We start from the raw sequence: 57,671 nt of genomic DNA, 5'->3' as shown, positions 1-57,671 counted from the left end.
CATCTCTATCTGCTTACATACAATCTTTGCAGCCGCAGAAATATGAGCGACGAACGACTTCTCCATATTGTTCGGATTCAGACCTAAGGTATTGCAGAAGTTAGTTGTTAGCACCTCTTTAACCTTCTCTTCGGTGATGGCTTTGAGTGTATCGGTCTTCACCACCTTGCCCTCGAAGTCTTTGTAAAGCTGATTGATAGTGTCGTGAATGGACGTTCCGAACTCATTCCTCTGCGGTATCTCGGATATCTCCTCCTCTCGCTTTAGCCCTAGGATATTTTCGAAATAGAACTGCCGAGGACAGCAGATATACTTTATTAAGCTGCTAGGCGATAGGCTCTTGGTGCCACCTAGCTTCAGTTCCTCTTGGTAAGCGTGTATTTTTGCTCTGTCCAAGGTGAATTCAGCGGTGCTATTATCTACAGGGTTGATGGGGAGATTTGCTTCGATGTGAGTTGCTTCCCTGCCATAGATATGTGTGAGAAGGGTGAGGTAGCGCGATGGTTCGCCACTTGACCTATCGCTCTTCCTAGAGTCGTACAGAGCATGTACCTCCTTCGCTCTACTGATGAGGCGGAAGAAGTTATAGGCGCGGATATTGTCCTGCCATTGATAGGTCGGTAGTCCAAAGCCTGCTCTTAGACTCTGCGGGAGCAACCCTATCCTTCTACTCTTTGACGGAAGGATACCCTCTCCTGCATCCATGATGATTACCGTCTCAAAGTCTATAGACCTTGCTTCCAGCATTCCCATTATCTGTATTCCTCTGAGAGGTTCGCCCTCGAAAGGGATACGTAAGCGCTTAATGGTCGTAGTGATTAGGTCGTATTGCGTAGCGAAGCTATTGATTTCTGTGCGCTCTTCATCGCCCTGTACGAACCTGTCTAGTGACTCTCTCTGTTGTATGAGTTTGTCTCGAACCAGAGCAAGCACGTCTCTGTCGGTAGCGCTATCGGTCGGTATTTGGAACAAAAGCGCTAGAGTGTTATCTAGTAAAGTCTTACCCTCGAGCCCCAATAGGAGTCTTACCGAATTGGTATCGACATTGAGTCTCGTTAGTATCTCAGAGACCTCGAAGTAGTGCTTATATTCCTTAGGGTCACTCAAGAGCTCTGCTGTTGAGATCTCTTCTTCTGTCAGTTCCAGGCCAACAATTACTTTTAGTTCATCTCCTCTCCAGCGGTTCTTACGATTGTATACTCGCTTTTGGAGCGATAGAAGTTGTAATATTCTATTGATTAGAGGGAGCTCCTTTATAGGGAAGCCCATAGTTATATTTACTTGCTCTGGCTCGAGAGATAGATTCGAGAGTAGCGGGATAAGCTGTCCTTCATCGGGTAGAATAATAGCTACTTGAGGATCCTCTAGCTGTGCTCTATTCGTTTCTTCCTGCCAATCTATCGTCCCAAGAATCTCCTGATCGATGTATATCGATTGCGCAACACGAGAAGGGATAGAGATAAAGCGAAAGTTTGCGTTACTATTATCAAGGGTGCGCTGATATTCCAGTTCGCCAGTAGGCTCAGGGAACTTATGTAGTAGCTCTCGCGACTTCTCTGTGAAGCTCTTCTGCAAGAGGTCACTATCATAATCCCAATAAAAGAGCGTCCCCTCTGGGAAAAGCCTGAGCACCTTCTGCTCGCTCATCGAAAGCCCATTGAGTCCTACGAATACATTGACTTTGTCCTCGCCAAGAGGGTTCTTCTGCTCTACGACCTCCCGCATCAGCCTGCCTGTGTAGGTCAGACCTTCCTGGCTTAGCCGTAGGTTCAGTTCAGAATATATGTAGCCTACCTTTGCCCAAAACCCAGAGTACTCCCTATCAAATTGCTTCGCCCCATCCTTCATTATTTTGACAAAGCGAGTTAGTGCCTCTATCTGCTCCTCACTGAGGTAGTCCGAAGGGTTACTCGTAAGCTCTCCCAGCTCATCCATATTCCTGAAGATCTGGTGGGTCGGAGCCAAATGAAGGTCTATGTCATTGAAGTCCGCAAGGAGTTGCTTGCCGAGTTCATAGAATTGTTCAAACCTGTATTCCCCTTGCTCTTCCGTCCTCGGGTAGTAGGTCTTATAGATCTGATAGAGGTGGAATATCACCAGTAAATCGTTGTTGACATCCTCCTCAGGCAGATTTCTACACCTCCTCAGATAGTTGTATAGGGTAGTTGTCTCGGGGAGCAAGAGTTGCTCCTTGCCATTCTTTCGCGCTGCCTTTAATAGGTAGTGGCTGAAGAATGTACCCGCACGTTTATTCTGAAAAAAGAAACGATACTTGTAGAGCTCTTCTCCCTTAGTGCGGTAGAAGAGCTCTGCAAGTCCCTCAAGATAGGATCGACTCATTGGTATCCCCCTTTCTATATCATCTTATAATTAAAATGGAGCGCCACTCTTATTCTCTATAATCGTAGCCTCAAGTGTGGTGTTCTTATCGTCAATAACGAAACTCATAGCCGACGGTAGTACAAGGTGCGATAGGCTCACGGTTACATTGCCCTGGTCAAGAGGCGTAGAAATACGCTCCACAGGGATGATAAGTACCTCTAAGTCCTTGCCTGGATGCTTCTTGATATGGTCTAGAATCACCGAGCCAATGTTACCAAAGTAGTAGGCATTAGACCCCTGAACCGTAATCTCTCCTAGGAAAGAGGTGTAGAGCTCCGAACGAGTGCCTTCGGTGCGCTCCTTCTCGAAGAACTCCCTGGCTCGCTCCTTAGGTAGCATCAAAAGGGTTTGTGGGGTGAGTAGCTTATTGGCATTGTTCTTCGATGCCGCCTCAGTCTGCACACCTTGTAGTGTGTACGTAGCCGCATTCAGTCGGCGTGTAAAGCCCTTAGGCGCCTCCTTCAGCGTCTTCTCTATCTCTGTTGTAGGTATAGTCATCTCTATCCAAGAGCCAGCTGGAGCCTTGATATGTACGTGGGTCGTTGAGGCTAGCAACTTATCTAGGTTGTAGTTAACAAACATAGATAGCTGAGGTACCTCCGAAGTGTGGATCAGAGACTGAGAGAAAGCCTCCTTTACCATCTTCTTCTCCTTGGTCTTTGGATCTACCTTCTCTACCTCTTTAGTGTAGTAAAAGGAGAGTTCTGTATTGCTTATCCTGATGACGCTACCTTGCCCTGAAGTAATTTGCAAATATACCCCCGAGAACCATTGGCCAAATGCAGTCTGGTTTGCAAAGACTGGGTCATTGGCCTTGGACTTATTGAAGAACTCCTGCCCTAACTCTGTCGGTACAGGAATCGATATCCGATATCCCTTTTGCTTACCAGTGGCATCGAAAACCTTGCTTGAGCCTCTGCCTGCCCAGTAAGAAGCAGTACCTAGCTCATTCCCAACATAACCCGTGATGTCGCTTATCGTATACTTGTTGTGCTCCAATGGCTTTGCGAGCCTATAGGCTGTTGCTGCCATATTGGAGATGGTATCACCTACAAAGCCGTCATAGTAGAGATGCAGACGCACAGAGTCTATCTTTTGGATTACCTCCTCGTCTCTAAACTTAAAGCCCTGAGGAATGTAGAACTGTGTGAGATACTCGCTCTTTATTGCCCCAAACTCCTTATTCGGGATACTCCCAAGGTAGCCCCTAGAGCTACTCACGTATATATTATTGCTATGACCCTCGGTACTCGCCTCTACAGAGCGGATCTTTACCTTGAAGTCTTTGCTGATGGGCTTACTTTTGAGGTAATCCGGAAGCACCTCTGATCCGATTGAGTTTTTGCTGCTATCACACCCTACCAAGAGGAGAGCTACTGTGACTGCTGCCCATATTATACCTTTCTTATTCATCATCTATCCAAATAATCGTCCAATACATATCGGGCTAGGGTAGGATCAGCCACACTCTATAGTTGTCCCAATCCTATCTCACCTGTAATACTTACTCGTTCTCGTCTATATCTTCTTCCTCGTCACGCCCAATCACATCGGTGTAAAAGTCCGCCACGGTCTCTATCAGTTTATCGTCGCTCTCAAAGTTAAGAGCCTTTATCCCCGAGTTCTTGATGACATTCTTGAGCTCATCACTTGCGTTGGCTTCAGAATAGATAATGCCGTCTACATACTCTAGAATAAGCTTAACCAAGGCCTCTCTATCCAGTTTGTTGCCATCAAGCAGAGGGTGCTTGATGTTATCATAGCCTAATACTCCTGTGAGCTGGTCATCAAAAGGAAACTCTGGAGCCGTATCGTAAGCCGAATAGACTATCTTGGCTCTAGAGAGCGCAGGGTCATCCTTAAGCATAGTACGCAGATACAATGGCGCTAGCCCAGTAAACCAACCTTGGCAATGGATGATATCTGGTATCCAGCGTAGCTTCTTGACCGTCTCAAATACACCACGGATAAAGAATACAGCACGCTCCACATTGTCCTGGTAGTAAGTGCCATCGCTTTCGGTAAAGACACCTTTGCGACCAAAGAAGTCATCATTGTCGATGAAGTAGACCTGCATCCTCTGTGGCATTAGGCTAGCTACCTTGATGATGAGCTGGTGTACCTTATCATTGACTGTAAGATTGACCCCAGATAGTCGGATGACCTCATGAAGCTGGTTGCGACGCTCATTGATTACCCCGTAGTTGGGCATAAACGTGCGGATATCATTGCCGCGCTCTAAGATGCCCAAAGGAATCAATTTAGAGTCCTTCCCCACAGGACTATCCTCCAAGTATGGATAGATTTCCTGCGCCAAGTAAAGAACCTTTTTCTTCGCCACCTTCTTCTTCCTCATTGTCACCATTCTCACATCTCCTATTATTTAATACTGCGTGTAGTGTGTACGTTGTCTTGATTTTTATACACTTTACACCCCAAAGTTACCGATTTTTCTCGACATAGCCAATTGTGGGACTTGTTTGCCATTGGTAGTCCTTTGATTTTTCAGTCGAAAAGGTTTCTTGTATGCTTATCTCAAAAGTGTAAAGGTAAGCAGTATTTCGAGGGGTCTGAGGGGCGTAATTGTCCTATAGGTGTGAGGTTCGGAAATGGTGATGACCTCATAATTTTTTTGATTTGTGATATTGGAAAGGAGTAGGTCGATTTTTATCTTCTTGCTTTGATACTTTACACCTAGGTCGAGGAAGGTAGCCTCCGCATTAGCTTTAGTATTCCCTTGTAGGGTATTGTGGTATTCTGCAGCTGCTGTGGCAGACCAATTGTCCGAAAGCCATACCAGTAGCCTCCCCTTGTGTATTTGGCTAAGTAATCTAGCATGTGTCTCTACTCTCCCGCCTTGACTATTGGTGTTACTTCCCACTATTGATCCAGAGTAGTCCAAATTGATGTCTGGGGTGAAGCGGAATGATAAGTCTAGCCCACTAGTATAGCTGTCTGAGATTAGACTTGTTATTTGCTCTTGGACCAACATGTCTGACCAATTGCGACTGTATGAGCCTCTAATAGCAGCGTCTATCTTGCCTTGCCAAAAAGTCTGGGCTACACGGAGGTTGGCTCCCCAATTGGTGGATAATGAAGGACGCTCAATAGATCTGAAGATAATAAAGCCATCTTGTAGTGAGCTAGAGGAGGTGTAGAGCCTTTTATTCTTGGAGAAGTTGCTGCCCGCAGTAATCGCAGTGCCACTTATCGGCACCGAATAGGATAGGTTCACTGTGGCTACGTGGGTATTGCCTTGGTAAGGTCTTGGGAGCTTTTCGGTCAGTCTCCGCGAGTCCATGACTTTAAGCCCAGGGAATTGGCTCGCCGCTCCCAAGAGATTATGGTAAAAGCTATAGGAGGCATTCACTTTGAGGTTATTGTCCCAGTATCGACTACCTCTGAGATAGAAGTCTGACTTTGCAAAGCTCTCATGTGCCTGAGGATATCTGTATAGGTAATAGGTGATAGGCAGTTCAGCCGTTATATGCCAGTTATTGCTCTTCCAATTGTACTGTGGTCTCCAGCCTATACTATTGGATAGATACTTTGAGGGCGTAGCAGAGTTATCATCCAACCATGAGCTCTCTACTTCGATATTGTGGTACTGTATATCCCACTGGAGCGTATTGTCGAGTTGGTGCTCGCCCCACCTCCAATTAGCTCCAATGGTAAGGCTATTGTCCAAGAGCTTGCTCTTGATACTTTGGCTACGAGGTAGAGTAATAGTTATCGATTGATTTCGAGATAGGTACTTCGCTATATTACTCAGTTTTACCAAGGTTTCACCCGCCCTAAAGAGGTACTCCGTACTATTTTCCACCTTCGTGTAGGGTAGAGATAGATCTTGTTGGTAGGGGGTATTGTCTTGATTAATAATGTCTTGGCTGTGGCGAGATTGGTGCTCTACCTTGGTCTTGTTGTTAAAGAAGGAGGCATCACCATTGTATTCATAGTCCCCCTCTAGCACCATTTTGCGTTCGCGTAATCGATACTTCTGTTCACTCTCGAGCGTGTACCGATTACCATCGGGTAGAGCGTAGCCTATCGTCTCTTGCTTGGAGGAGCTGAAGCGTTCGTCACTATAGATGGCATTGATGCGGAGGAATTGATAATTGCCTAGCTTCAGTAGCTGATTACCAGAGAATACGTAGGAGTGGTTAAATCTTTGTCGATTGCCAATAGGAGAGCCTTGGAGCGACTCTCCCATACTGCTATAGAAGTCGGGCGAAGTATAATCACTTAGAGAAAAAGTCATCTTCCTGCTTGTCGATTGCTCGTGTGCACGGAGCTCAGCAGCCATATCCTTGCCTGTGTCATTGGCTTTGATGAGATAGATCCCTTGTGAGGTAGAGTTAAACCTCATCACTCGGGCATTGAGGTCATAGAGCAATGGGCTAGCCCCTACGCCTGCCGAAACCCATGCGAGCCACCGGCCTTTTGCTTTCTCCGTGAGTTTGATATTGAGTGCTGCTCTATCCGAGAGCGACTGCGTCTCCAGCATACGTATTGGTTCGTGATTGCGGTAAACCTCCACGGCAGCCACATCATCAGGGCGTAGGCTATTGCTGGCGATGGCGTACCGTCTCCCCAGTAAATCCATCTCCTCTATGTAAAACTTATTGATGCCCTTACCCTCGTATTTGATTTGCCCTCCTACGACCTCCAAGCCAGGCATGCGCTCTATCACTTGCGATAGTGTCAGATCCTGCTTTTGGGCAAATGCAGAGGTGCGATATACTATCGTATCGCCCTCCTCTCTGATGGCAGGTGCTTTGATCTGTACTTCTCTCAATTGAAATGTGGTTGCCTCCATCTCCAACCTTAGCGTTGTCCCGCTCTGGTATTGGATAGTAACTTTCAAGGGTTTGTAGCCTAGTAGCGATCCCCTCACCACTAGGCTCTTCCCCTCTACTATTGTTCTTTTACTCTTAAAGGTGAAACGACCGTCTTCATCACTCTGAGCGGTGCTAATCGACCTATTCGTGTCGGGATCTATAAGGAAGAGCATAGCCCCATCCACTTTGGCTCCATTTCCCTCCAAAACCTCTCCCTCTATCACTGTCTGAGCAATCGATTTTGACTCAGAGAGTAAAAAGCAGAGTAAGGTAAATAATAGGGTCAAGTATTTACGCATTCGATTATTGCTCTATATATTGGTAGCGCTTGGATAGCTTTCTATACCTTCGATCTATCTTGTCGTGGTACATATTACTTAAGTCATAGTGCTCATCGTATTTCTTGAAAATAGGTCTGGGATCCCCACAGGCATTTAGTTTCCTAATCCACATCAGCTCCTCTCGGCTTACTTCTTGAACTGGTTGATTGAGCATCTTTAGAGGGATTTCAACATCTACCTCCTGATCTAATACCTCAAAGCCCTTCAGCGTAAATTTATAGGCGCCATCTATGGAGTATGCCTCTGTTACCAGCCCTGGCAAGCCATTGAGCTTCCATGGACCATATGATAGAGGGATTTCGGTAGTGTAATAGATTATCCAATCTCTGCCGTATAGGTGCGCTGTTGCCATTTCTGAAGCATACCCAGCAACCAATTTAGTAGAGTCTCCAAAGGTGTAGTTTACCTCTTTTATATCCTCTACAGTTTTGAAGTAAAATACGTTGTAGTCTAGTTCGGTATACTTCATTTCCACGGGGTTATAGTACAACCTATTCTTAGAACCAGGGGGAACAGTCCGCATCTGTGCAACAACTTCTTGTGAACTCAATCCAGCAGCTATAGCAGCAACTCTTATTGAGTCCCGTTGAACCGTATAATAGCTCTGAAAAGAGCTGTTACTATTTGTGGAAATATTAAGTATGAAGAGGTCTCTAATGACCTCTTCATCAAACAAATTGACCTCCTCTTCTTCATACATTGCCCTATAGGACTGTGCCCTAAGCGGTAGTGCAATCACTACGAAAGCAAAGAGGATAACCATGATATGTCTTTTCATGATGCTATTTGTAATCTTCGTAGCAATGGTCATTCTTCTCTATGAAGTCATTGGCGACTTCAGGATCAGAAAACCTTGCAGAACAAACGGTACCAGTACATGTTGCAAATACACAGTGCATTTGAACATTTTGTTGATCCTCTGTCTCTGAACCTACTTCTATCGTCTGAGGTGGAGTAGGAGTAGAGGTCGTTGTGATAACATTGGCAGGTTCATCAGCCAAGGAGAAAAGCGGGAGACAGAATAGCGCCACCGCGGATAAGATAATCTTTTTCATGATAAAATAAACTTAAAGTAAAACATACAAAGAGGTATAAAAACCTCATGTTTTACTTTTGCAAACGTAATGAGAATCGTAATAACATCCAAAAATATTTTGATGTTATTTAGTAATAAAATGCGCTGTTTTGTGAGTAATATTTGAATAATGTGTCTGTTCTATATTAAATTATTGTTCTATGTATTGGTAGCGCTTGGATAGCTCTCTATACATCCTATCTATCTTGTTGTGGTACATACCGCTCATGTCATAGTTCTTGGAGTATTTCTTGATAATGGGTCTAGGGTCTTTACAGGCGATTTGTTTCCTAATCCACATCAGCTCATTTCGGCTTACTTCTTGAACTGGCTGATTGAGCATCTTTAGAGGGATTTCAATATTTACATCTTCATCCAAGACCTCAAAGCCCGTCAGCGTAAATTTATAGGCGCCATCTATGGAGTATGCCTCTGTTACCAGCCCTGGCAACCCATTGATTTTCCATGGTCCATAAGGGAGAGGAATTTCAGTGGTATAATAGATCACCCAATCTCTACCATATAGGTGCGCTGTTGCCATTTCTGAAGTATATCCAACGACCAATTTAGTGGAATCTTCAAAGGCATAGTCAGGTGCCTTTATATCCTCGACTGTCTTGAAATAATAATATCCATAATCCAGTTCGGTATACTTCATTTCCATGGGGTTATAAAATAATATATTCCTTGAACCAGGTGGAACAGTCCGCATTTGTGCTATTCTTTCTTGCAAACTCATGCCTGCATCTCGACACGCTCTTCCAATAGAATCTGCTTGAAGAGTATAATAGCTTTGGAATGAGCTTATACCGCTTTTGGAAATCTCGAGTATAAAGAGATCTCTAATGACCTCTTCATCAAATAAATTAATCTCTTCTTCTTCATACATTACTCTATAGGATTGAGCATTAAGTGGTAGCCCAACTACTATAAGTACAATGAAAATAAATAATTTGTATTTGTTCATATTTTTACATTTACGTGTCAATAAGTATATATTTACAAATATAGAATACATCCCAAAATGCTCTGACAAAACTTATATTAGCGAAATCTTTGCGGCATGATATGCCAATACGAAGTACCCACACATTGCGTTTGGGTGTTATCACTACTATCTTGCCTCTTTAGTTTTCTCTTTGTTTGAAACTTATTTGGAGCAATTATAGTCGAGTCGCAATTACGTCAATGTTCATCGGTTAAAGCAAAAAGAGGTAGACAGAAAATACCACTAAAGACAATATAATTTTCCCGTACTAAAGTAAATATAATTGTAAAGTTTTGATAAATTAGAAATAACTTTGTCTTATCATGTGAGAACCTTAAAAACGGAGAGATCTCAGAGGATCTCTCCTGTAACAAATTGCTCCTTCCTCTTAATATTGTTATGTAAAGCAAATATTGTTTAGGAATAGCCAAGTGCTTAAGCTACAAATGCTATGAGACAAAAGAAGAAATCTTTCCATCCCGGTTCCATCCTGGCAATTTATTCATAGCAATTGTCAAACGTCTTCATGTAGATGTCAAGAAACTCTGGATCAGCTAAGGTGTCGTCACAAAAGGTGCCAGCGCAAGATGTCCACACACAGTGCATTTGGACATCATCATCGCCCTCAAGTTCGGATTGTTCTTCCTGTGGAGGATTGCTAGATGTAGACGGAGTAGCTGTAGCGTCGGTAGAGCTATCTGCTAAAGCGAAAAAAAGGAAGGCAGAAAAGTGCCACAGCGGATAAAATAATCTTTTTCATCGTAGTTGTAGTTAAAAAATTAAACATAGCAAAGAGTAAAACCTCTCATACTCTTTTCGCAAATGTAGCGATAATAGCTATAGTGTCCAAATGTTTTTTTATTGTTGTTTAGTAAAAAAAGGCAATTTGTTAATGAAATGTGGGATGTATATACTACTCCCCATTCCTGTTTGATGCTTCTCCAGAAGCGCTCTATCCGGGTGTTATCCGGCGACCTTTTCCATCCATACTTATCTTTATACCCTTTTCCTCTAATAGCTCTACCCACTTTTTGCTTGTGTATTGTACGGCTTGTCTGATTTGATAATCTCTGGGTAACCATACTGCTCTATACATTTCCTTTACAAGTTCTGTGCAGTTGTTGGCTGAAAGCGTATTGGAGGCTTCCAGCCAACTACAAATCGGCTATACACAGATAAATTTACCTCTCCTATATCGTAGCAGAGACGGCTCTACGGATGGGATTCGTCACTGCTATCTCTTTCGTGTCTGATACAGAGCTCTTGGTAGGTAGGGATGGAGGGGAGCTGGGTGGTTTGGAGTCCATCATAGCCGATGCGGTACACGACCGTGGTGGTGCCATTAGAGAGACAGATATAGGGAACCCCGAGGGCGCTATTGTACTGCCACGCTTGCTGGATTACGGTTTGGGTCAGAGGGATATGTGGTGCCTTATATTCGAGAACCATGAGTGGCTGCAGTGCTTCGTCGAATACGATGGTATCGCACCGCCTAGAGAGTTTCCCAACGGTAATGGTGTATTCATTGGCGAGATGCGTGGCAGGATAGCCCAGCTGGGTGAGTAGAAAGTGGACTACGGCTTGTCGCACTCGCTCTTCAGGGGTGAGTGCAACCCGCTTTTGACGTATGGGATCGAATACAGTAGGGCGTTGGTCGCTCATCATTCTACTTATTTAGCTATATTTGTGGCTGGAGAGCTCTTGGCTCTTGGCCTTTATCCGCCAATAGCAAATAGCTAACAGCCAGTAGTAATACAATCACGAAGCATGCCCTATAGCGACAAACCTCAGGAGATACTCTCGCAGATCCGTGCGGATGAGAAGCCTTTTCCTATCTATATATTGATGGGAGAGGAGGAGTATTTCACGGACAAGATAGAGAAAAAAATCGTATCTGCCTACATGCCGAACGAAGATGAACGGGATTTTAATTATACCATTCTTTACGGTTCGACTTGTACGATAGAGGATATTGTAGCCTCATGCCGAAGGTATCCTATGGGTGGTAATCGTACCATTGTGGTGGTGCGCGAGGCACAGGGACTAATCTCTTCTAGCACAAGTGAGAGTGGTAGTGGTCAGCCTTTGGCTGGTCTTACCCAGCTACTCACTCATCCCAATCCATTCAATATCTTGGTAGTGAGTATCAAGGGGGGTAAGAAGCTGAATCGGAGGATGTCTTTCGTGAAAGAACTGGAGAAGGGGGGCGTGCTGGTGGAGAGTAAGGAGATACGCGACTATCAGATAACACCATATATTCAGCCTATTGCTGCTGAGCATGGTTTGCAGCTATCTATGCAGTCTCAGGACGTGGTGGCAGCTCGTATTGGTACCGACCTGATTCGCCTAGATAGTGAGATGGAGAAGTTGGCAACAGCTTTGCCACCCAATGCTAAGCAGATGGTGACCCCCGAGATGGTGCTCGAGTACACTGGATGGAATAAGGAGTATAGTGTCTTTGACCTTCGTAAGGCGCTTGCCTTCGGGCAGAGAGGAGAGGCGATGAAGGTGGCGATGGCACTGGCGGCAGACGAAAAGAAAACGCCTGTGCAGATGATTTTACCTCAGATTTTTAGTTACTTTGCCAATCTATTGATTGCATTTTATGCTGTCGATAGGAGTAATGAGCAGAGTGTGATGAAGCAATTGGGGATTTCTAACCGCTTCTTCGTCCGTGAGTATATGGCTGGTCTGCGTAATTATAGGGCAAGTAAGGTATTGAATATCATTAAATACATACGTAGGTGTGATGCCCGAAGCAAAGGTATGTATAGTGATGAGGGGAGTGGAGAGGAGATCCTACTGGATCTGGTACTATTTATCATGAGCTAACAAACTATAGATATTAATGAGTTATGGAGGAAAAACACCCATTGGAAGACTTTAAGTACTGCCCTAAGTGTGGCAGTGTCAATTTCGTGGAGCAGAACGATAAGGCGAAGCATTGCAACGACTGTGGCTTCACTTATTACTTCAACCCCTCTACGGCAAGTATGTGTTTTATTACCGACAGGTACTATCGGGTGCTTGTGGCGGTACGAGGCGAGGAGCCTGCCAAGGGAAGTTATGACTTACCGGGCGGTTTTGTGGATTGTTTCGAGACCGTGGAGGAAGGTATGGCTCGTGAGATACGAGAGGAGACAAGGATTGATGCACTCGCTGGGACTAGGGCTGGTGTGATTTCGCCCCTGAAGTATCTATTCTCTCTGCCCAACATCTACAGGTATTCGGAGTTCGATGTACATACTGTGGATATGGTCTTCCACATGGCTGTAGAGTCGCTGGATCCTTATGTGGGCATAGGTCGTGACGATGTAGCGGAATTGAAGGCTATTCCTTTTGCTGAACTTAATCCTGAGGACTTTGGGCTAGACTCTGTGAGAAAGGCGGTGGAGATGGTACGAGCTGATCGATACTTCTAACCATTGACCTTTAGCATTTGGTCGTCAACAGCCAATACCCAGTTGCCAACAGCCAACTAGTGAGATTTTGGTATCTTTGTCGAAGCCCTAAATGGATGGGAAGATATATATGAAGAGAAGGACAAATGGCAGTATAGTACCCGAACCAGCACTGAGGCGCTTGCCTTGGTATCTGGCTTTTGTAAAACTATTGATGGCTCAGGGGGAGTCTGTGGTCTCCTCGACCCATATCGCAAAGAGTACTGGGGTAGACTCAGCGCTGGTTGCGAAGGACTTGTCGTATGTCTCGATCGTGGGCAAGACCCGAGTGGGATACGATGTGAACTTGATGGTGGAGGTGCTAGAGGAGTTCTTGGGGTTCAATCATCAGCATAAGGCTTATCTCTTTGGGGTAGGTAACCTAGGTGCAGCACTCCTGCACGATAAGGGACTATCGCAATACGGCATGGATATAGTAGGGGGCTTCGACGTGCGCAATGAAATGGATAATACTGAGATAGGGGGTACGCCTGTCTACCACATGTCTAAGCTAAAAGAGGTGATGGCTCCAGACGTGCATATAGGCATCCTTACCGTGCCTGTGGACGTGGCTCAGGAGGTGACGGATACGCTGGTCGGTGCTGGCATGACTGCAATCTGGAATTTTACGCCTTTCCGTATTAGTGTGCCTGAAGGGGTTGTGTTGCAGAATACCTCTATATACTCGCATCTGTCGGTGATGTTTCACCGGATAGAGGAGACTACTAAGCCATGAAGATATTTAGCACTTGGGGAGAGCATCAGGGGATAGAAGGGTTTGTCCTGAGAGCCGATAATGTAGTCTGTAATTCGGGCAAGGACATCTATGTGCCGGACTGGATGACAAGTGTTGAAGCGCTGCCAATGCTTGTGATACGTATTAGCAAGGTGGCGAAGAGCGTGGAGAAGGAATATGCCGAGCGGTACTTCGATAGAGTGTCGCTCGCATTTACGTTCAGAGCGGAGGGGTTGGCAGAAGGGTATCCTGAAAGGATGAGAGAGGACTTCGATGGTTCTTTTGTGCGCTGGAGTGACTGGGTGGAGGTCGATAATCTGAGAACGAGGCACTTGGAAGCACTGAAGGTGATTCGTCCGACAGAGCTGAGTGTGCCTGCCCAACTGGAACTCCCAACGGACGAGATGATAGCTGACGCTATCGCTTTGGTGAGTCAATATTACTTGCTAAAGGTGGGGGACTGGGTAGCTCTTCCTGCTCTAATGGATGGGTGGAGCGTGGCACCCGGCAATGGGCTGATAATGTATGAGGGTGAGGAGAAGAAGGAATTGATATACGTAGGTATTAAGTAGATATGAGTAAGCTAAGACTTTGTGGTGTTGTATTGGTAGTGGTGTCTCTTGCGTGCTCGATGAGGGCACAGACTGGGGGGACAAGTTATAATCCAGTGGTGACAGGAGCACCTATTCTCACCATCACGCCTGATGCGAGGAGTGCTGGTATGGGTGAAGTGGGGCTTACTACGAGTGCAGATGCCTATGCTCTATACCATAATATCTCCAAGTTGGCTTTCGTGGATAAGACTTGGGGTATTTCTTTTGGTTATACGCCTTGGCTCACCGAGGTGGCAAAGGATATCAGCCTTTCTACGCTGGCTGGCTATTATGGTTGGGGAAATACAGGAGAGATTAATCATGCTGTGGCGGCTTCGATACGCTATTTCCATATCGGGCAGACACAGGCGTTTCAGCGTGAAATGTTGCTCCCTCTTACGATTATGCCATACGAGTTGGCACTCGATGCTGGGTATTCAATAGCTCTGAACAAGCACTGGGGACTGGGGGTATCCATGAGGTATCTAAAAAGCGACTACAACTATTCTGTGAATGAGGTGAAGGGTCGGGTGGATAATCTATTGATGGATGTATCAGCCACTTATCAGACTCAGCTTCGCCTGGGTGAAGAGATGAGAGGTGACCTACGTGCGGCTATAGCGGTCAATAACGTGGGAGGGAAGATGAGCTATGATGGCGGTAAGAGCTACCTATTCGCTCCTGCTATTTTGCGCTTGGGTGTAGGTATGGATGTATTGGCAACGCCTGAGCATAAGGTGGGTCTGCATATCGAGGCCAATAAGGTAATGGCGCCTACGCTGACTGCGACAGATCGGATTAAGCCTGAGGGATACTATGCTATGAGTATGTGGAAGGCGATGGGAGTCTCTTTCGGCGATGCCGAGGGAGGGGCTTCTGAGGAGCTTCGTGAGGTGGTATGGAGCTTGGGTGCGGAGTATAGCTATGATAATAAGCTCTTCGGACGTATTGGTTACCACCATCAGGATAAGAGCAAAGGAACGAATGGGGGAATGACCTTGGGTGGTGGATTTGTCTATGAGTGGGCAAAAGTGGATATCTCCTATTTCATAGCTACACAGGCTAATTCGCCTCTGAATAATACGTTTAGACTATCACTCGGTGTCAATTTCTAGTATGAAGGTACCATATAGAATAGGGCATGGGTATGATGTTCATCGATTCGAGGAGGGGCGTGAACTATGGCTCGGTGGCGTTAAGATCGATTACCCATTGGGACTTAAGGGGCACTCCGATGCAGATGTTTTGCTCCATGCTATAAGCGATGCTTTGCTCGGTGCTTTGGCGCTTAGAGATATAGGATACCATTTCCCCGATACCGACCCCAAGTACAAGGGGGCAGACTCGAAGGTGTTGCTGAAGGAAGTAGGGGCGCTGGTGGCTAAAGAGGGATACAAGATTGGTAATATAGATGCCACAATCGTTGCCGAGCAACCTAAGATCAATCCGCATGTGGAGACGATGCAGTCAGTGATTGCAGGGATACTGAGTGTGGAGCCGAATCAGATTTCCATTAAGGCAACGACCAATGAGAAGATGGGTTTTACTGGCCGCCAGGAGGGTATTCTAGCACTCGCTACGGCATTGGTATACCTGCCGTGATTGGCAGAGTACTATGTCTGTTGGTTGATATAGAGCGACAAATAAAAATCGAGCCATAGTCATAAACCTATGACTATGGCTCGACCAACTAAACTCAATTAACTAACACTAATTGTATGATGCACTTATTTCCCAGAAGTGCGAACTGGTTTGCTGTTATTGCCTAAGTTTACGCGCAGTGTAGGCATTGAATCTTTTATAGCTCCTATGTACGAGATACGCCTTCTTGGGTGGTAGCTTTTGTGTCAATAAGGTAATAAAGTCTTGATTGGCCTTTTGCCTCTTCGCGCTTAGATCTACTAGTTTTTGTATACTATCGCGATAATCCTTATCGCCTGCTCTATCCCCAAGCTGAGTCATCTCGTCGTATACCTTTCGAGTCTCTACCCAAGTCTGTACTCTGATATCATCGTATCTCTTTAGTTCGGCTCCCACTATTGCCTTCTCCTCTTCGGTAAGCTCGGCAGCCTTAGCTATAGCATCCAGTCTATCCTGAGCATACTGCTGAGGCTTTACCATAGACATCCTCCCGCCATTCTGCCCTCTTCCTCTAGGACGCTGACTATCTAGTTGTGTCTGTGCATTGGCTTCGTATGTAGTGGCTACTTCGGCTATTGCCGTAGTCGTAACTGTACAGCCGATACAGGCAATAGCTGCCCAAGTCATAAATCTTCTCATAAATATTATCTAGAGCTAGAGATTATATTCTTTTCGTTGTCCATATCCTCGAGAAGCACAGTGCCCCAGTAGTCCTCTGTGGTGTCGTCCAGTAGAAACTGCTCAAATTGGTCTTTCGACATATCTTCGGCTCGTAATTCGATACCTGTACTCTCTATCCCTTTATCAAATAAATTAGGCACTAGATTAAGCACCAATACTAGTCCAACGATTGCCGCAGCAATATATAGATAAGGGCGCAGTACATCGAGTGGCTTAGGCTTCTGTGGAATAACTTGAACCTCCTCCTCTGCTATTCGCGCCATCAGCCGATCCTTGAAGGACTCAAAGTAGCCCTCTGGTGTGCTGAATGGGTGAAGGGGATTCCTTTCCATCTTATGTATTCTCTCCTCTCCGGTCATATTACTTATCTGCTATCTATTTACACCTCTTTGACGATTGGTGGGAATAATGGTTTAATCTATGTTGAGCAAATTTTCTATTCTTCGGTATTATCAATACCAAGAAACCCTTTTAACTTCTTAATGGCATGGTGGTAATTAGCTTTCAGAGCACCCTCGCTCGTGTTGGTAATCTCTGATATTTCCTTGTAGGGAAGGTCCTGAAAGTAGCGAAGCTCGAAAGTAATCTTTTGCTTTTCGGGTAATTTGTCTATCGCAGCCATAAATTGTGCTTCCGCTTCATCGCCGTCGAAGTAAGGGTCACTGGTGAGCATCTCAGCTAGGTCGTACTCCTCAGTGGTAAGTGGGAGCTTTCGGTTTGCTTTCTCTCGCCTGAGGAATGACAATGCTTCGTTGGTGGCAATAGAGTACATCCAGGTACTTAGCTTGGATTGTCCTTTGAAGCTATCGATATTCCTCCATACCTTTATAAAGGTGTCCTGGAGTATATCATCGGCATCTTCGTGGCGGTAGACTATCCTTCGGATCACGGCATAGAGCTGCTGCGAGTACTTGTCTACTAGGTACCCAAATGCCTGCTCTCTATCCTTCTTGGTCTGAAGTAGTTCTACTAGCTGTTCGTCAGATATTTTGGTTGGTATCTTCATTCTTGCTCTCAGCCTCGGTTTTCTTCTCCCTCGTGAGCTCAGGATAATCTATCCTCGAGTGGTACATATTGCGCAGCTTCTCCGTAAAGATATATTTGGTTTTCTCAATGTCACGGAACGTCAGCGGCGTATTCTTGAGATACCCATCAGCCACGATGCTATCCACAATCTTATTCACATGATCTATCAGCACCTGCTCGGTAATCTCTTTAAGGCTTCTCGAGGAGGCCTCTACGGCATCCGCTAGCATCAGCACGCCTTGCTCTTTCGTCCACGGATTAGGACCAGGGTAGCGGAATATGCTCTCGTCCACAATCATGTTGGGGTTCTCGTTCTTGTACTTGATGTAGAAGTACTTCGTCATCCCCAGGCCATGGTGCGTACGAATAAAGTCAATGATAGGCTTAGGTAGATTGGCTTTCTCCGCCATCTCAATACCATCGGTGATATGTTTGATGATAATCTTGGCGCTCTGGTCGTAAGAGAGACGGTCGTGGGGGTTATTAGCACCTTGGTTCTCGGTGAAGTAAGTAGGGTTTTTCATCTTTCCTATATCGTGATACAAGGCGCCGCTCCTTACCAGTCGGATATCGCCACCGATCTCGTCGATTGCCTCTGAGGCAAGGGTCGATACATTTAGCGAGTGTTGGAAAGTCCCTGGTGCTACCTCGCTAAGCTGGCGTAACAATGGCTTATTGATATCGGCTAGCTCCACAAGGCTGATACTAGATACATAACCAAAACTCTTCTCGATGACATATACCATCAGGTAGGTAAACATCAGGAAGATAAAGTTGATAGTGAAGTAGAAGATGATATTCCAGTCCATCGTCTGCGGAATGCCCTCAAAGGCAAAAGTCATGGCGTAGTAGACGACTACCATACCAAAGAATACGGAGAAACTAGTCCTAATGAGGTCGCTTCTTTGAGTAAGATTACGGAGCGTAACCAATACAATCCTACCAGCTACCACCTGAATGATGATAAATATAAGGGGCGAAGGCACCACCAAGGAGACCATTAGTACGGTTGCTAGGTGGGTAATCGCCGCAGTTCGGCTATCCAGGAAGATACGAATGTGTATCGCCACCATACTCAGTGGCAACATATAGGTAATTTCTGGCTGATTGGGAATCAGCAAGAAAGCCAATATAGTGAAGAGCGTTACATTAGACGATATGAATAGAATATTCTTCGTCTCTTTCATGAGCTCTGGTCTAAATGCCAATAAATAGGTGTAGAGTGTTCCGAAAAGGAGCACGATGAGTACGAGTTGCCCAGCAAAGAGGATGAAGTTCTCGCTCTTGGACTTAGATGCTTTCTCGTACGCCATCCTATATCCCTCTAGCATCTGGTAAATATCAGTAGTCACCACATCTCCAGTTCCTACGATACGTTCTCCTTTCTGCACTTCCCCTACCACCTCCGTCAGAGTCGCTAGTCGCGCACTCTGCATCTGTGCCGTCTTTAGCTCATCTACACTGAGGTTGCTCAGTAGATACTTCTCAAAGTTTACTTGCTGTAGTACCTCAGGTTTTATCTTAGGTGGCGCATTATTGATTGCGTAGTCATACGCTTTCCTCGCATTAAATAGCTCCGTTAACTCTCTCTTCTTGGCTACATTCATTTCATCTACTAGATAGATATAGCCTTGCTCCTGAGCTGCGAGAGCCTCGTAGTTTTCATTAGAGAGAATCCCTTGGTCATACACTTCGTCTAGTACCTTTAGTGCATACTGGATATAGTCGCTAGTTACCTCAGCTCCCATATTCCCAGCAGAGAAGTTCTCCGTCAATAAATGGCGCTCTGTAAGCTTCACCTTGGGGTCAATCGTGTAGTAAGAGACCTCCGTTCTCTCAATGCTGTCGCGCTCAGCCACCTTCTGTGCATCGCTCTTGTAGACATTGAAGTTGTATGGCGCCGTAAGCACACCCTCGTACCTCCATGGTTGTCCAAGGCTGTAGTCGTACTTAAACTTCACCTTGGATGGGTAGAGGAATGTAATCAGCACCGCAGCTACCAAAAATACCAGCGCGCTCTTAATTTTCTGAGACCTATAGAGAGCCATAAGTGTATTCCATTACGTTTAATACGAAAAATCCTCCGAGGGTGTGCCTCAATGTATCTAGCGGTACAAGAACATCGGCACACCTTCTCGGGGAAATCCTTATTCATTTGTGGCGGGAGTCAAAGCTCAATCCACCTGCATACCCCTACGCCTACGAGCGCTAATCAGGGTATTGCGCATCAGGGAGATAATCGTCATCGGACCAACACCGCCAGGTACAGGTGTGATATACGAAGCCTTTGGAGCCACCTCGTCAAACTTCACATCTCCGCAAAGCCTGAAGCCACTCTTCTTACTGGTGTCTGGCACACGAGTTGTCCCCACATCTACCACTACTACACCCTCCTTTACCATATCCCCCTTTAGGAATTCTGGAGAGCCCAGTGCGGCTATGATAATATCAGCCTGTCGGGTAATCGAAGCAATGTCCTCAGTGCGGCTATGCACCACAGTCACCGTAGCATCTCCAGGGTATGCCTTCTGCATCATCAGCTGTGCCATCGGTTTGCCCACAATGTTACTGCGCCCTAGTACTACACAGTGCTTCCCCTTTGTTTCAATATTGTAGCGCTTGAGTAGCTCAAGGATTCCTGCAGGTGTAGCCGATACAAACGAAGGAAGACCGATACTCGTCTTACCTACATTGATAGGGTGAAAACCATCCACATCCTTGCTTGGGTCGATTGCCTCAATCACCTTCTGCTCATCGATATGCTTAGGCAGAGGGAGCTGCATAATAAAGCCATCCACACTCTCATCCTTATTCAGTCTATCAATGGTCTTCAGAATCTCTTCCTCAGTCACATCCGAGTCAAAGCGGATGAGCTCATCCTGAAACCCTAGCTCCTTCCCCGTCTTCATCTTGGATGCCACATAAGTCTCGCTTCCCCCGTCATTGCCTACCAATATAGCTACAAGGCGAGGTGGCTTATGTCCAGCAGCCACTATTTCCTTCACGTCGGCTGCAATCTCCGCCTTCATTTGGTCTGCAACCTTTTTGCCGTCTAATAATTGATAACTCATAGTATGTATGTTCTTGTAACTAAAGGGTCTTCCTCTTGGTGTACAGTACACCGATAACCGACTCTTCTCTAGCTAATAAACTACTAACCTTCTACGATTGTTTTTATCTCCGTCCCAGATGGCGTAGTGCCGCCATATTCATACCCTTCTTGTTTTTGCCGCCGCCCCCCATGAGCTGCATCACCTTTCTTGCTTGTTCAAATTGCTTCAGTAGCTGATTAACTTGCTGTACCTGCACACCACTACCACTTGCGATACGTTTGCGACGGTTGCCATTGATGATCTTAGGGTTGGAGCGCTCCTCTGGGGTCATAGAGTAGATGATGGCCTCAATACTCTTGAAAGCATTATCATCTACATCTAGATCACGGATAGCCTTTCCCATACCTGGTATCATGCCCAGCAGATCCTTCAGGTTACCCATCTTTTTGATCTGCTTTATCTGGTCCAAGAAGTCATCGAAGTCAAACTCATTCTTCCTAATCTTCTTCTCCAGTTCCCTAGCTTTCTCCTCGTCGTACTGCTGTTGCATACGCTCCACCAGCGATACCACATCACCCATGCCGAGGATACGATCCGCCATACGCTTAGGGTGGAATACATCGATAGCATCTAGCTTCTCACCAGTACCTATAAACTTAATCGGCTTCTCTACTACCGAACGAATCGAAAGCGCAGCACCACCACGAGTATCACCATCTAGCTTGGTGAGGACTACGCCATCAAAATTGAGACGGTCGTTAAATTCTTTCGCAGTGTTGACTGCATCCTGACCCGTCATAGAGTCCACCACAAAGAGTATCTCCGTTGGGTTCACTGCCTTCTTGATATTGGCAATCTCCTCCATGAGCACCTCATCCACAGCCAGACGACCAGCGGTATCAATAATCACAGTCGTAAAGCCTTCCCTCTTGGCTTTCTCCACTGCATGGGTGGCAATCTCTACGGGGTTCTTATTCCCTTCCTCCATATAGACAGGCACCTTAAGCTGCTCACCCACCACACGGAGCTGCTCAATTGCAGCAGGACGGTACACGTCGCCAGCTACGAGCAGAGGCTTCTGCCCACGCTTCTCACGCAGATACTTAGCTAGCTTGCCCGAGAACGTTGTCTTACCCGAACCTTGCAGACCGCTCATCAAGATGATATTAGGTTTGCCGTCTAGTCGAATCTCCGATGTTTCACCACCCATCAGGGCAGTCAGCTCATCATGGACAATCTTCACCATCAGCTCCCCAGGCTTTACCGCCGTAAGTACACGCTCGCCTATCGCTTTCTCGCGTACCCTCTTGGTAAAGTCGCGCGCTACATCATAGTTGACATCCGCCTCAAGTAGGGCTATGCGCACCTCCTTAATGGTATCTGCTATATTAAGTTCCGTGATAGTGCCCTCGCCCTTTAGGCCTTTCAGCACTCTGTCTAATCTGTCCGAAAGATTATTAAACATCTCTATATCTTAGTATATTATTAAAGTCTCTTATCTGGCAAACTTACCAATTTATCACCACATAGCGAGACGCTTATACTTGCAATAGTTCTGTAGAGCCGAGCACTGTATGGCAAAAGATGGCTCCAAGCATGCTTGAAGCCATCATGAAGAAAAAGTGCGCAGAATGAGACTCGAACTCACACATCGAAACCGATACTACCCCCTCAAAGTAGCGCGTCTACCAATTCCGCCACCTGCGCAAAATATGTCTTCCCAATTCTACCTCTGTGCCCAGGACAGGAATCGAACCTGCACGTCATTGCTAACACTAGTACCTGAAACTAGCGCGTCTACCAATTCCGCCACCTGGGCCTTTGTAGGATTGCGAACGCAAAGGTACACAAAAGAAACTAATTCTCCAAATATTTTCACCTACTAAGATATCCCGTAGATTCAATAGCCTCCTAGTATGTCAGAAGGGCAACTAAGCCAAATCGTAAGAACCTTATAATAAAACTAAAGAACAGAGCATATCCACACATTATATAATAGGTAGCTTGTTGTGTCTTTATGAATAAGTATTAATGTCCCACTATCTAAGTCATTACTTTCGTGCTAGTCTCAGAGAATTTTGTACCTTTCAGCATCCTAACATCTGCAGGGAAACACCCTCAGATGCTCATTATAGATTAGAATAATATGAGACGACAGACATTTGGATTATCGCTGCTGTGTGCAGCACTATTTATGACTGCAGTACCAATGGCTGCACAGCAAGACAGTGTAAAAATCGGTGAGGATAAGCCTCTTGTCATCCTCGGACGTGAGGAAGAAAGGTGCCTTACGCTTTTGGAGCAACTCAAGTCCGCCGCTACCGACAACGATTATCGTGCGGTACCTATGATTCAGACGCAACCAATGCCTTTCGAGTTGCCTGTGGTAGAGGAGGGCAAGCAGCCTGTGTTCCTATTCACTTCGCCTAGAGCGGTAGAGTATTTTGTGGCACAAGATTCATTGCCAAAGGGGGCCAAGGTAATGGCACTCGGTACGGGGACACAGAAAGCTATAGAGGAGAGTGGTTACAAGTGCGACCTTGTAAGTAGTGTAGAGACCACCAAAGGCATGGCAGAAGAGCTACTCAAGTACTTCGAGGCTTCTGAAAAGCCTATCGGTGCATACCACTTTATCCAACCTACATGCGATATCGCAGGCGACTTTATCCAAAAGACACTGGAAGGTGCAGGGGCTACCTATACTCGTCTCGAGATTTATCAGGTAGTTGGGCATCCAGCACTCAGTGAAGAGCTATCCCAGTTGACTCAGGAGCCTAAGGTGGTTCTATTCTATAGCCCTAGTGGGGTAAGGTCATGGGTCGGCGTGTCGGATCTTCGTCCCGCAGTAGTGAGTATTGGTCCAGTCACCTCTAAGGAACTTAGAGAAAATGGATTTACCACTATTTATGAATCCCCAACCCCTCACGAGGAGGATCTCCTCGCTACCCTATTGAACGCCTTCTCCGAGGCAGATAAGTAGTAATACAACAATCGAAGGGGTGTTTCCTACGGTGGAAACAATTCTTTCCATCCCTGGAAACAAAACTTTCCATGCTTGGAAAATATAGTTTCCAAGCATGGAAAGTTTTTTGGAATAACCAATAACTGGAGCTTTACATCTCTGCCGAGGCGAGGCGCTCAGCATTCTCCGCCACCGTAAGGGCGTCTATGAATTGTTGGATATTGCCATTCAGTACATCATCCAGCTGATACACCGTGAGCCCGATGCGGTGATCGGTCACACGTCCTTGAGGGAAATTATAGGTGCGGATCTTGGCCGACCTATCGCCCGTACTGACCATGGTCTTGCGCTTAGAGGAGATTTCGTCAATGTACTTTTGGTACTCCATATTATAGATACGCGTACGGAGCTCCTCCATAGCACGTGCTTTATTCTTCAGCTGCGAGCGCTCGTCTTGGCTCTGCACCACAATGCCTGTGGGGATATGCGTGAGGCGCACCGCAGAGTAGGTGGTATTCACCGACTGTCCACCGGCTCCCGACGAACAGAAGGTATCCACCCTGATGTCCGACTCCTTGACCTCCACGTCGAATTCATCGGCCTGAGGAAGCACCGCCACCGTAGCTGCCGAGGTATGCACACGCCCTTGGGTCTCCGTAGCTGGTACTCGCTGTACACGGTGCACGCCCGATTCATACTTCAGCTTGCCATAAACCCCATCGCCTTCTACCTTGAAAACAATCTCCTTGAAGCCCCCGAGCGATCCCTCGCTATACGAAGTAACACTGCACCGCCAGCCTTGGCTCTCGCAGTACTTCGTATACATCTTATATAGGTCGCCCGCAAAGAGGGCCGCCTCATCACCGCCCGTGCCGCCGCGGATCTCCATGATGGCATCCTTGTCGTCCTCAGGGTCGGCAGGGATCAGGAGTAGCTTTATCTCCTCCTCCAGGGTAGGGAGCTTCTCTTTGATAGCTTCCAATTCGTCCTCCGCCATGTGTCGGAGTTCGTCGTCGCTCTCCTCACGGATAATCTGCTGCGCCTCTTTCTGATTGGCTAAGAGCGTACGGTACTCGTCCGTCTTTTGGTTGACCAAGTCCAGCTCCTTATACTCCTTACTCAGGCGCATAAAGCGCTTCTGGTCGCTAATCACATTAGGGTCCGTGATCAGCACCTGCACCTCCTCAAATCTATCCTTAAGTCCAGCCGTGCGGGCTAGTAGGTCAAAGGGTTGTCCCATCTATCAATACTCAAATCTGCCGTAAGGCGTTTCTAGTACCAGCTCATTCGTTGGGGCCTCTTCTACCCTACCCACAATCTTGGCAGGGACACCGAAGCTCTCCGATAGGGCGATCACCTGCTGCGCCTCGCTTTCGGGGAGGTAGACCTCTAGGCGGTGCCCCATGTTGAACACCTTGTACAGCTCCTTCGCAGGCGTCTTACCCTCACGGGCAATGGTCTGGAAGAGCGGTGGCACAGCGTGCCAATTGTCCTTCACAATACGCTTTCCCTCCACAAAGTGAAGTACCTTGGTCTGCGCGCCCCCCGTGCAGTGTACCATGCCATGAACTGCGCCACGCATCTCCCTAAGCATCTTAGCCACGATAGGGGCATATGTGCGGGTAGGGGAGAGCACCAGCCTACCGTAGTCTATGCCCAGCCCCTCTACCTGCTCCGTCAGTCCACGCTGACCTACATAGACCACCTCATCGGGCAGAGTGCCGTCGTACGACTCCGGGTACTTCCGAGCTATCTCATGGTTGAAGATATCGTGCCTTGCCGAAGTAAGCCCATTACTGCCCATGCCACCATTGTAGCGCTCCTCGTACGTCGCCTGACCATAGCTGGCAAGCCCCACAATCACGTCGCCCCCTTTGATGCGCGCATTATCGATTACCTCCGAACGTTTCATGCGTGCCGTTACGGTGCTATCCACGATGATCGTACGAACGAGGTCGCCCACATCGGCAGTCTCACCGCCGGTGGAGACAATGCCCACACCCAGTGTCCTGAGTTGCTCCAATAGCTCCTCCGTGCCATTGATGATGGCCGAGATTACTTCGCCAGGGATGAGGCGCTTATTTCGCCCTATGGTACTAGAAATAAGGATATTGTCCACCGCCCCAACACAGATCAGGTCGTCCAGATTCATCACGATGGCATCCTGAGCAATCCCCTTCCATACACTGAGGTCGCCCGTCTCCCGCCAGTAAGCATAGGCGAGGCTACTCTTCGTCCCCGCTCCATCGGCATGCATCAGGCTACAGTAGTCGGGGTCATTGCCGAGCAAGTCGGGCAATATCTTGCAAAACGCTTGGGGGAAGAGCCCCTTATCAATATGCTTAATAGCGGCGTGTACGTCCTCCTTATCGGCGGATACCCCCCTCATTTGGTACAATTCCTTATCCATCATATCTATAATATAGGTGTGTAATGAGTCACAAATTTACCAATTTTACGCCAAGCCACCGCATATCTCTTTCAGCGTAGTCGCAACATGAGAGAGAATGATTACGTGGCAAGTGTCGTGTCTTAGGGGTTAACCTCTTATAGTATATGTGAGGATTATTTATACACTATGGGCTATAGTATTATGAGATTGTGATATGTTAACAGTGTGATCAACTGTTGATTTGGAGTGCGTTTTGCTAATTTTGCATTGTGTGGTTCTCAAGTTGATTTTGGTGTTTACAAATATGTGTGTATCTTTGTCGCTGGATTTATGGAGAATAAGGAGAGAATGATTAATTTCTACTCTCCCTCCCTTGAATATGAAGGGTTAGAGTGCTTTTTAACGCTTTATATTTGGATATTTGCGAAAAAATGATAAGAGAGAGAGAGAGAGAGAGAGAGAGAGAGAGAGAGAGAGAGAGAATCTCTCGTACACACTCTTACTAACTTAATAGATCTGGTTCTTGTAGCACATACAATTGTCGCTACAACCATCTTATCGTATATTCCACTGATATCAGAAGCTGCTCCCATTAAAGGAGTGGTTTCTGATATTTTTTTTGCTCATCAATCTGGACAGACAAGGGAATACCTATTGTCAGGAGTTGTTCTCTAATAATTGTTCTCCTTTTCGCCTATTTGATTTGAAATACATTGTACTTACTAAGATATAAAATTATGAAGCAGAGGTTTATAACTCTTATTATTCTCCTGATGGGGTCTTGCGTCGGTGCTCTAGCTCAGAGTGTTGGAGTAAAAACGAACATCCCCTACCTCGGAACAGCTACCCCCAACTTAGGTATTGAGGTGAAGATGGCTGACAAATGGACGGTAGATGTTAGTGGCGGATACAATCCTTTTGTGATGAATAAGGAGACTAGCATGAAGTGGAAGCACTGGATGGTGGCTCCTGAGGTTCGCTACTACACCTGCGAAGCATTCAACGGTCATTTCTTTGGTGTACACGGTCTAGCTGGGTTCTTCAATGTTGCTAACATCAATCTACCTATTGACAAGCTCAAAGGTCTGAAGGATTACCGCTATCAGGGGTGGGTTTACGGAGGTGGCGTGACCTATGGCTACGAGTTCGTTTTAGGAAAACACTGGAACCTAGAAGCCTCTCTCAGTGGTGGCTATCTATTCTTTGACTATGCCAAGTACAACTGTGAGAAATGTGGTAAGGAAATTGAGAAGAATACAAAGCATTACTTTGGTCCTACAAAAGCTACAATTTCTTTGATCTATCTTTTCTAATGAATGTATCACATCTAAGAGAACTAACAACCATGAGATATTACACTATAATTTCATCATTACTATTCTTAGTAATTGGCACCATGGGCGGAGCTCTGAGTGCAAAGGCTCAGGATGGGCCCCATCGACTGCAGGGCATAAAGGCGACAACTCCTCATGTGGCACAGAAGCAAGGCAAGAAGGTGGCTGTAGACTTTACGGTAGACCTCAGTGAGATGCCTGCACTCAATCGTAATGTGATGCTAGAAGTTACTCCAGTATTGGAGGCAAACAACTCTGCACAAAGGGTGGAGCTCCCCTCTTTTATTATATCTGGTCGCACAAGAGCTATCATGCTCACCCGTAAGGGACGCACTGCCGATGTCGTGAAGACTAGGACTAAGGGACAGACCTACCACTACACTTCTGAGGCACCTTTTGAACAGTGGCTCAAGGATGCTGCGCTTACCCTATACGCTAAGGCGTATGGGTGTGCCGATTGTGACCTCGGCGATGAGGTGCTTAAGCTTACACCTAATGCACTAGTGCCCCTATACCAGCCTAAGTACACCTATAATATGATGGTGCCACAGGGCGAGGAGACCAAGAGAAGGGAGGAGAGCATCACGGCACTCATCGTCTTCAATGTAGCTAAGAGTGACTTCGTGCCTACACTCGGTAATAACAAGGCTGAACTGAAGCGAGTGGAGGACAAGCTAAAGGAGCTCACCACCAATAATAATCTAAAGGTAGATGGACTGAAGCTCACCGGTTATGCTTCACCTGAGGGTGGTGCGGAGTTCAACCAGACTCTATCAGAAAAGCGTGTGGAGAGTATCTCACGCCAACTTGTCAACCGCTACCCACGCTTCAAAAACAGCTACAAGTCGGTGGCTATGGGTGCCGACTGGGATGGTCTAAGAGACGCTGTGGCAAAGAGCTCTATGGCGGATAAGGAGAGTGTCCTCAAGATTATCGATGAGCGCCCAGTGGCTGAGCGCACGCCAGCACTCCAACAGCTCAATGGTGGCAACACCTATGCCTACCTATTGAGGGAGGTATATCCCCCACTACGCCGTACAGTGATTACTTTCTCTTTCATTGTAAGGGGATTTGAGCTTGAGGAGGCTCGTGAGGTAATCAAGACACATCCTACCCACCTAAGCCTTGCTGAGATCAACCTCGTGGCAAAGAGCTACCCAGAGGACAGCAATGAACAGTACCAGACTTGGGTGACCGCGGCTAAGGCGTTCCCAACGGCGGTGGAGCCTGCTACCAATGCAGCAATTATGGACTTCAAGGCTGGGCGCTACGCTCAGGCAGTACGCCTACTGGAGCAGTTCAAGGAGAATAAGAAGCTATGGAACATCCTCGGTGTGGCGTATGCCTACAATGAGCAGTACGAGGAGGCTAAGAGCTATCTAGAGAAGGCGGCACAGAGCGGTTCGGCAGAGGCACAACACAACCTCGATGAACTGAACCACTTCCTAGCGGATAACTTCTAAAGGAGAGAAAAAAGTAGTAAATAATAAATATCTGGGTAGGCTTGAGCTAATCGGGTCGCCCGGAACAAGACAACTATTTTCAACTATTTATCAAAACAAAAAAGCGTATGAAGAAGAGTTTATTCATGGCAGGGCTTATGAGCCTTGCAATGGTTGCACTCGTAGGGTGTAACAAGGAGAACAACGCACCATCAGCAGACGGTGCAAAGGCAACTGTAAGCGTAAGGGTTCAGGGCGCTGCAATGCGTGCTAACGCTTATGAGCAAGGAGCAGGTGATGCAGATAAGAAGATCTACACCCTTGCTGCGATGGTCTACAACGGTGATGTTCAGGAGGCATACAAGGCAGCTGGAGAAGGTGCAACAGAGATTACTGAGATTCTGTGTACAGCAGGTCCTCGCAAACTCGTAGTTGTAGCAAACTTTGGTACTGAGAAGCTTGAAGGACTAAGCCTTACCGAGCTACAGAACAAGGTGTTGACCCTCAATGAGGCTCAGCAGAATCCAGAGAACAAGCTTCACATGATGACGTCTGATATTACTTCTGTCAATATCAAGGCGGGTAAAAACCATTATGGTAAGACTGGCGATGGTAATGTCCTCTCTGAAGAGGCTCTTGAGATTACTCACGTACATGCTGGCATGGAACTCACAAAGGTGGATGTCAAGTTTAACGATGCTTTTGCAGCTAAGTATGCTATTGATCTTGCTAAAGACACGAAGCTCATTGGACTAATCGTGAAACAAGAATCTAAGATCTTTGGAAACCCTCTTGCACATGGTACTAAGTTTGTTTACGGTGAGCAACACTTCGGCGTTACAGAAGATAAGTATACACCAGAAGCTGGTTTTACTTATACTGAAGAAAAGTCATTATCAATAGATTTTGATGGTAGCAACTACGCTGCTGCAGGTTTTTATATCCTCGAGAACAACGATGAGAAGCACCCAACTATTCTTACAATCAAGACACCTCTTATTGATCAGTCAACAGATAAGATAATAGAGGGAGAAGCTTTGAAGACAGCTCAAGCTGCAGGTTACTGCGACGAGAACGGTTACACCTACTATCCAGTGCTTGTAAACTTCGAGAAGGCTAATTACAAGTATGAAGGTGCTGGTAAAGATCAGAAGAGAAATGTGATTGAGCGCAACCACAAGTATCAAATCTCTATGAATATCACTGGTCCTGGTACAAATCAGCCTGAGGATCCAACCAACGAGCCTGCAACTTTGGATGTTACAATCACTGTGGCACCTTGGGTACTTGTTACTCAGAATGTTCAGTGGTAATCCACGAGAATAGGGGTGCATCGCACCTTAGGTAATTATTAATTGATTGGCTAGAGGGAGGTGCTCCCGTGCCTACTGAGGGATAGGAGCCCTCTCGCAAGCCATTTTTTCCCTTAAGTATATTTTGCCTCTATTAGGTACTAACACTTTAGAAAAGAGGAATTATGAATAATGCATTTAAATGGATTAAAATAGTCGCAATGGTCACATTGACGGCTTTAATATCTACGAGCTGCATCAAGGAAGATTTATCAGACTGTCCACTTCCATTCGATATCACGGTAAGAGCTCTGGATTCGGAGAATAACGATATCACTGCGGATGGTGATGTACAGAGCGTTGTCGTATTCATATTCGATGAAAAGGGGTATCTGATAGATCGCGTGATGATGGGTGCTGATCAGGTAAAAGCTCGTACACCAATACACTTCAAGAAGGTAGGTCTCAACCTTAAGGATGTCACTTTCGTGGCTTGGGGTAACCTATCGGACCAAGACAAAGCTAACCTAGAGGGCGTGAAGAAGATGGACGACCTCGTAGTAGCACTTAATCGGACAAGGGCTGCCGAGCAGCTCGTAAATTCGCCTGAAGACCTATTCTCAGGCAAACTAGTACGCACCATCAAGTATGGTAGTGTCCTCAAGGATGAGGACGGCGTCATCGATATCTATAGGCGCACCGCCTCTGTCAATATCACGGTGATTGGCTACGAGGGCTGGCTCAAGCGTAATGGATATCCTAAGAAAGCATTCGACCCTAAAGACCTAAAGGCAGCCAAGATACTCTTCGGCACTTCACCAGAGACTTATACCTTGGTGGATCAGCTGGGTGGTGAATTGGTGATCTATCGTCCAACGGGTACGATGAATAACATGGGGGATTATCGTATAGCGCCATTTAGAGTATATCCTTCTCTAGACGGCAAGTTATTCAGTTTGGATTTCTGGGTCAATGATCATAAGGCTCTTTCCTTCACTAAGGACTCTACAGGCAAACCTATCTTGCCAGTGGTAGGGAAGATGCTCAACTTGCTGATCGACTTCAGAAGTGCCGAGGTAAGCATCACAGTCGTTGTCACACCTTGGAACATCGTTCACCAGTTCGTACAGTACTAATTGTGGTAGAGGTTCCAATAGATATAGAAAGACTATGAAACTATATAAGAGTATAATATATACAATGCTACTGATGGGCGTACTGCTCAGCTGTAGCAAGGATAGAGGGGAGTCTCCTAATGGAGAGGTAGCTGAACTACAGCTCACCCTTCCATCTGTATCCATGCGTGCTGGTGCACTCTTCGCTGACAAAGTGGAGGAGGAGTTAAAGACGGTTCGTATCTTCGTCTTTAACCAAAAGGGTAATAATATCGATGCACAGAAGCTATTCAAAGCAGATACAGAGGATTTCAAGAACCCTTTCACCATGGAAGCTCATGTAGGCACTAAGGATATCTACGTGGTGGCAAACGAGCCAAGCGAACTGACGGACCAGCTTGAGAAAGTGGTCTTCGTATCCGACCTTATGAAGATAATGCTGCCAGAGAAAGAAGATAAGCTTACTACACCACTTACCATGGTGGGTGATACTAAGAATATCGAGCTTAAAGCTGAAGGCAAAACCGAGGCTACAGTAACACTAACTCGCGTGGTAGCGAAGATTACCCTCGACCTGAAGCAGGCTACCGACGAGGAGGCAGAGGTGGAGATCCTCAGTGCTTCTATCGACCGCCTGCCTAAGCATAGCACCCTCTTCCCTAAGGACGGTTGGGCACTTAGCGACTCTTGGACTTATACCAAGAAGGAGGAAGTGAAGCTCACTAATAAAGCTACAGAGTTCACTCCATATATCGCTGATAATACACTGTACGTGTACGAGAACCTAGGTAGTGCTCAGGACTCTACCAGTAGAGCACCACGCCTAACCGTTACCGCGCTTTACAATGGTATCGAGACCACTTACCACGCCTATATCAATGATGACAAGGCAACTGAGGCGACAAAGCACTACTGCCTAGAGCGCAACCACCACTACAAGCTACAGGGTACCATCACCAAGCTAGGTGAGTTCTCTGCCCTCCTCCTCAGCACCAAGGTACTCCCTTGGAACGTAGAAGAGCTAGAGAAGAACTTCCTAGAACCAAAGGCAACGTCCATTGATGCCAATATTGTCAATACTGACAACGTAATTACGAAATATAAGCCACTTACCTTCAAGGTGAAGATTAAGGCTTCTGAAGGTAAGACTTGGAGGGCTACAGTAACGAATGGTCTAGAGTTCAAGGTGGAGATAAAGCAAGGCGATACAATCGTTGCTGAAGGTAAGGTCGATGAAACTGAGTATACTGTTGTGGTGACACCACTCAAGGATCCTGATACCACTAAGACACGTACCACAGAACTATTCTTCACTGTAGATGGTAAGGAAATAGTCCTTTCTGGTGCTGGAGTATCAGATCGCAAGACTCGTATAAAGATTTCTCAGAAACCACATGCTTAACGAGCTAGAGAGGAAAACATTATGAAGAAGATATATACATTGAGTTCCATTCTTACCCTAGTCGCACTAATGCTCTTGGGGCAGGGATGTGTCAAAGAGAATGGAGTGGATTGTCCCGAGCTAGGCGACAACACCCTAGCACTAAGGATCAACGTTCAGGATATTGCCGAGAGTAGAGCAGCCCTCCGCGCTGATAAGACAGAAGCAGGGCAAGACCCCTATAACGAGAATAAGATAGAGGATTTCACCGTCCTATTCTATAAGGAGGGTAAGTTCTTATGGGCTCAGTCAAAGAAGGGTCTGACTCAGGATATCAACAAGAACTATCTCATTCCTGTACCTAAAGAGCAGATGGCTGGGATAGATGGTAAGACAGAGTTTAAGATCTATGTTGTAGCGAATCACACCTTTACTGGCGATAAGCCTGCTACAGAAGACGCACTGAAGGCAATCGTTGTAAGTGAGTCTATTAAGGTAAGTAATACAGAAAAGCCTGCTAAGTTTGTGATGGTGGGCTCGGTCACTAAGACCATCAATATGTCTACTACAGACGGGAAGCAACTGGGGACAGTAGAGCTTAAGCGTGTGGCTGCGAAGGTACGCCTTTCGCTCCTCACTGTAAACGTAGACGGCTATACCCAAGAAGGTGAAGCACAAGCTTACCTAAGCAATGCCCGTAACCAAGGGTACATGGATAAGGCTGAGAACGTACCTGGATCAGCTCTATTTGCATCAGATTATATAAATGTAAACGAACTGAACACCAAGTCGGCACACTTCTACTCCTACTACACTAAGTGGGAGAAGGATGCTAAGGAGCGCCCCACCCTTACCCTGATGATTAAGTTGAAGAAGAACGACTCTACAAATACAGAGGCTAAGGCGTACTACTACAAGGTGCCAGTAGAGGCAAAGGGGCAAGAGCTAAAGTCCAACTACCTCTACGACGTAAAGGTAAAGATAGAGATCCTTGGCGGTCTCACCGTAGAGGAGCCACAAAAGATTACAGGCAAACTCGTTATCAAAGATTGGACAACTCATGATGATGCGTTCGACTTGCCAGCTACTAAGTACCTACTAGTTGCCGAGAAACACGTCACCATGAACAACGTCGACACCTACGATATCCCTTACAAGTCCTCCTCTGATATCACCATAGAAAATTTACAGGCATCTTTCGAGTATACTGATGCTGCGGGGCATGAACATAACGAACCTATTAACAAAAAAAAAGGGACAGGCTATTCTTATAAAGAAAATCCTCAGTACCCAAAGGTGACTGTAGACACAGACATCAATAAGATAATTGTTAATTCTGTTCTACCAGTTAACTTTGTTCCTAAGACCATCAAGTTCAATGTTAAGAATAAAGAGGGAATGACGGAGCATGTCGTTGTAAAGCAATATCCAAGCCTCTTTATCACCAACACCACAGGTACGGCATCTAAACTCAGACCTAAGCCTTCTTATAATTGGGATGGTAGTTTCTCTGGTGAATCTCACCTTAAGAATAGAGCTATATATCGCATTAATATTCTGGTACCTGGAGATAATATTTTAGGTGTAGATATGATCCTAGGTTTCCCTCCATTGGATTACGGGGATACTAAAAATGAAGCAGAAACTGCCAATATGGTTTCTCCATGCTTTGAATTAGCTTCTCAACTTGGCGCAACAAATATCCATAGTTATAATAGTGCACAAAGGCATTGCAAAGATTACTGGGAAAAAAGAGATGGCAAGGAGCTTGACGATTGGCGCTTACCTACAGAGGCTGAAATAAAACTAATTGACAAGTTACAGCATGATAGCCGTGGAGTTGTTAACGAGATCATGACCGGTAATTACTACTGGGATGCTTATGATAAGAATGGAGCAACAAAGATGGATAAACCTACAACTAAAGTGTGGTTAATAGGAAGTCAATGGGAATGGGCATACGTACGTTGTGTGCGTGATGTGAAGGATAATACAGTGACTAAGTAAGTAGGACGGAATAAGAGAAGTAAAGATTATGAAGAAGATAAGTTTACTATTCATGCTAACGGCACTACTGCTCGGAGCATGTACGATGCGCGATACCGCTCTATCCCCTAAGGACTCTGAGAAGGTCACTATCCGCTTTGGCGTGGATGTTCCCAACTTCACCACCTCACGTGCTGTAGGTATCGATGAGAATAAGATCGAAACACTCGAACTATGGGTCTTCGATAAGGATGGTCACTTCCTCGAGCGTGCCAAAGCTGAGAACATCAAGTCCACTGACAATAAGACCTATACCTACGAGGCTAAGATGACACCAGCCCCTGATGGCTGTATCATCCACTTCGTAGCCAATAAGTCTCTCGGCGACGATGTCACCAGTCTTATCGGTAAAAACGAATCCGATGTGCTCTTCTCTATCGATGGCACCTCAGATGGTAATGTAATGACCATGTGGGGACGTAAGAAGTATGATCAAGAAATTAAAAAATATTCTGACCTAGGCACTATAGAAGTACTACGTAACATGGCGAAATTTAGGTTAGTGATTACTGGTGAAGCTACCAGCAAGCTGACTGACGTCACCTACGCTCTCTACCGCACCTACGACAAGGGCTCTATCGCACCCTTTGACCCAGATAAGAAGGAATTTACAGAGGGAGCGGTTACCGAGCCTGCGGGAGCTTCTCTAATAAATTACGATAAAGATGGTCAATGGCTTAAAGCTGATGCAGGCCAGTATCACTACGGTTACGAGCGCAAGAATGCCGATGCAAAAGAGATTTCGTGCCTAATTGTCAAAGGCACGTACAAAGGTGAAGGAATGCTATCTCCTGAGGAGTGCTATTACAAGATTGACTTTGTGAATACCGATAAGGTAAGGTATGATATCCTCCGCAACCACTTTTATAAGGTTACGATCAATGATGTACGTGCTAAGGGGTACAAATCTCGTGAAGAAGCATTAAAGGGTCTAGCGGCTAATAACTTGGCACTCTCAGAGGAAATCCAAAGCTTCCCTACCTTCTCCGATGGTGCAGGTACGCTAGTTGTAAAAGGGGACAAGACTTTCTTCGCAGTCGTGGATGGCAAGCGTGAATTGACTTTCCATGTAGATTTCTATCCTAATAATAATACATATACGACTGATAATTCTAAGCTCACTTTTAAGTGGACAAATTCAGAAAGTGGTTCAATTAGCGGAGAACCTACTAACGATAATGGGGATATTAAGGTGCCTCTTAAAGAGAAACCAGCTAACGGTGGTAGTCTGACGTCAGAGTTGATCATTGGGGTCAAGGATAACCCTGAGCTGAAGCGCTTAGTTCGTATACAGGTGAGACCACAGTTTGACTTGACAGTTACACCAGAGTATACAACTATCAATAAAACTCAGGATACACCTCTGACCCTTACCCTGAAGATTCCAGAGGAATTTAGGAAGGAGCTTTTGCCCATCACCTTTAGATTCTATACCGAGAACTTCTACCCATCAGGCAACCAAGGGTTCTCTTATGGTCGAAAGGGTGATAAGACCTTCTATGAAGTTATCGTGACAAGCATTTCTGATAACAGACAACTCACCTACAACTTCAAGTCCAACAAGAGCAATTCTGCGGAGACCATCAAGGTGGAGTGCGTGGAGGGTTACTTTAAGGAAAAGAATGTACAGATAACAAACAGGTACCGATAGTTGATTTCGTAATAGATTCTTAGAGATGGGAGTGGCGCTTCGGGAGAGAACCGTAGCGCCACTCCTTTTTGGTTCTTTTGATTGTCCTCTTTCAGAAAGTGTAGAGTAACTCTCCCAAAACGGGCGCGTAAGGAGAGTTACATTTGTTTTGTAACTTCTTCATTATAAAGGAGACTTTTTTCAAATAGAGGGGGTTATCGTAAGCTCAAGGCTTACAGGGTGTCTGTGGTGGTGTATGATATCACGTTTCACTTTACGAAGCGTTTCCTAGGGTGGGGCGATCGTACGGTGGATCAGATGGTGCAGGCTGCACGCTCAGGTAAGCAGAATATAGCGGAGGGGAGCGAGGCGGCTACTACTTCTCGGGAGACCGAGATTAAGCTCACCAATGTAGCTAAGGCGAGTTTGGAGGAGTTGCTCATCGATTATGAGGATTACCTCAGGGTGCGTGGTTTGGAGCAATGGGGATTGGAGCATCCACGATATAGAGACTGTTGCACGGTGGCGAACTACTGCGTTACTTTCGACATTCGGCTTCGGTCACGTACGTGAGTACGCTTCCGTCAGCCTCAGTCTCAGTGCCTTGTATTTCACCACCGTGCAACGTCTCAGCCGATTTGCTTGCAAATTGGCGAGAATGGCACTTCGTGCAACATTCATTGAGCGACAGAAGGAGCAGTTTTTGAAGGAAGGCGGGATGAGGGAGCAGATGTCGGCTGCGCGGCACCACCGGGCTACTACTGATGGCTAGGGAGGGCGGTGGCTCTGCAAAAAAATGGTAACTTTGTGGGCTATAAGTGATAGACTATTCGCAATGGATTGGATGCAAGTAATAGAGATAGCCGCTGCTACTATAGGGCTGATATATGTCTGGTTGGAGCTGAAGGCGAGTGTGTGGCTATGGCCTGTGGGCATTGTGCTACCGCTTTTCTGGATATACATCTCGTGGCACAGTGAGGTGTACGGTAATGTTTTGGTCAATATCTATTATATCATCGCTTGTGTCTGGGGTTGGAGGGAGTGGCTCAAACACAAAAAAGAGGGGACTACTGATGCCGAGCGCCCTATCTCCTTTATTGGTAAGCGGACGCTTTTGTGGGTGGTGGCTATTGCTGTAGCACTTGCGCTGCTGCTTGCCCCTGCCTACGATAGGTTTATGCAGAGTCCTTTCCCTTACTGGGATGGTATCGCTACTTCGGTAAGCTTCGTGGGCATGTGGTTGCTCGCTAAGAAGTATATGGAGAACTGGTACTGCTGGATCCTCTCTAATGTTATTTATAGTTGCCTCTACTTTGTCCAAGGCTTCACTATCTCAGGTATTTTCTTTACCCTCTACACTGCTATCGCCATTGCTGGTTACTTTAATTGGCGACGCATGATGCACATACAGTCATGAAGACCATCAACTTTTGTCTCCCCTATATTCCTACTGCGCTAGTGGTCGCCCACGGTGACCTTTATGAGGATGCCGAGACCCTTCGCCTTATCGAAGTGGCTCAGCATATTGTGGTCTGCGATGGGGCACTAGAGCGCTATCTAGAACTCTCCGACCGCTGTCCCGACATGGTGATAGGGGATGGTGACTCGGTGAACCCTGCCGACTTGGAGCGGATAGGTGCGCCTTTCACGAAAGTAGAAGAGCAAGAGACCAACGATCTTACCAAGGCAGTGACCTATGCCCTTGCGCAAGGATGGCACGAGATTGCTATTGTAGGGGCAACCGGTAGGCGCGAGGATCATACCCTAGGGAATATCTTTTTGCTGCCCGACTATTATAAGAGCGGTGCGGAGGTGCGCCTCTACAGTCCGTTCGGTATTATGATGCCCTTCTGCGGGACAGTGGTACTAGAGACCGAGATGGGGCGAGAGCTCTCTCTCTTTGCTGTGGAGCCCAAGCCGATGAGTGCACGAGGCGTGGCCTATCCTTTTGAGCACCGAGTGTTTACCGCACTCTGGCAAGCGACGCTCAACCAAGTGACCCAGTCTAGGGTAGAGCTTTGGAGCGAAGGAGTTGCACTATTTTTTGTATCCACGGAGAAGAGAAACTAAATGGCGCAGAAATACTATATTGTATGGGAGGGGCACCAACCAGGTATTTATGATACTTGGGCAGAGTGTAAGGCACAGGTAATGCACTACAGTCGTCCTAAGTACAAGAGTTTTAAGGGAATCACAAGAGCCGAGGCAGAGGAGCTCTTCGAGCATCCCGAAGCAGCACGAGGGGAGGGCGAGCCAGAAATAGTTTCGCGCAGCAGTACGATAGACCAGAGTGCTATAGCGGTGGATGCCTCTACTACGGGGAACCCTGGTCCTATGGAATACCGTGGGGTATGGGTAGAGACGGGCGATATTGTCTTCAGTAGCAAGGTGTACCCAGTAGGGACAAATAATATAGGCGAATTCCTCGCCATTGTCCATGCCATGGCTTGGATGAAACAGCACAACTATTATGTGCCCATCTATACCGATAGTATGACCGCACAGTCGTGGGTGCGGAAGCACCATTATAAGACAACCCTTCCTTTTGAGCAACAGACCTTGGAACTCTATCAGGTGCTCCAACGCGCTAAACAATGGTTGGATGAGAACGACCTCTCGGTCTACTCTATTAGGAAGTGGGAGACCAAAGAGTGGGGCGAGATACCTGCAGACTATGGTAGAAAATGATGATGAAAAGAGCTATCATACTAATTAATACGGGTTCGCCAGAGAGTTTGGCGCTCAGTGATGTGCGTGCCTTCCTAGAGGCGTTCCTCACAGATAAGCGGATCATCAACCTCCCTTCTGTACTTAGAATCTTACTCGTGAAGGGCATTATAGTGCCTCGTAGGGCACCCAAGACACGGGATAAGTATGCACTCATCTGGGAAGAAGAGGGAGCACCGCTTGTGCTCAGATCGGTCGAACTCGTTCGAGAGGTTCAACGCATCAGCGGAGTGCCTACCTTTACAGCCATGAGATACCAAAAGGGTTCGCTAAAGCGCACCCTTGATAAGGCTGCCCAACGTGGGTGCGAAGAGGTGGTATTGGTACCGCTCTTCCCGCACTATGCGAGGAGTAGCTACGAGAGTGCTATTGCCCATGCCATGGAGGTGTGGCAGCAGGGAGCGTACACGTTTGCCCTTAGGTCCGTAGCACCCTATTACCATCACCCTATATATATAGAGGCTCTAGCCGAACAGGTGTCCCAATCCGTACCGATGGGCTTTCACTTGGTATTTTCCTACCACGGCATCCCACTAGCTCAGGCAAAGCCCTATCTAGGGAATATAGAGAAAGACTATGAGCGACAGTGCCACGAGACTACACGCCTACTGATGGCGCACCCTTGGGTGAAGTCGCTCCAGCTCACCCACGAGGTAGCGTATCAGTCTCGCTTCGGAAGTACTAAATGGTTATCGCCAACCCTAGAAGAGCGTTTGGCACATCTGCCCAGTGAAGGACATAAGAAAGTGGCTGTGGTATGTCCCTCTTTCGTCTGCGATGGACTAGAGACTACTTGGGAGATCGGTATGCACCTAAAAGCAATGTGGGCAGGCGACCAGTTTACCTTAGTCCCATGCCCCAACGCTTCGCATACTATGGCAAGAGCCATTGTAGACTTGATCAATCATTCCACCACAGATGTAGAAAGATGGATAGCACCATGAGTCAGCTTTATTTTATACACCACAGCAGTTACCTGTGGGTCGGCACCGATGCCATGATCCTATGGGATTATTATGGCAAGGGCGAGGTGGCTTCCCTCCTTGCTCAATACAGCGAGAAACGCCTGTATATTATGGCTACGCACTCCCATGGTGATCATTACTCCCCTGTCCTATTTAGTCCTCAGTTCGCCCAACATGGGGGCGGTGTGCAGTATATTTTCCACAGAGAGCTAGAAGAGGTCGTGGCACGTGAAGAGGTGGTATTCCTAGAGACCGAAGAAGAGTGGACCGATGGTGTGCTTCGGGTAAAAGCACTGGGGAGCACCGACTGTGGTGGTAGCTTCTATGTAGAGGTGCATGGGCTACAGCTCTTCCATGCAGGAGACCTCAATAACTGGCACTGGAATGAAGAGGCAGATGAAGAGTACGTAGAGCTCTATGAAGCACAGTGGCAGCGAGAGCTACGGCGGTTGACTACCTCCATTGAGGCACTCGACCTACTGATGTTCCCTACCGACCTTCGCTTGGGTAGAGATTATCTAAAGGGGCTTCGCGAGCTTCTCGCAGTAGTGACCGTGAAGTACTTAGCGCCCATGCACCTCAATGGGACACTAGACCCCGAAGAACTAGAAGCCCTCTGCAGAGCACATGGTATTACCTTATTATTACCACAGACCTCGGTGGCTAGCGTATTGGTATGAAACTAACGAAGTTGATCAAAGATTATGCCCTATTTTGGGCGATGGTACTAGGCGCTATCTTCTACCCTTGGCTCTGGCAGTTGGCACCCCTCTGTACCTATACTCTCTTCCTGATGCTTTTTCTCTCGTATACCAAGATAAAGCCGAGCGAGATAAGGCTGAAGTACACCCATGGCATCATGTTTGCCGTCCAATGGGTGCTAGGCATCTTAGCGTACTTCGTGATTGAACCTTTTGACCGCCTGATAGCCATAGGCGTGTCGGCTCTTATCCTCACACCTACAGCTACAGCGGCTGCGGTGATTACGGGGATGCTGGGGGGCAATATAGCCTTCGTCACTACTTACATGATTGTCAGCAATATTGCCATAGCCCTTATCGGTCCAGTACTCATTGGAGCTGTCCATCCCGATATGGGGGGCAGCTACTGGTCCATGGTACTCGCCATCTTTGGCAAAGTGTCGGCGCTACTGGTACTACCGCTCGTGATTGTGTGGACCTTGAGGTATGCGCTGCCCAAGGTACACGACCGCATAGCGAAGCTAAGTAGCTGGACCTTCTGGATATGGGCTTTCAATATCATGGTACTTATGTCGAGCGCTGTACATACCTTTGTCGTTAGCGAACAGCTTACCATCAGGTACACAGGTCTACTCATGCTCATCACCACGATGACCACCTTGGCGCTCTACTTCCTAGGTGGGCGTTGCGCGTCATGGACAGGCGAACGAGTGGTAAACGGTCGGCAGACCCTTGGTCAGAAGAATACGGTATTCACCATCTGGCTAGCGATAACCTTCTTAGATCCCGAGATAGCCTTTTTCCCCACACTGTATATAATCACCCAAAATGTTATCAATTCGCTAGAGTTGGCAGCTTATAGAAGACACAATGGCACGAATTAGTAAAGATATGACCTCGGTGTATCTCGCAGGAGAGCGAGACGAGCGTATGATGAGGTTTCTACAGGTACGCAATGAGCTACCGAGAGCGCTGGCAGAGGGGAAATACCCCATCCGCGTAGATATGACCTGGAGCTACGAAGGTGATAAGTCGGGTATGCCTTCGGACGATGTAACAGAGCAAATGGGCACTCTAGAGGAAGCCCTTATCCCGGCACTAGAGAAAAACAATCTGGCACTCCTCGCTTACCAATTGACTGGCGAGGGAGAGCGTCTCTGGTGCTTCTATACCCGCAACCTCCCTGCATTTCAGGAGACCCTCAATGAGGCGCTCTCCGAACTCCCTCTATTCCCTCTAGCATTTTATGCCGAAGAGGATCGTGAGGGCGAAGCCTTTAGTGAAGTAATTCCATTTATCAATAAAGAGAACGAAGTATGAAGAAAGTGTTATTCGTAACCCTAGCACTGCTCTTAGCAGCGTGCGGAGGAGAGGAGAAGAAAAGCGAAGTGCTAAAAGTAGGGGCGATGTCTTCGCTCGACTACATCCCCTATGTACTAGCGGAGGAGCTCGGCTACACCGATAGTCTAGGAGTGGATCTCGAGATTGTGAAGTTTTTCTCTGCCAATGATCGCGATGCCGCATTCCGTAGCGGACAGGTTGATGGCACCGTAACCGACTACACTGGGGCAGCCATACAGCATGCCGCTGGTCTGCCTCTTGCGCTTGTGGTGAAGCACGATGGCTATTTCGAGATGATGGCACAGCCTTCTCTGGCATCTATGGCAGAGCTAAAGGGAAAGAAGGTGTCTGTATCCCGCAACACGGTGATCGAGTACGCTACAGATAAGATGCTAGAGGTTGCGGGTCTTAGTCCTGAGGAGGTAGAGAAGCCCGAGGTGAATAAGATTCCGCTTAGGATGGAGATGATGGTAGGCGGTGAGGTAGATGCTTCGGTATTCCCCGACCCATTCATCACCATCTCCAAGGCAAAGGGATTTGTATCGCTCAGTTCTACTCGTGACCTAGGTATTTCGGTTACGGGTACTATCTTTAGCCAAAAGGCACTTACCGAAAAGGGTGAAGCAATCAAGGCACTGATGACAGCGTACAACCTTGCTGTAGACTATATCAATAGCCATCCTCGGGAAGAGTGGCAGGAAATCCTGATAGAGGATGCAGGTATCCCCGCAGAGCTGGTGAGCCAGGTGGTATTGCCTACCTATAGGCATGCCGAGCAGCCTAGCCAGAAGGAGATAAAAGAGACTATAGAGTGGCTCAAAGCGAGAGCACTAGTGCCAGTAGAGTACGAGGGAGAAGGTCTGGTGTACAGTGGTATCTATTAAGGACTTATCTTACTTCTACCAAAGCCGTGAAGGCATTACCCAAGCGATAGAGGGGCTGACCTGCTCTGTGGCTGATGGGGAGGTGCTTGGACTTGTTGGCGCTTCGGGCAGCGGCAAGTCCACCCTCCTCCATATTCTCTCAGGAATATTGCAAGACTATAAGGGTGAGGTACTGATTAACGGAGAAAGCCCCAATCCCAAGCACCATTCGATCGCACTAGTGCCCCAGCACTTTGGTCTGCTTCCATGGAAGAGCGTAAGGGAGAATATCCTACTGCCCCAAGCCTTTGGCAAAGCGTGTCCGAGAGCCAGTAAGCTTCCTGAGATTGTGGCGCAGCTAGAGGTAGGTCACCTACTCAAGAGGTATCCCAGCCAGCTTTCCGGAGGGCAAAAACAGCGTGTGGCATTGGCAAGAGCCTTTGTACAGTCGCCCGATCTGCTGCTCATGGATGAGCCATTTTCTGCACTGGATATAGAGACGGCAGAAAAGGGGCGGGCATTCTTCCGCTCCTTCCAAAAAGAACTAGGGGTAACGACTATACTCGTGAGCCATAACCCTCAGGAGATAGAGACACTCACCGATAGGGTACAACGCATGCCATGAGGATAGACGGACGTAAGATACTTTACCGCATCATTGTGGGGGCGCTGCTTATCAACCTAATATGGTTGGCAGGCTACCTATTGCTAGGTGAGCGAGTGATTGCGACACCTCACAGGGTCTTTACTCACATACCCGAGCTACTCACTAGCGGTATGGGTGCTCATTTGGGTGCCAGTTTTAGGCGCCTGCTTATAGGTCTACCTATAGCCCTTATCCTAGGCATCATTACTGCGTGGGTTATGCATCGGTGGCAAGGGTTGGGGCGTATGATGAGTGCCTTTACCTATCTCGCTTATCCTATCCCCAAGCTCGCCCTTCTGCCTATTGTGATGCTAATAGCTGGGCTTGGCGATGGGGGAAAGGTCACGATGATTGTATTGATCATACTCTTCCAAGTCATCGTGAATATCCGAGATAGCCTTGCCAATATCCCTAGGGAGAGCTACCTGATTACCACCTCATTGGGTGCGAGCCAGTGGCAGCTCTTCCGACACCTGCTATTGCCCGCCATACTCCCCGATATCCTTTCCACCCTCAGAGTAGCTATTGGCACCGCCATATCGGTGCTGTTTGTTACCGAGACCTATGGTACCGATAAGGGTATGGGCTATTTCATTATCGATGCTTGGATGAGGTTCGACTACCTAGATATGTATGGTGGCATCGTGGTACTGAGTATCGCGGGCTTCATCCTATTTGTATTGACAGACATATTAGAACTATGGCTCTGCCGATGGCGGGAGCCTAATATTTATCACCAAAACAATTAATTTAGTTTTTCTATGAAAAGGATTATAACGATTGCTCTTGTAGCTCTATGCGTTACCCTTTCGGCAGTAGCACAGAAGCGCGAAACCTTTGCCGACAGGATTACCTTCGGTGGCTATGGTATGATGAGCGCAGACTTAGCGACGCCTGAAAAGGGCAATACTACGAGCTCATTCTTTATCCCTAGGCTAGAGCTCCTTGGTATGGCAGACATTACGGACAAGTGGAAGGTCGCTGTAACCCTCCAGTTTAATGGACATGTGATGCTCAAGGATATGTATATGCAATACACCTTTATGCCTGAGTTGAAGGTAAAGATGGGACAGTTCAAGACCCCATTCGCTCACGAGAATCAGGTAGCGCCATTCCTCAATCCGACTGCCGCAGGAGGTTCTAATCCTACTGTATACTTTGCTGGTATCGGAATGGATCCTCTGTATTCTGGCACATCGGGACGTGATATAGGTATTGATCTATCTGGTGATCTATGGGATAGGGTGGTTTCCTATCGCCTGATGATGCTCAATGGTAGAGGGATGAATACCAGAGATATCAAGCTCGGCAAGACCTTTGCTGGCTCAATCTATGTACGTCCACTCCAGGGCATAGCGCTACACACTTCGTACATGGGAGGTAAGCAGATAGCTATGGGGGCTGCTAAGGGAATAGATGCGGGCAGCCTCTTTACCCGCCATAGGGTAAGTGCTGGTGTGACTGCCGACTATGAGCCTATCAGTGTAATGGCTGAATATATGTATGGTAAGGACAATAGCGTAGCGGGTATGGGTGCGTACCTCACGGCTACTGTGCACCTGCCTAAGCGGTACGACGTTGTACTCAGTGGCGATTACCTGAAGACAGACATGAGCCTTAAGGATGCAGCCCTCTATAGTGCTACACTAGGTGTCAATAAGTGGTTCTATGGCAATTGCCGTGCTCAGCTTTTCTATACCTATACGCTACCTACCGAGGGTATGCACTTGGGGCAGAAGGGGCATCTACTCCGCGCACAGCTACAGTTCGCATTCTGATTCCACGCACTGTATCTTACAGAATTGCCCCCGACTTGTTGTGAATACAAGCCGGGGGCAATTCCATTAGATGAGCAGACCTTATTACCTTCGACCGCGACCCCCGTTAAAGCCGAATCCTCTGCCACGTCTCTGACTCCCGTCCATAGATACGCCACCACCCATATTATTGAAACGGTAGGTGAAGGAGAGCATTACATAAGACGTGATGCCATTGAACTCCCTATCCACAATACTATTAGCCGAGATACGGCGCTGGAAATTAGTGCGCTGTTGCAATAGGTCGTATACTGATAGTTCAATCATCGCATTCTTCTCTTTCAAGAAAGACCAGCTAGCCGAGATATCCCATAGGCAGAAGTTACGCTTGATACCATCGTCATACCCCTTGGCATCCTGGTAGGTGAGCTTGGTATTGAGGGAGATGTTACCTGGGATAGAGATAATTGCTTCTCCGAAGGTGTTATAATCCCAAGTGCGCCTATCGAGCTGTGTGGAGAAGCTATTTGTTACATCCTGAACGGATAGGAAGCCTCCCACTGAGGCTTGAAGCCAAGAGCCATTCCAAGAGATGCGCTGGGAGAGGTTGGGGTACCATACATTGGCGGTATTGAGCTCGCCATTGACGAACCCCTTGTCTTTGGTGTACATTATATGCCCAAAGGTGAAGCTCGTCCACTTGGAGCGAGGACCGCCTATAGGGGTATTGATCATAAAGCCGGCGCGGAGCATTTGATTGCCATCGATATTCTCGTAGGTGGTGCTGCGCATACCTGTAGCTGGGTCGATGGTTTGCTTGGTGGCAACACCATTCTGAGTGTAGCTCCATTGCCCATTGAGGTTAAAGCTCTGGCGAGCTAAGCGCCTATTGAAGTTGGTACTTACCCATACGCTGTGGGAGAAAGAGGGCAGTAGGTCGGGGTTACCCTTAATCTGTGCCAATGGGGAGAGAATGATGGTAGCGGGGTTGAGCTGCTCCATACTTGGTTGGCTAGTACGACCATTGTAAAATAGGTTGAACACCAACGAGTCGGAAGGGCGTATATCCATGATCAGACTAGGGGAGAAGTTCCATACCGTCCTATCCTTATCGAACGTCACCTCTCTCCCCTGAGTGGCTATGGTATGTGTATAGGTAGGATTGGCTCCGAATCCTGCCGAGATACTGCTCTTCCCGAAGCTATACCTGAGCCTCGCCTGTAAGCGATGCGAGAGAGAGGTGTTCTGAGAACCACGGGAGTAGTCGGTATCGAGGAGCGTATAGGCACCACTGGTATCCTTGTTGTAGGTGGATTGGTCGCTTGCCCGCTTATTATAGTCCAAATGATAGCCTAGCTGGACAGCCCAGCGCTCACTGAAGGGCTCTAGATACATGATACGAGAGCCCATGCGTAGGCTATTGTTCCACTTGTTGTTGTACTGATCCCTTATCTGATCTCCCCTCCCATTATAGAAATGAGTAGTGGAGCGGTTGTATCCATCCCCGCTATTATTGGAGTAGTTTGTAAAGAGCTGTGTGTATATATTACGTCCTGGCTCATTGAAAGTGTGACTAAAGTGGAGACGTCCACCCAGTTCATAGCCATGGTTTTGAGTAGAGTTATCGGAAGTACCTTCGTTAATCTTATCTCCGCCGTTATTGACTGTGGTAAAGCTTGAATTGTCATTGCCCCTTCCCCAGTTGTACTCTGCCGATGGCTCGAAGATTAACATGGTATTTTTAGAAGGGTTCCATTCTATTCGGCTATTGGCACCTGCCGTTTGGTTGCGATTGAAGCTATAGTTCTGTTCGTTCTCTATATTGCTCTGCTCACCACCTAGAAGCTGCTCCGTACGCACCCTTCCGCTATTGATATTATCCCTACTGTCCAGAGACGCCTCGGCAGTTATCTTGAGGGTTTTATTGAGCAAGACATCGTCATAATTGGCACCGATACGTCGGGTGACACGGTCGCCCCTGCCTCTCCGTACGCCATCGGTGTTATTTAGTTCCCCGATTACGGTATATCGGGCATCCTTATTGAAGATATTCATCATCAGATTGCCCCGATAGCGATCCTTAGTACCATAGCCAGCGGTAGCGTTGGCTATGACTCCCTTCTTCTTATCTTCCTTAATCTGGAGGTTAAGTACCTTAACCTTCTCCCCATCGTTCATACCGGTAAGACGGGTCTCCTCCGATTTCTTATCCACGACCTGCACATTCTTAATCATATCGGAGGGAAGATTACGTGTAGCCATCTGGGGGTCGTTACTGAAGAAGTCCCGCCCATCCATTTCTATGCGCTCAATGGACTCTCCATTGTAACTTACCTTACCTTCTTCGTCCACCTCCATGCCTGGGATGCGGCGAAGAAGTTCCTCTAGATTGGCACCCTTGCGGGTCTTAAAGGCACTGGCATTAAACTGGATGGTGTCTTGCTTTACGGTAATAGGGTTGGCCTGAGCCGTCACCTGTACTTCGGCTAATCGGGTAACTGCCTCATCCAGTTCTATCTGGGGTACCGTCAAATTCGCTCCGTGTACTGTGAAATTACGGTAGACGGGCTGCATGCCCATAAAACTTACGTGGAGGATATACTTACCATCCTTGATTCCCGTGATATTAAATCTTCCTGAAGTGCCCGTCGAAGCGCCCTTCACAAAAGTAGAGTCGGACACAGCTAGCACCCGTACCGCAGCCCCTATCACAGTCTCTCCTGTCTTCTTCTCTAAGACCTTTCCACTAATTGAATGCGTGGTCTGTGCGGCTGCCCCTATACTTACGAGCAAGCTCGCTACCACCAATAACCATTGCCTCATCAGTTAATACTAATTTGATTTTCAAATACGTTTCAACAATAAGACAAAGAACAGGTCTATTCGTTTAATCTTAGGTGTTATGTATCAGGACTACAGACCTAGGAAGTAGTCCGCCTCATCCTCGTTAGCCTCTTCTCCTGCGAGATGAACGATAGCTGTAGTTGCCCCAAAGGTAAGCACATCACCACTAGCAAGACGACGACGCTCCCCTTTGCCTATCTCTCCACCATTTACGAAAGTGCCCGTCATACTATCGTTGTCCATCACCTCTAACTTCCCCTTCTTATTCAGCATAAAATAGGCATGCTGGCGGTCAATACTAGGGTCGGCAGTCAGCACTTGTAGCTGTGCCGTACTCTTGGGATTGAAACGCCCAAATAGGCTTTTACCCTCAGGTATTCTCAGGTTCTGAGGCTTGGTAAACTCTGTCTCAATAATCTCTAGATAGGTTGTTTCCTTATCGAACTGTGCTCCCTCAATGCTTACCGACTTCACCCCGCGTTCACGATGCTGGAGCGCTTCGGCAGCTGTTTGGTACACCACCACAGGCTGCTTGCATTCATCGCAAATTATCCTCAGGCTACCCGCACTATCCTTCGGCATAGACCCCACTAGCGTTGCCCCGCAATAAGGGCAAGATACTTCATATTTCATAGAATAATCACCTAATTAAATCCAGTTGTCAAAACGACTATTATTAAAGTAGCTGTAGTACCCATGATCAGTAAAGATCAGATGGTCTAGCAGTGTAATCCCAATCAATCGACACGCCTTATATAGGCGCTCTGTAAGCTGGTCATCGTCCCTGCTAGGCTCCAATCCACCCCCAGGGTGATTGTGCACTAAAGCTATCGCAGGCTGTCCCATACGGAGTGCGGTACGCAAGATCACCCTCAGGTCGGCGGTAGAAGAAGTGATACCACCTACCGCTATACGTACTTTGGACTTGGTTACCCCCTGCTGGTTTAGGAATATCAGCCAAAGCTCCTCGTGAGGAAGGTCGCAAAGTTCAGGGAAGATATAATTATAAATCTTATCACTATTGTTCAGTTGTTGCCCCTCGCTCTCTACCATCTGCTTGTCTGCTTTCATGCGATAGCCTATTTCGAGGCACGAGAGAATATTAGCCATCTTCGCAGGACCTAATCCCTTTACCCCTACCTCTAGACCACTAGTCAGCATACAATAGAGGGTGTAGAAGTTGTAATTCGCTTGCTCCAGTAGTTGGTGAGCCATATCCAGAGCATTCACTCCTACTCGCCCCGTGCCTATCTGTATCGCTAGGAGCTCTGTCTTGGTGAGTGAACGAGCACCATTTGTCAAGAGCTTCTCTCTCGGACGCTCGGACTCCTGAATATCAGTCATACGGACGCTATCCAGTGGATAGCTCTTCTCCTCCGCCATAGCTTAGTCTATATAATGATCTCCTAGACCTCGTATCTCTGGGATTACCTGGCGGAGCTTGCTCTCCTCGCCCCTTCTGCACACAAGTAAGACATCTCCTTTCTCTATCACGAGGAGATCCCGAATACCCTGTAGCACCACTAGTTTATCTGGCGTATCTGTTACCACAAGATTGCCTTGGCTGTCATTGTAAATATGCTTATGCTCGCCTACTGAGGCATTGGCATTGGCATCCTTCTCCGTGAGCCTATAGGTCGAAGACCAAGTGCCCACATCAGTCCAACCCATGTCTGCCGTAATCATCATCACCCGTTGCGACTTCTCCATCACAGCATAGTCGAAAGAGATATTAGGGCAATATGGGAAGGTCTCCTGAACAAAGTGGTACTCCTCGGGTGTTCCCCACACCTCAGGCTTAGCATAGAGCCGCTCAGCTATCTCCTTGGCATGCGCCTTCACCTCCTCTATGATTACCCTCGTCTTGGCTACAAAGATACCTGCATTCCAGTAAAACTCTCCGCTCTCCACTAGCACCCTAGCCATCTCGGCGTTTGGCTTCTCTATAAAGGTCTTTACCGGCTGGCAGCACCCCTCCTGCAGTCCTCGCTCCGTAGTCTCCTCGGTCTCAGCTTGGATATAGCCATAACCGACCTCGGGATACGTGGGCTTGATACCTATCGTCACAATCATATCATGCTGTAGCGCATCCCCCCATGCCTGCTGTACCCGCTCGCAAAATACCATCTCGTCTGTCACTAAATGGTCTGAAGGCGTAATGGCTACTACTGCATCGGGGTTGAGCGCATGGATATGCCTCACTACACTTGCTATTGCACATGCTGTATTACGGGGATTCGGTTCGCAGAGAATATTCTCCTCTGGAAGATAGGGCAATTGCTCTCGAACAATATCTCTATAACTCTCGTTAGTAGATACCATGATACGCTCTACGGGCAATAGCTTCTCAAATCTCCGAGCAGTGGTCTGTAATAGACTTCTTCCTGAATTGAAAAAATCTAGAAACTGCTTTGGATAGCTCTTCCTGCTGTAGGGCCAAAACCTACGCCCTACACCGCCTGCCAATATTACGCAATAGAGATTATCTGCCTGAGCCATACTCATCATATTCTATAGGTCAATTTGGATACCAATGGGGCTTATTCCTCCCTTGCCCGCTCCCACAAAGATACCATTTATCACCAATAATCCCTACATTTGCACTATACATTTAATAATAACATACATAATAAGTACTATATGATACCATATTTCGAAGAAGCGGACATCGCCGTTACCATTTGTGATAAGGAGGGTAAGATTATTGAGATGAATGGGCAGTCGAGGGAGGTCAACCTCAAGCCTGGGCAATCGCTCATAGGCGCCAATGTGCTCGATTGCCACCCCGAACCAGCCCGCTCCCTACTACAGCACCTTATGGAGGCGGAAGAGAAGCACGTGTATACCATCACTAAGGGAGAGCGAAGAAAGCTGATCTACCAAATACCTTGGTATAAAGATGGCGCTTATGCAGGCTTTATTGAGCTCTCCATGGTTATCCCACAAGAGATGCCTCACTACGTACGCCAGCCTAAGAAGTAATCCTCTACTAACCTTATGGCACACTAATACGACCAATGGAGTTTAAGGAAAATGCTCCGTGGTCGGAGTTGAAGAAGGGTTGTTCGCTCCTCTATGGGCGTGTTAGTACGTATGATGTAGTCATTGCTATTCAATAGGTTGTTACACTCCACTAAGAACTTGAGCTTCTTGCTCGCCTTCCAATCTAGTGACAAACTCATAAGGTGAAAGTCGGGAAGCGTCCTATTGAGCTCCTGAGAGAAGTGACTCCATTCATAGTTCCAAGCTAAGCTCATTTGCTTTGACAAAGAGAATAGAGCCGATATGTCGCCTCTGATTTGTGTACTTTTATTCCAGCCATCCCTCTCTCCTCGCTTCGCCTGTCCGTAGTTGTAAGATAGTTTCCCCGAAAGAGAAAGCCATTCAATCTGGGTGTATACGAGTTCAAGCTGCGCCATGTAATTATGGTAGTAGCCTTGAGTCACGTTCTTATTAAGTGAGGAAGGTATGGATGCAAGATTGATAGAGCCATCGAAAATGATATTAACGCCGTAGTCGCTAAATGATTTATCGAGCTTAATCTCGCTAGTTACACTCTGAGAGTGCCCTTTGTATAGCGAGGAGGAGATAATAGTAGCAGCATCGGAAGAGAGTGATATGTCGCGCACTATAGGGCTCCAAGTATTCGTATATCTTAGGTTGAGCGTGGCAAATACATAATTGATGATGTCACTGTAGGATAGCTTCGCATAAGTGTTCCATTGTCTCGTCCGGTAACTCTTTAAGTAGTCTATGGACTGCACTCTGTGGCTCAGACTATAAGCCATAGGGAAGTAACTGCTGCCCAAAGGTAGATGGTTTCTATATGAACTACTGAGGAGGTATTCCCAGCCATTTCTCCCCTTATAGCTCATGCGGAGACTAGGCGAGAGCGCCCACAGATGAGTCGCCACTTCAGAGATGTTCTGTAGTGTATGTTGGAGGTCTACTCCTACACTCAGATGACCACGCTTCCTATCGAACAGAAGGGACACTCTTGGCGAGACCTCTAGTTCATTGTGTAATACTCTAGTCTCTAGTCTCTCTACTTGGTAGCGGCGATAATAGAAATGGTCGTCTACAGACAAATCTAGTCGGGCAGATATAGGCAATGTAAAATCTGCGCTAAACCCATGAGATGCTTGCCACTCACTTTGGAAAAGAGGGTGGTCAAGCTTATCTATGCCCAGATGATCTGTCGTCTCTCCATAGAGTACTTTGCTGTAAAAATTGCCGAGATGTGACCTCTCTCTACTGATAGGGAAAGTCGTATTGAGGTTGTTTTGCACCCACCAATACCTACTCTCTGGAGTGTATCTTAGTTCTCTCCTATCCCCAACCACATGTCTAAACCCTTTATTCCTACCGATATCTGACATGAGCTTATTGCTCAAGTGTATTTGTTTGCTATTAAGTTCGTAAACAATGATCGGCTTAAATCCCACCTGATTGGTCTGGTTCTTACTCCTCTCCTCCAATCTTACGTCAAGCTCCTTGTAGTACTCTCTCTGCTGCTCTTCTGCCCCTATCCAGTCGTTGTTCCCTTTTACATTGATTCTCAACTGTGCGTCTTCGGAAAAACTCAAAAGACCATTGGCAGAGGCTTGCCAACTCTTATTGCTGGCATAGTGCTGAGTCCCAATGGGCTTTCCTCCTATGCCCGTGGATGACAGCTTGCCTTTTTGAGGTATCAGGCTATTGAGTTCGGAGACATTGAGACTTAGAGAGGCATCGGCATTTTCGGCATTGTAATTGTCCACCGAACCAAAAATATAGTACTGCAATGGTGATTTACTTATTTTCGTAGCATTCGCCTTGGCTTCGTAGAGGGTTGGTTTATATCCCATTCCCCCTTCAAGGTAGCCAAATGGTCGCACCTTATAGGAGTCCTTGAGGATGATATTCATAGAGCTACGCTCTTCTGGTACTATGCCTTGTAGTATCTTTACATCTTGATGATGCTCTAATACCTCTACCTTGGAGACCACATCCGCCGATAAGTTATTGGTAGCTTGGGCATATTGGCTTCCGAGCAAGTCTTTGCCTTCAATATAAAACCTCTTGATAGGTTCTCCTTGATAGTAAACAATACCGCTCTCATTGATGCGCACTCCAGGAAGTTTCTCTAGTAGATCACGCAAGTAAGTGTCTTGAGTGGAGATAAAGGAACTTGCATTGTAGACAATCGTGTCGCTTTTTCGCTCTATTGCAGGAATGCGAAAGACAAATTCAGGCAGTAGTTCGGTCTTTTCCTCTAAGGTTATCCGGAGTATGCCTTTGTGTATATCCGATAGAGCTACCTCTCTTTCTTTGTAGCCCATCTTTCGGATTCTGATTGTGTGCACTTGTGGTAAGAGCATAAGGTCGGCTATACCAGAGGTATTGGTCAGGTGATAGCCCAATTGTTTCCCATTGTTATCATAGCTTGTTACGATAGCCGATGCTATGGGCGCATTAGTTACTGCTTCTGATACGATAACTTGCAGTTTCACGCTTTGCGCTGAAGCAACAATCGGTACCAGACAGAGGAGTAATTGAATGAATCGTAGCACGAAAAATTAATTTTACTCTAGCTCAATAGGATTGTGTGGTAATGTCTTGACCTTCGCAGGTTTGCCATCCACGGTCTTTACCCTTTGAGACATCGTTTTACTTGGATTGTTCCTATAATTTTCTAGAGCCTTCATGGCGTTGACTCTTGAGGTCTTGATGAGTCTATTATTCTCATAATTCATCCCTATCTCATCGCCTAAGTCCCCCTGTTCTATCTTTACCAAAGTGAATTGATAATCCATATCGATATCATAAATCTCCACGATCAGCCCTGGTAGTCCGCCAAACTTATATGGTCCATAAGGCAGGGCAACCTCAGTGCTGTACCAAGCCTCATAATCTCTGCCCCTAAAACTCATCTTGGCTTTCTGACACTTCAAGCCTGAAATAGTCTTGGTCTCATCTAGGAGTTGCCAGTCAAAGTTGGGAATAGCTTCCTCATAATAGTACTTATTAAAGGGTACAGAATTGAGTGCATATACTATTTTGCTCTTGTCTAGTAGAATAATGACCTTATCCTTATACTTAACCTTAAGCGGCATAGCAGCTTCCATGAATTCTCCAACTGTTTTGCCTTGCTTCACATAGGCACTCATTAATGAGTCCTCTCTGAGACTATTGTAGTCCTCATACATAAGAGCCTTATCTCCTACCAGCAAGGTGGTGAGCACCTCTTTTTTGACATCTTTAGCATTATGGTCAGGTCTATAGAATAGCTGATAAAAGACCCGCAAGTGGCTCTTGTCATGAATGGTTATGGGTGTTGACTCTAGTTTCTTCCTCGTTAGCCAGGGGGCATCGATATTTTGTGCAGAAGCAGTCCCACAAGACAGGAATAAGGCGACGAGTAATATTAGATAACTTCTATTGTTAATCATATTTATGTATGGAGATTAAAGCTACTATAAATGTCCCATCGAATCTTTTATCTTTGAAACAATCAAATACGATGGGGCTAATTACTTTACAAGCAGAGTCTGTGACTCAGCTATACATCACAAGCGCAATAAGATTACGGTCTAGGTTACTGCACTTTATCTTCACCACAAAGGAGCTCTTCTATTGCTTTGACATCTTCAAGAACTTGATCTATTTCAGTCCCTTTTTCGATAAATAGCTAAGTCTCCTCTCCACATGATGTCTCTACTTTAATGACGTTGTTTTCTGTCGAGGGTGTCCCACCTGAATTCAACGCAAACAATAATGATGTTGCTCCTAGTAATAGTAGTCGTTTTATACTTTTTGTTATAAATGGGTTAATAAAAAATGAAGCGCCTGAATCAGTACTCAGAACTTCTTCGCAAATGTAACAAAAATTATAGATATGCAAGGGCTCTGCAATAAAAAATATTTCGCAGTGACCTAAGTATGACTACCTCAAAAGCCAATGCTCCTATGTAGCATCTTCAGTATTTGCATTCGTTTTCCTCTTTCACTAAATAAATCTGTGTAGAATTGAGTCTTATCCTCTTTTGAGGAAGTGCTAAAAGTTCTCTGCGGAACTTCTGTAGGAAGACTTATGGAAGTATATAAAAAGATCAAAATATAAGGGGCTATATACAAGACTCTAATGCTCTAAATAGTGTTCACATTTTGGACATACTAGTATTTCTTAGCTAGGCCTTAAGATCTATTGGGTGCACGTTGGTACTGAGCTCTTTGTGGTATTACGGATGATTATCTTGCTAAGACATCTCTGTACTCCTCTTTATGATCGAACTCTCTCTTCGCAAAAGGGCAAAGAGGAATTATCTTTATCCCTTGGGCTCTAGCTTCTTGGACGATCTTTTCGACTAATCTTGTAGCTATCTCCTGACCTCCATATTCTTCCTCTACCAACGTGTGGTCGATAATCCAGAGGTTCTGTGATGCTGAAAGGTACTCTCACCAACGAATTTGCCTTCGTCATAGGCTGTGGCTCTTTTGTTGTCGCTCTCAAATACAATCTCTACCATAATCGGTCTTACTCGTTATTCTTCTTATACTTTAATGCCCCTGAAGGACAGGAGTCAATTACTCTCATTAGGTTTTCAGAACTATCCTTAGATAAGTCAATCCAAGGGCGGGCTTTTACGTTAAACGCGGCTGACCCCGCTACACACTTGCCCGCATGCTGGCATATCTCCGCATCCCAGTACACAGTTATCTCATCGTTTTTGTACTCTTTTACTTTTCCCATATTATCTCTCTTTTTTTGTATTAGAAATCTGGCACTTAGCGCTCATGCAGCATTAAGCACCTACGACTCACACAAATATAACGCTTTTTGATACTAACAAAAATCCTACTATGACTACACTATTGTCCCATAGAGGGTTCCTTTATTCTATAACACTCGATGCCAAGAAAGAGTTTTTGCTAAACACGAAAAGGTCGTGGGATGTGGAAACCATCCCTTACACAGGTTATCGCATCGCTCGACCTGTGTATATTTTTTGAGCTATACGCCCAAAATTATTCCCCGTTAATCCTATATGATCATTGAATACGTTTCCTATTGTTTGTGCCTCTGGCGAGCGCACAACGGAGGTAGCCATAGTAGCCAAATTTATTCCTAGGAACAAATAAAACTTTTCCTAGAGATAAATATTTTTATTTGTACAGAAAAATAAATTTATTCCTAGAAATAAATTTCTCTAGTTGCGCGAGCCGCTGTGGGTGCTCTCCTGAGTACAATTTGGAGATGTATGGTCAGAGATTTCCTGAATAGGAGGTAGGGACTATCTGTGGTTGAGGTGGGCGAGCGCAGAGAGGAGGTTGTCCGTGATAGGGAGTTGGTAGGCTTGGCAGAAGTGGTGGAGGTATTGGCGGTAAACGGTGGCAAACTGTTTTTCGTTGAGGATACCCCAATCGTATTGGTCGCGGAGGTGGAGCAAGGGGGCACAGTAGGCGAGTATCTGTGGGTCTTTAAGTATTTGCTCTACCTGGAGGTGGCCTGGAAGGTCTCCATAAAGGCGTTGGGATTCAGAAGAGAGGCTTGCCAAGGTGATACCATGGCGGAAACCTTGCCAGAGTAAACTAGCTTGTCGGGAGGGGGTCATACCATTATCGTGGTGCCCTAGAGCTTGCTTTACGGCTTGTTTTACCAATTGCCCGATGGTAGAACCCAGCCGAGAATGGTGCCCTGCATCGTACAGGGTGTCGGAGGCATCGGGGCGTGTCACCACCATAATCGTATCGGTGCCCGAGCCAGTAGCAATACCGCTGGAATACAGGCTGCCTGCTTGTAGCTCTTGGAGTGCTGCACTCTTGGCCTCTGTGGCGGTAATAATAGCTTGGACAGCGGTGCCTGCTGGTAGGTGGGCATCGATGAAAAGCATGATATTGATGGTGCCAGATGGCGGTAGATTCTCTCCTGTAAACTCGTCGTATGAGGGAGGGTCGCCAGCACGTCCGCCATTATGGTCTACTCCTGCTGTGACGATGGTGCTGAGGTGGATATTCTCAAAGGAGCTAGTGCATAGTGCCGCATCTTCGAGGAGTGCAGCTGTCCCCATGCCAGCTGTTGTCTCCACTGGTAGCCCCAGCTCTTGAGTAAGGCGAGCGTAGTGGCTTTGGAGGTTTGGGCTCTCCATTTTGCATACCACCTTATTCTGTACAAGAGGAGAGTGGGCATAGGTGTAATTGTAGAGGGTAACTCTCCCAAAACGGGCGCGTAAGGAGAGAATAAAATAGCCTGTAGGTACGATTTGGTACCTACAGTCTATTTTGTGTCTCGGTGTCTTTTTGAGTTAGACTTCTATGTGACCTGGGAGGAGGTTGATTATTTCGTCTTCTGTGAGCTCGCCTATCTTGGGGAGCTTTGGAAGGACTGCTAGTAGCCAATCGTAGAAGTTGACTCCTGCCTCATCGCAGGTGGCCATAAAGGAGTAGATGCGAGCGTAAT

Annotated in this window: 52 protein-coding genes, 2 tRNA genes and 1 pseudogene (1 of these 55 running past the window's edge); 28 read left to right on the top strand and 27 right to left on the bottom strand. The window is 46.7% G+C overall.

The window, feature by feature from the left end; translation table 11 throughout:
- From A3GG_RS0105285 to A3GG_RS0105260, 7 genes are all read right to left on the bottom strand, one after another.
- Window positions 1-2,340, bottom strand: partial view of a PD-(D/E)XK nuclease family protein gene (locus tag A3GG_RS0105285; RefSeq protein WP_018358280.1) — the 5' portion only. Its footprint begins 543 nt before the window's first position; 2,340 of the gene's 2,883 nt are visible here — the first part of the coding sequence; its start codon is at window positions 2,338-2,340; its stop codon lies off the left edge, out of view.
- Window positions 2,341-2,370: 30 nt separating this feature from the next.
- Window positions 2,371-3,798: a DUF4270 domain-containing protein gene (locus A3GG_RS0105280; protein WP_248637655.1), complete on the bottom strand. Its 1,428-nt coding sequence runs from the start codon at window positions 3,796-3,798 to the stop codon at window positions 2,371-2,373.
- Window positions 3,799-3,886: 88 nt separating this feature from the next.
- Complete coding sequence (locus A3GG_RS0105275) at window positions 3,887-4,747, bottom strand: glycogen/starch synthase (protein ID WP_018358278.1); 861 nt, start codon at window positions 4,745-4,747, stop codon at window positions 3,887-3,889.
- Between the two features lie 165 nt (window positions 4,748-4,912).
- Window positions 4,913-7,519: a peptidase associated/transthyretin-like domain-containing protein gene (locus A3GG_RS0105270; protein WP_018358277.1), complete on the bottom strand. Its 2,607-nt coding sequence runs from the start codon at window positions 7,517-7,519 to the stop codon at window positions 4,913-4,915.
- Between the two features lie 4 nt (window positions 7,520-7,523).
- On the bottom strand, window positions 7,524-8,339 hold the full coding sequence (locus A3GG_RS0105265) for a GLPGLI family protein (protein ID WP_026215646.1): 816 nt from the start codon (window positions 8,337-8,339) through the stop codon (window positions 7,524-7,526).
- A gap of 4 nt (window positions 8,340-8,343) precedes the next feature.
- Window positions 8,344-8,616: a hypothetical protein gene (locus A3GG_RS13380; protein WP_156808680.1), complete on the bottom strand. Its 273-nt coding sequence runs from the start codon at window positions 8,614-8,616 to the stop codon at window positions 8,344-8,346.
- Between the two features lie 171 nt (window positions 8,617-8,787).
- Window positions 8,788-9,603 (bottom strand): GLPGLI family protein, encoded by an 816-nt coding sequence (locus A3GG_RS0105260; RefSeq protein ID WP_018358275.1) that lies wholly within the window; start codon window positions 9,601-9,603, stop codon window positions 8,788-8,790.
- Between the two features lie 553 nt (window positions 9,604-10,156).
- On the opposite strand from A3GG_RS0105260, the gene A3GG_RS13375 reads away from it, so the two are divergent.
- The gene (locus A3GG_RS13375) at window positions 10,157-10,369 is read left to right on the top strand and encodes a hypothetical protein (RefSeq protein WP_156808679.1); all 213 of its coding nucleotides are present in this window, start codon (window positions 10,157-10,159) and stop codon (window positions 10,367-10,369) included.
- A gap of 467 nt (window positions 10,370-10,836) precedes the next feature.
- Here the strand turns inward: A3GG_RS13375 and A3GG_RS13075 are convergent, their stop codons facing one another.
- Window positions 10,837-11,289, bottom strand: coding sequence for a type I restriction enzyme HsdR N-terminal domain-containing protein (locus tag A3GG_RS13075; protein WP_083900380.1), 453 nt, complete (start codon window positions 11,287-11,289; stop codon window positions 10,837-10,839).
- A 102-nt stretch (window positions 11,290-11,391) separates the two neighbouring features.
- Here A3GG_RS13075 and holA point away from each other — a divergent pair, with 102 nt between their 5' ends.
- From holA to ispF, 6 genes are all read left to right on the top strand, one after another.
- Complete coding sequence (gene holA, locus A3GG_RS0105250; RefSeq protein WP_018358273.1) at window positions 11,392-12,456, top strand: DNA polymerase III subunit delta; 1,065 nt, start codon at window positions 11,392-11,394, stop codon at window positions 12,454-12,456.
- A gap of 23 nt (window positions 12,457-12,479) precedes the next feature.
- Window positions 12,480-13,046: an NUDIX domain-containing protein gene (locus A3GG_RS0105245; RefSeq protein ID WP_018358272.1), complete on the top strand. Its 567-nt coding sequence runs from the start codon at window positions 12,480-12,482 to the stop codon at window positions 13,044-13,046.
- Between the two features lie 109 nt (window positions 13,047-13,155).
- Entirely contained in the window at window positions 13,156-13,800 is a 645-nt protein-coding gene (locus A3GG_RS0105240; protein ID WP_026215645.1) for a redox-sensing transcriptional repressor Rex, read from the top strand.
- On the top strand, window positions 13,797-14,372 hold the full coding sequence (locus A3GG_RS0105235) for a hypothetical protein (protein ID WP_018358270.1): 576 nt from the start codon (window positions 13,797-13,799) through the stop codon (window positions 14,370-14,372). The genes A3GG_RS0105240 and A3GG_RS0105235 overlap by 4 nt, the downstream gene beginning before the upstream one ends.
- 2 nt (window positions 14,373-14,374) lie before the next feature.
- Window positions 14,375-15,508, top strand: a complete 1,134-nt coding sequence (porV, locus tag A3GG_RS0105230; protein WP_018358269.1) for a type IX secretion system outer membrane channel protein PorV — start codon at window positions 14,375-14,377, stop codon at window positions 15,506-15,508.
- 1 nt (window position 15,509) lies between these two features.
- On the top strand, window positions 15,510-15,995 hold the full coding sequence (gene ispF, locus A3GG_RS0105225) for a 2-C-methyl-D-erythritol 2,4-cyclodiphosphate synthase (protein WP_018358268.1): 486 nt from the start codon (window positions 15,510-15,512) through the stop codon (window positions 15,993-15,995).
- A gap of 156 nt (window positions 15,996-16,151) precedes the next feature.
- Here the strand turns inward: ispF and A3GG_RS0105220 are convergent, their stop codons facing one another.
- The 8 genes from A3GG_RS0105220 to A3GG_RS0105180 all read right to left on the bottom strand — a co-directional run bounded on the left by A3GG_RS0105220 (window position 16,152) and on the right by A3GG_RS0105180 (window position 22,613).
- Window positions 16,152-16,673 (bottom strand): hypothetical protein, encoded by a 522-nt coding sequence (locus A3GG_RS0105220; protein WP_026215644.1) that lies wholly within the window; start codon window positions 16,671-16,673, stop codon window positions 16,152-16,154.
- 5 nt (window positions 16,674-16,678) lie between these two features.
- Window positions 16,679-17,047: a hypothetical protein gene (locus A3GG_RS11945; RefSeq protein ID WP_156808678.1), complete on the bottom strand. Its 369-nt coding sequence runs from the start codon at window positions 17,045-17,047 to the stop codon at window positions 16,679-16,681.
- Between the two features lie 104 nt (window positions 17,048-17,151).
- Window positions 17,152-17,721, bottom strand: a complete 570-nt coding sequence (locus A3GG_RS0105210) for an RNA polymerase sigma factor (RefSeq protein WP_018358265.1) — start codon at window positions 17,719-17,721, stop codon at window positions 17,152-17,154.
- On the bottom strand, window positions 17,696-19,789 hold the full coding sequence (locus A3GG_RS0105205) for an HD family phosphohydrolase (protein ID WP_018358264.1): 2,094 nt from the start codon (window positions 19,787-19,789) through the stop codon (window positions 17,696-17,698). The genes A3GG_RS0105210 and A3GG_RS0105205 overlap by 26 nt, the downstream gene beginning before the upstream one ends.
- Window positions 19,790-19,915: 126 nt before the next feature.
- The gene (gene folD, locus A3GG_RS0105200; protein WP_018358263.1) at window positions 19,916-20,812 is read right to left on the bottom strand and encodes a bifunctional methylenetetrahydrofolate dehydrogenase/methenyltetrahydrofolate cyclohydrolase FolD; all 897 of its coding nucleotides are present in this window, start codon (window positions 20,810-20,812) and stop codon (window positions 19,916-19,918) included.
- Between the two features lie 103 nt (window positions 20,813-20,915).
- On the bottom strand, window positions 20,916-22,259 hold the full coding sequence (gene ffh / locus A3GG_RS0105195) for a signal recognition particle protein (protein ID WP_018358262.1): 1,344 nt from the start codon (window positions 22,257-22,259) through the stop codon (window positions 20,916-20,918).
- Between the two features lie 158 nt (window positions 22,260-22,417).
- Window positions 22,418-22,501, bottom strand: a tRNA-Leu gene (locus tag A3GG_RS0105185).
- A gap of 28 nt (window positions 22,502-22,529) precedes the next feature.
- Window positions 22,530-22,613 (bottom strand) — tRNA-Leu (locus A3GG_RS0105180).
- Window positions 22,614-22,940: 327 nt separating this feature from the next.
- Here A3GG_RS0105180 and A3GG_RS12825 point away from each other — a divergent pair.
- Window positions 22,941-23,774, top strand: coding sequence for a uroporphyrinogen-III synthase (locus A3GG_RS12825; protein WP_026215643.1), 834 nt, complete (start codon window positions 22,941-22,943; stop codon window positions 23,772-23,774).
- Window positions 23,775-23,907: 133 nt separating this feature from the next.
- Here A3GG_RS12825 and prfA read toward each other — a convergent pair whose 3' ends face one another.
- Window positions 23,908-24,996: a peptide chain release factor 1 gene (gene prfA / locus A3GG_RS0105170; protein WP_018358260.1), complete on the bottom strand. Its 1,089-nt coding sequence runs from the start codon at window positions 24,994-24,996 to the stop codon at window positions 23,908-23,910.
- A 3-nt stretch (window positions 24,997-24,999) separates the two neighbouring features.
- Complete coding sequence (locus A3GG_RS0105165; RefSeq protein ID WP_026215642.1) at window positions 25,000-26,166, bottom strand: AIR synthase related protein; 1,167 nt, start codon at window positions 26,164-26,166, stop codon at window positions 25,000-25,002.
- A 719-nt stretch (window positions 26,167-26,885) separates the two neighbouring features.
- Here A3GG_RS0105165 and A3GG_RS0105160 point away from each other — a divergent pair.
- From A3GG_RS0105160 to A3GG_RS0105070, 19 genes are all read left to right on the top strand, one after another.
- Window positions 26,886-27,461 (top strand): DUF3575 domain-containing protein, encoded by a 576-nt coding sequence (locus tag A3GG_RS0105160; protein WP_018358258.1) that lies wholly within the window; start codon window positions 26,886-26,888, stop codon window positions 27,459-27,461.
- A 32-nt stretch (window positions 27,462-27,493) separates the two neighbouring features.
- Window positions 27,494-28,945: a DUF3868 domain-containing protein gene (locus A3GG_RS0105155; RefSeq protein WP_026215641.1), complete on the top strand. Its 1,452-nt coding sequence runs from the start codon at window positions 27,494-27,496 to the stop codon at window positions 28,943-28,945.
- 107 nt (window positions 28,946-29,052) lie between these two features.
- Window positions 29,053-30,237: a fimbrial protein gene (locus A3GG_RS13830; protein WP_018358256.1), complete on the top strand. Its 1,185-nt coding sequence runs from the start codon at window positions 29,053-29,055 to the stop codon at window positions 30,235-30,237.
- Between the two features lie 164 nt (window positions 30,238-30,401).
- Complete coding sequence (locus A3GG_RS0105145; protein ID WP_026215640.1) at window positions 30,402-31,352, top strand: FimB/Mfa2 family fimbrial subunit; 951 nt, start codon at window positions 30,402-30,404, stop codon at window positions 31,350-31,352.
- 34 nt (window positions 31,353-31,386) lie between these two features.
- On the top strand, window positions 31,387-32,733 hold the full coding sequence (locus A3GG_RS0105140; RefSeq protein ID WP_018358254.1) for a fimbrial protein: 1,347 nt from the start codon (window positions 31,387-31,389) through the stop codon (window positions 32,731-32,733).
- Window positions 32,734-32,754: 21 nt separating this feature from the next.
- The gene (gene fimD, locus A3GG_RS0105135; RefSeq protein ID WP_018358253.1) at window positions 32,755-34,719 is read left to right on the top strand and encodes a fimbrial tip adhesin FimD; all 1,965 of its coding nucleotides are present in this window, start codon (window positions 32,755-32,757) and stop codon (window positions 34,717-34,719) included.
- Between the two features lie 28 nt (window positions 34,720-34,747).
- Complete coding sequence (locus A3GG_RS11935; protein ID WP_018358252.1) at window positions 34,748-36,409, top strand: FimB/Mfa2 family fimbrial subunit; 1,662 nt, start codon at window positions 34,748-34,750, stop codon at window positions 36,407-36,409.
- A gap of 228 nt (window positions 36,410-36,637) precedes the next feature.
- Window positions 36,638-36,961, top strand: a complete 324-nt coding sequence (locus A3GG_RS11930) for a four helix bundle protein (RefSeq protein WP_428829141.1) — start codon at window positions 36,638-36,640, stop codon at window positions 36,959-36,961.
- Window positions 36,962-37,223: 262 nt separating this feature from the next.
- A complete protein-coding gene (gene pnuC, locus A3GG_RS0105120; RefSeq protein WP_018358250.1) occupies window positions 37,224-37,805 on the top strand; it encodes a nicotinamide riboside transporter PnuC in 582 nt (193 codons plus the stop codon).
- Entirely contained in the window at window positions 37,802-38,458 is a 657-nt protein-coding gene (locus tag A3GG_RS0105115) for a thiamine diphosphokinase (RefSeq protein WP_018358249.1), read from the top strand. The genes pnuC and A3GG_RS0105115 overlap by 4 nt, the downstream gene beginning before the upstream one ends.
- A complete protein-coding gene (locus tag A3GG_RS0105110; protein WP_018358248.1) occupies window positions 38,459-39,076 on the top strand; it encodes a ribonuclease H1 domain-containing protein in 618 nt (205 codons plus the stop codon).
- Window positions 39,073-40,059, top strand: a complete 987-nt coding sequence (hemH, locus tag A3GG_RS0105105; protein ID WP_018358247.1) for a ferrochelatase — start codon at window positions 39,073-39,075, stop codon at window positions 40,057-40,059. Before A3GG_RS0105110 ends, hemH begins: the two co-directional genes overlap by 4 nt.
- Complete coding sequence (locus A3GG_RS0105100; protein ID WP_018358246.1) at window positions 40,056-40,760, top strand: MBL fold metallo-hydrolase; 705 nt, start codon at window positions 40,056-40,058, stop codon at window positions 40,758-40,760. Before hemH ends, A3GG_RS0105100 begins: the two co-directional genes overlap by 4 nt.
- Window positions 40,757-41,665, top strand: a complete 909-nt coding sequence (locus tag A3GG_RS0105095; protein WP_033408426.1) for a hypothetical protein — start codon at window positions 40,757-40,759, stop codon at window positions 41,663-41,665. Before A3GG_RS0105100 ends, A3GG_RS0105095 begins: the two co-directional genes overlap by 4 nt.
- Complete coding sequence (locus A3GG_RS0105090) at window positions 41,652-42,101, top strand: DUF695 domain-containing protein (RefSeq protein WP_018358244.1); 450 nt, start codon at window positions 41,652-41,654, stop codon at window positions 42,099-42,101. Before A3GG_RS0105095 ends, A3GG_RS0105090 begins: the two co-directional genes overlap by 14 nt.
- Window positions 42,098-43,006 carry an ABC transporter substrate-binding protein gene (locus tag A3GG_RS0105085; protein WP_018358243.1) on the top strand — a complete coding sequence of 303 codons (909 nt, stop codon included), beginning with the start codon at window positions 42,098-42,100 and terminating at the stop codon, window positions 43,004-43,006. Before A3GG_RS0105090 ends, A3GG_RS0105085 begins: the two co-directional genes overlap by 4 nt.
- Window positions 42,993-43,610 (top strand): ABC transporter ATP-binding protein, encoded by a 618-nt coding sequence (locus tag A3GG_RS0105080; protein WP_018358242.1) that lies wholly within the window; start codon window positions 42,993-42,995, stop codon window positions 43,608-43,610. The genes A3GG_RS0105085 and A3GG_RS0105080 overlap by 14 nt, the downstream gene beginning before the upstream one ends.
- On the top strand, window positions 43,607-44,380 hold the full coding sequence (locus A3GG_RS0105075; RefSeq protein WP_018358241.1) for an ABC transporter permease: 774 nt from the start codon (window positions 43,607-43,609) through the stop codon (window positions 44,378-44,380). The genes A3GG_RS0105080 and A3GG_RS0105075 overlap by 4 nt, the downstream gene beginning before the upstream one ends.
- 12 nt (window positions 44,381-44,392) lie before the next feature.
- Window positions 44,393-45,409, top strand: coding sequence for a porin family protein (locus A3GG_RS0105070; protein WP_018358240.1), 1,017 nt, complete (start codon window positions 44,393-44,395; stop codon window positions 45,407-45,409).
- 84 nt (window positions 45,410-45,493) lie between these two features.
- On the opposite strand, the gene A3GG_RS0105065 is transcribed toward A3GG_RS0105070, so the two are convergent.
- From A3GG_RS0105065 to A3GG_RS0105050, 4 genes are all read right to left on the bottom strand, one after another.
- Complete coding sequence (locus tag A3GG_RS0105065) at window positions 45,494-48,211, bottom strand: outer membrane beta-barrel protein (RefSeq protein WP_018358239.1); 2,718 nt, start codon at window positions 48,209-48,211, stop codon at window positions 45,494-45,496.
- Window positions 48,212-48,301: 90 nt separating this feature from the next.
- Entirely contained in the window at window positions 48,302-48,865 is a 564-nt protein-coding gene (locus A3GG_RS0105060; RefSeq protein ID WP_026215637.1) for an FHA domain-containing protein, read from the bottom strand.
- 15 nt (window positions 48,866-48,880) lie between these two features.
- Window positions 48,881-49,615 (bottom strand): JAB domain-containing protein, encoded by a 735-nt coding sequence (locus A3GG_RS0105055; protein ID WP_018358237.1) that lies wholly within the window; start codon window positions 49,613-49,615, stop codon window positions 48,881-48,883.
- A gap of 3 nt (window positions 49,616-49,618) precedes the next feature.
- Entirely contained in the window at window positions 49,619-50,740 is a 1,122-nt protein-coding gene (locus tag A3GG_RS0105050) for a mannose-1-phosphate guanylyltransferase (protein ID WP_018358236.1), read from the bottom strand.
- Between the two features lie 132 nt (window positions 50,741-50,872).
- On the opposite strand from A3GG_RS0105050, the gene A3GG_RS0105045 reads away from it, so the two are divergent.
- The gene (locus A3GG_RS0105045) at window positions 50,873-51,214 is read left to right on the top strand and encodes a PAS domain-containing protein (RefSeq protein WP_018358235.1); all 342 of its coding nucleotides are present in this window, start codon (window positions 50,873-50,875) and stop codon (window positions 51,212-51,214) included.
- Between the two features lie 23 nt (window positions 51,215-51,237).
- On the opposite strand, the gene A3GG_RS0105040 is transcribed toward A3GG_RS0105045, so the two are convergent.
- The 5 genes and pseudogenes from A3GG_RS0105040 to A3GG_RS11920 form a co-directional block, all read right to left on the bottom strand.
- On the bottom strand, window positions 51,238-53,724 hold the full coding sequence (locus tag A3GG_RS0105040; protein ID WP_026215635.1) for a TonB-dependent receptor: 2,487 nt from the start codon (window positions 53,722-53,724) through the stop codon (window positions 51,238-51,240).
- 72 nt (window positions 53,725-53,796) lie between these two features.
- Complete coding sequence (locus tag A3GG_RS12820) at window positions 53,797-54,663, bottom strand: GLPGLI family protein (RefSeq protein WP_018358233.1); 867 nt, start codon at window positions 54,661-54,663, stop codon at window positions 53,797-53,799.
- A gap of 799 nt (window positions 54,664-55,462) precedes the next feature.
- Window positions 55,463-55,654: pseudogene (locus tag A3GG_RS14015) on the bottom strand (GNAT family N-acetyltransferase); the annotation flags it as partial.
- 94 nt (window positions 55,655-55,748) lie between these two features.
- On the bottom strand, window positions 55,749-55,964 hold the full coding sequence (locus A3GG_RS0105020; RefSeq protein WP_018358230.1) for a (4Fe-4S)-binding protein: 216 nt from the start codon (window positions 55,962-55,964) through the stop codon (window positions 55,749-55,751).
- 541 nt (window positions 55,965-56,505) lie between these two features.
- Window positions 56,506-57,372, bottom strand: coding sequence for an adenosylcobinamide amidohydrolase (locus A3GG_RS11920; protein ID WP_282705039.1), 867 nt, complete (start codon window positions 57,370-57,372; stop codon window positions 56,506-56,508).
- Window positions 57,373-57,671 lie beyond the last annotated feature (299 nt).

This window comes from Porphyromonas levii DSM 23370, assembly GCF_000379925.1.
In the GTDB taxonomy this organism is placed as follows: domain Bacteria; phylum Bacteroidota; class Bacteroidia; order Bacteroidales; family Porphyromonadaceae; genus Porphyromonas_A; species Porphyromonas_A levii.
This window is presented reverse-complemented; position numbering and strand designations above follow the sequence as displayed.

Coding starts and splice junctions, on each gene's coding strand:
- A3GG_RS0105045 (WP_018358235.1), top strand. CDS start 50,873: ATGATACCATATTTCGAAGAAGCGGACATCGCCGTTACCATTTGTGAT.
- A3GG_RS0105275 (WP_018358278.1), bottom strand. CDS start 4,747: ATGGTGACAATGAGGAAGAAGAAGGTGGCGAAGAAAAAGGTTCTTTAC.
- A3GG_RS0105050 (WP_018358236.1), bottom strand. CDS start 50,740: ATGATGAGTATGGCTCAGGCAGATAATCTCTATTGCGTAATATTGGCA.
- A3GG_RS0105095 (WP_033408426.1), top strand. CDS start 40,757: ATGAAACTAACGAAGTTGATCAAAGATTATGCCCTATTTTGGGCGATG.
- prfA (WP_018358260.1), bottom strand. CDS start 24,996: ATGGGACAACCCTTTGACCTACTAGCCCGCACGGCTGGACTTAAGGAT.
- A3GG_RS0105240 (WP_026215645.1), top strand. CDS start 13,156: ATGAAGAGAAGGACAAATGGCAGTATAGTACCCGAACCAGCACTGAGG.
- A3GG_RS0105160 (WP_018358258.1), top strand. CDS start 26,886: ATGAAGCAGAGGTTTATAACTCTTATTATTCTCCTGATGGGGTCTTGC.
- A3GG_RS13830 (WP_018358256.1), top strand. CDS start 29,053: ATGAAGAAGAGTTTATTCATGGCAGGGCTTATGAGCCTTGCAATGGTT.
- fimD (WP_018358253.1), top strand. CDS start 32,755: ATGAAGAAGATATATACATTGAGTTCCATTCTTACCCTAGTCGCACTA.
- A3GG_RS0105245 (WP_018358272.1), top strand. CDS start 12,480: ATGGAGGAAAAACACCCATTGGAAGACTTTAAGTACTGCCCTAAGTGT.
- A3GG_RS0105110 (WP_018358248.1), top strand. CDS start 38,459: ATGGCGCAGAAATACTATATTGTATGGGAGGGGCACCAACCAGGTATT.
- A3GG_RS0105085 (WP_018358243.1), top strand. CDS start 42,098: ATGAAGAAAGTGTTATTCGTAACCCTAGCACTGCTCTTAGCAGCGTGC.
- A3GG_RS0105100 (WP_018358246.1), top strand. CDS start 40,056: ATGAGTCAGCTTTATTTTATACACCACAGCAGTTACCTGTGGGTCGGC.
- A3GG_RS0105260 (WP_018358275.1), bottom strand. CDS start 9,603: ATGAACAAATACAAATTATTTATTTTCATTGTACTTATAGTAGTTGGG.
- A3GG_RS0105140 (WP_018358254.1), top strand. CDS start 31,387: ATGAAACTATATAAGAGTATAATATATACAATGCTACTGATGGGCGTA.
- A3GG_RS13380 (WP_156808680.1), bottom strand. CDS start 8,616: ATGAAAAAGATTATCTTATCCGCGGTGGCGCTATTCTGTCTCCCGCTT.
- A3GG_RS11935 (WP_018358252.1), top strand. CDS start 34,748: ATGAAGAAGATAAGTTTACTATTCATGCTAACGGCACTACTGCTCGGA.
- A3GG_RS12820 (WP_018358233.1), bottom strand. CDS start 54,663: ATGATTAACAATAGAAGTTATCTAATATTACTCGTCGCCTTATTCCTG.
- A3GG_RS12825 (WP_026215643.1), top strand. CDS start 22,941: ATGAGACGACAGACATTTGGATTATCGCTGCTGTGTGCAGCACTATTT.
- A3GG_RS13375 (WP_156808679.1), top strand. CDS start 10,157: ATGTCAAGAAACTCTGGATCAGCTAAGGTGTCGTCACAAAAGGTGCCA.
- A3GG_RS0105165 (WP_026215642.1), bottom strand. CDS start 26,166: ATGGATAAGGAATTGTACCAAATGAGGGGGGTATCCGCCGATAAGGAG.
- A3GG_RS0105265 (WP_026215646.1), bottom strand. CDS start 8,339: ATGAAAAGACATATCATGGTTATCCTCTTTGCTTTCGTAGTGATTGCA.
- A3GG_RS11945 (WP_156808678.1), bottom strand. CDS start 17,047: ATGGAAAGGAATCCCCTTCACCCATTCAGCACACCAGAGGGCTACTTT.
- A3GG_RS0105220 (WP_026215644.1), bottom strand. CDS start 16,673: ATGAGAAGATTTATGACTTGGGCAGCTATTGCCTGTATCGGCTGTACA.
- ispF (WP_018358268.1), top strand. CDS start 15,510: ATGAAGGTACCATATAGAATAGGGCATGGGTATGATGTTCATCGATTC.
- A3GG_RS0105060 (WP_026215637.1), bottom strand. CDS start 48,865: ATGAAATATGAAGTATCTTGCCCTTATTGCGGGGCAACGCTAGTGGGG.
- holA (WP_018358273.1), top strand. CDS start 11,392: ATGCCCTATAGCGACAAACCTCAGGAGATACTCTCGCAGATCCGTGCG.
- A3GG_RS0105055 (WP_018358237.1), bottom strand. CDS start 49,615: ATGGCGGAGGAGAAGAGCTATCCACTGGATAGCGTCCGTATGACTGAT.
- A3GG_RS0105235 (WP_018358270.1), top strand. CDS start 13,797: ATGAAGATATTTAGCACTTGGGGAGAGCATCAGGGGATAGAAGGGTTT.
- A3GG_RS0105205 (WP_018358264.1), bottom strand. CDS start 19,789: ATGGCTCTCTATAGGTCTCAGAAAATTAAGAGCGCGCTGGTATTTTTG.
- A3GG_RS0105155 (WP_026215641.1), top strand. CDS start 27,494: ATGAGATATTACACTATAATTTCATCATTACTATTCTTAGTAATTGGC.
- A3GG_RS0105020 (WP_018358230.1), bottom strand. CDS start 55,964: ATGGGAAAAGTAAAAGAGTACAAAAACGATGAGATAACTGTGTACTGG.
- porV (WP_018358269.1), top strand. CDS start 14,375: ATGAGTAAGCTAAGACTTTGTGGTGTTGTATTGGTAGTGGTGTCTCTT.
- A3GG_RS0105270 (WP_018358277.1), bottom strand. CDS start 7,519: ATGCGTAAATACTTGACCCTATTATTTACCTTACTCTGCTTTTTACTC.
- A3GG_RS0105090 (WP_018358244.1), top strand. CDS start 41,652: ATGGCACGAATTAGTAAAGATATGACCTCGGTGTATCTCGCAGGAGAG.
- folD (WP_018358263.1), bottom strand. CDS start 20,812: ATGAGTTATCAATTATTAGACGGCAAAAAGGTTGCAGACCAAATGAAG.
- A3GG_RS0105280 (WP_248637655.1), bottom strand. CDS start 3,798: ATGATGAATAAGAAAGGTATAATATGGGCAGCAGTCACAGTAGCTCTC.
- A3GG_RS0105075 (WP_018358241.1), top strand. CDS start 43,607: ATGAGGATAGACGGACGTAAGATACTTTACCGCATCATTGTGGGGGCG.
- A3GG_RS0105145 (WP_026215640.1), top strand. CDS start 30,402: ATGAATAATGCATTTAAATGGATTAAAATAGTCGCAATGGTCACATTG.
- pnuC (WP_018358250.1), top strand. CDS start 37,224: ATGGATTGGATGCAAGTAATAGAGATAGCCGCTGCTACTATAGGGCTG.
- A3GG_RS0105065 (WP_018358239.1), bottom strand. CDS start 48,211: ATGAGGCAATGGTTATTGGTGGTAGCGAGCTTGCTCGTAAGTATAGGG.
- A3GG_RS0105115 (WP_018358249.1), top strand. CDS start 37,802: ATGAAGACCATCAACTTTTGTCTCCCCTATATTCCTACTGCGCTAGTG.
- A3GG_RS0105210 (WP_018358265.1), bottom strand. CDS start 17,721: ATGAAGATACCAACCAAAATATCTGACGAACAGCTAGTAGAACTACTT.
- A3GG_RS13075 (WP_083900380.1), bottom strand. CDS start 11,289: ATGATGAGCGACCAACGCCCTACTGTATTCGATCCCATACGTCAAAAG.
- A3GG_RS0105070 (WP_018358240.1), top strand. CDS start 44,393: ATGAAAAGGATTATAACGATTGCTCTTGTAGCTCTATGCGTTACCCTT.
- hemH (WP_018358247.1), top strand. CDS start 39,073: ATGATGATGAAAAGAGCTATCATACTAATTAATACGGGTTCGCCAGAG.
- ffh (WP_018358262.1), bottom strand. CDS start 22,259: ATGTTTAATAATCTTTCGGACAGATTAGACAGAGTGCTGAAAGGCCTA.